We start from the raw sequence: 51,760 nt of genomic DNA on the forward strand, positions 1-51,760 counted from the left end.
GCGCCGGACGCGGGACGTCGGCGGCGGAGTCCACCTGTGGCACGTCCTCGCGATCCCACAGTCGGGTCAGGCAGTCGACGCACTCGGCGAGCAACCGTTGCGACTCGGGCGGATCCGTGTAGCGCAGCGACTTCGCGTAGTGGAGTGCCGCCAGGCCCAGCGCCCACCACAGCTCCGGCGACGGTTCCCCGTCGGGCGGCATCGCGCTCCGGAAGGCGGAGTACGCCCCGCGCAGCCATGCGTGCCTGGTGGTGGTCGAGTCCGCCTGGTCCTGGGCCGCGTCGTCCGGTACCTGCGTCAGCATCGCGCTTCCGAGATGCGCGCACAGCCGGCCGATGCGTTCGTGCAGCCAGCGGGCGATCGCGTCCTCGCGGGCGTGGTCGACCGCGTACCGCAGCCGGTCCACGACGGCCGCGATCCGGTCGCGGTCGGCAGCGGACTGATCACCGGCGTAGACGAGTCGTACGGCGGCCCCGACCATCGGCCACAGGGTCACGCGAATGTCCGGCGGTAGCGCCGACAAGCCGTCCAGGTGGACCCGGAGCGCGACGGCGTCCACCTCCGCCCCGGTCAGGAGCATGACGCCCAACGCCAGCCCGTGACGCAACGCCGCGAGGCCCACGCACAGCTGTTCCGGCACCTGTTCCGGCTCGGCCAGACAGTAGAGATGGCCCTCGGTGGCGAGTGCCAGGGCCTCGTCGAGCTGTCGATCGCGGCGCAGCTCCCGGGCCCGCTGGAGCAACGCCGCAGGCAGAGCCAGACCTCTCAGCTTCGCCCCCGGCGTACCGCAGTACCGCAGGTCGGCTATGGCCTCGTCGAGAATCCCCGTTTGCGGCTGGCCGAGAAGTCGATGGATCCAGGCGATCCGTTGCCGGGCGACACCGCGCTTCGCCCGGACCAGACCGTCCGGGAGATCACCGCCGGCGGGGAAAAGCAGCGCTTCGGTGTAGAGGCCCACCGCCTCGGTGTAGCGGGCCAGGGCACCAGCGGCCGACGCCAGGCCCGCGGTGTCGACCAGGGTTCGTTCGGACTCACCGTCGCTCACCGCGTCGGCGGCCAGCGTCGCGCCGAGCGCCACCCCCTGCGACGTGCGCAGGTCCCCGAGGGACGCGAGCCATTCGCGCCCCTTGGCACCGTGCCCCAGGGCCACGGCGACGACCTGCTCGGCCTCGTCCGACACGTCGTGCCCCAGGTCCAGGAGGCGCTTCAGCGCTTCGATCCGGTAGCAGAAGTGTTCGTTCGAGTTGTCGCCGAACTCGAACGCCACGGCGAAGTCGGCGACCGCGCGGAGGAGCAGTGGATCGGGCTCGTCGCTCTTCCGCGCGAGCACCAGTCCCGCGACCGCCCGCTGGCCGCGCCAGATTCTGGCCCGCCGGCCACGCAGCCAGCCCGCCTGCGGCTCGACGACGTCCCAGGCGGCGAAGGACTCGGCCAGGCAGCCCCGGACCTGATCGTCCGTACCGCCCGAGGCCAGCAGCTGCCGGTGCTGGTCGTAACACGTCCCGGCCAACCTGATGTTGATCTCGAGCCAGGTGCCGCGCCAGTTCAGTCCCTCGGGCAGGTGGGCGGCTGCCAGCCCGGGCGCGCGGGTCGCCGCGTGATGGACCGCGAGCACGGTGACAAGGTCGGACTCCGGTTCGTTGAGACCCCGGTCGAGCAGCGCCTGCCACACCGCGCCCAGCACCACGGGAGCGCTGTCCCGGTCGAAGAGGCCCGCGAAGGAGGCGGGCGCCAGGCGGGCGGCCGCCCGATCGACGAGCTCGACGGTCAGGTCCACGCCGATCGCGGTCAGCCGGTCCCGGATCTCGTCGAGATAGTCCGCCATCTCACCGCACCGTCGGGCTACGGTCAGCGCAACGCCGGCTGGTCACCATGGGTCCGTCTGTCTCCGATCAGGAAGGCGGTCTGCGGCGACACGATGAAGTGCCCGTGCCGGCCACTGCGGATGTCGGCGGCGCTGACCGCGATGACCTGGGTCTCGGCCTGCGCACGACCGAGTTCGACCAGGCTGTCGATCACTTTGAGGGCCTCGGTGTTGTCCTTCCTGATCTCATGCACCTCGAAGTACCGCATCACCTTGTACTGCTCACCGCTGGCCGGTCGCGGCGACTCGAAAACAGGCCGCACCAGGTCGAACTCAAGCCGGTCGACCAGCGGGACCAGTTCGGGGTGACCGACCTCGGCCAGCTCCTCCCGCAGCTCCCGCCGCAGGCACTCCGCCGCCGTCTCCCGGCCCTTCCCGGAGTCGAACCACCGCATGAACCCCAGGGACCGACCCGCCTTGAGGTAGCCCCGCAGGTCGTGCGCCATCTCCGCCTGCCGGCCCTCCACACGCTGGTCGAGGAAACCGAGCCGATCGAGGTCGGACTGCGCCGGCGAGCTGTACTTGAACACTCCGCCGGGCGGCCCGTACGTCTGCGGCCGGAACGGTGCGTGGAACAGGACGTAGCAGTCGTCGGTCTTGATCCGCAGCAACGCCGCCACGGACACCCGAACCGTGCCGAACGGCCAGATCGTCGTCCGCAGCAGACCCCAGAAGCCTCGATGCCGCCACACGAGCGAGGCCACCGCCAGCATTGCGGCGACAATCAGCCCCGAGAGGATCCCACTCCACATTCGCCGTCGTCCTTCCCTGGCTCTACCGAACGCGCGTACCTGTCATGCGGACCGCCGCCAGCACCGATCTGTGCGCAGCGACGCGGGGCCCAGGGTCGCCGGCCCGCCGCACGGCACGGGTGCGCGCACGGAGGCCCGGGTTCCCGGTGGTGTGCCGCGAGGAATACGGAAACGCTAGCCCGCCGGCGCCTGACGGCCGGTCGTCGTTGTCGCGTACCCGACTCCCAGTCGGTACTCGCGGTCATGTCGATCACTTCCTTCGGGCCATCTCCGACACCGGACGGCTACCACCCCACAGCCGGGCTCATACCGCGAGTCACCAATCGGCCAGTGTCCAGTTCGGAGCAGTGGCCGCCGCTACGCTCCATGGGTTCCGTTCCGGCCCAGCGGGCCAGCGTGTCAGCCCGCGCCACCGTCAGGAGCCCCCGCGATGTCTCCGGCAATCCCGGCCCGACTCTTCCGGACCGCCCTCGCCGCGGTCGCCCTCGCCCTCGTGTTCACCGCCGCGCCCGCGAGCGCGGCACCGGCCACCTCCACCGGTGACGACGGCGTGGCGAAAGCGTCCGTCACCCTCGACAACACCACGCCGGGCCCCGGCGAGGTGGTGTCGTTCACGTTCCAGAGCACGTTCGACCAGCCCGTCTCCTACGCCGCCGACGCGGTGATCGCGTCGACGGAGCTCTCGCCGTACCTGACGCTGGAGAGCTGCCCGGGCGCCACCAGTTGTTCGTTCGACGCGTTCGCCATGTACGCGGTCGTCGGGGGCGGCGGCACCGCCACGATCCGGGTCCGCGTCGCGCCCGGCACCCCGCTCGGCACGACCTTCACCTTCACCCCGGCGGTGCAGTACTACACGTCCGCCGGCCACGAACTCCTACTCACGCCGACGATCACGCTCACGGTCCGGGCGGCCGCCGCGGACGTCGGTGTCCGGCTCACCGCGTCGTCCGCGGGTCTGCTGACCAACCGGATCGACTACACCGCGACGGTCGGCAACGCCGGACCGCAGCCACTGGCCGAGGGCAAGCTGGTCACGACGCTGTCCACCGTGGCCACCTCGGTGAGCTCCCCGGACGGGTGCACTCTCGACGCCGGCCGGCGCTCAGTGTCCTGCCCGTTGGGGGCGCTGCCGGTGTCCGGTTCGGCGAATCGGCGGTTCAGCGTGACGTACCCGGCGCTGACCGTGGGTCTGACGTTGAACGCGACGGCGGTCCGGGCGTTCAGCAGCCCCGCCGACCCGAATCCGGCCAACGACTCCGCCGTGGCCCGGTGCGTCGTGGTGACGCCGCTGCTCATCCTCTGCTGAGGCAGCCCCTCCGCGCGACCCCGCCCCGCAGGCCCACCTGGCCCGCGGGGCGGTTCGTGTCGGCGCCGCGTCGGAAAGGTTGTAGGTTGACCCACCCGGGCCCGGGGTCCCGGGCGTGTAGGGAGGCAGGAGGTGGGTGTGAGTCCGGAGGAGTCGTTCAGCGAGTACGTGTCCGGCCGGCTGGCCGCCTGGTCCCGGGTGGCGTTCCTGCTCACCGGGGACCACCACCACGCCGAGGACCTCGTGCAGGTCACGCTGGTGCGGGTCGCCCGGCACTGGGAGCGGCTGGTCGCGCGCGGCGAACCCGACGCGTACGTGCGCCGGGTGCTCTACAGCCAGCACGTGTCGCTGTGGCGCCGCCGGTGGCGCGACGTCGACCTGCGCGCCGAACCTCCCGAGCGGCCCCTGGCCGACACCGCCCCGGACATCGAGGCGGCCCTGATGGTCCGCGCGGCGCTCGGCCGGCTGGCCCGGCGGCAGCGCGCCGTCCTGGTGCTGCGGTACTTCGAGGACCTGACCGAGGTGGCCGCCGCCGAGGCGCTGGGCTGCTCGGTGTCGACGGTGAAGAGCACCACCCGCGACGCGCTGGCCCGGCTGCGGACCATGGCCCCCGAGCTGGCCGAACTGGTGGGGACGATCAACGGCGGGAGGCACGACGGATGAGTACCCGACTGCGGGAGCTGCTGCGCACCGCCGGCGACGCGATGCCCCCCGCCCGGTTGCCCGGGGACCTGTGGAAGAGGGGTCGGCGGCGGCGGACCCGGCAGCGGGTGGCCGTGGCCCTCGCGATCCTGCTCGTGGCGGCGGCGGTCGTGCCGTGGGGGGTGCGGACACCGAGGGCGCCGCTGGGGGCCGCGGGTGCGGCGGTACCCGGAAAGGTCTTTGTGCCCTGGATGTGGCAGGCGACCGTGCGGCAGGCCCCCGCCGGGCCCGCGTCGGTGCTGTTCAGCGGCGACGGCAGCCTGGGACTCAGCGGCGACAAGCTGATCGACGACGAGGGCAAACTCGTGGTCGTGGGCCGGGACGGCTCCTACCGGACACTGCTCTACGGCGCGCCCGCCACGGCCGGGGAGAGCGCCCAGGTGTCCCCCGACGGCCGGTACGTCGCCCAGGGCTACCTGGACAACGACCCCGGCCTGAACATCATCGACCTCGCCACCGGCACGGTACGCCGGCTCGCCGGTCCCGACGGCGCGGACTGCTGCGTGGAGTCCGTCGGCTGGTCCCGCGACGGCCGCTGGCTGCTCGGCCTCGCCCACCACCGGATGGCCGACCACTTGGACGCCAAGGGCAACGGGATCTCGCGGGCGACCCTGGTGCTGTTCGAGGTGGCGACGGGGGCGACGACCCCCCTGGTGGAGTACCCGGACCTCGCGCGAGTGCGGCGCGCCTCGGTGGCGGCGTTCTCCCCGGACGCGCAGCGGATCGCCGTCACGGTCGGCACGGAACTCCGGATGCTGGACCGCTCCGGGAACACGCTGTGGACCAGGGACCTGGGGGCGCGCCGGCACCTGGTCGGCCTCGGCGCGTTCACCCCGGACGGGGCCCGGATCGGCACGGCGACCCTGGACGGGTGCCTGCTGCCGTGCGGGGCCGCCGAGCTCGGGGCGCGCCGGTGGACGTTCGGGTACCTGGACGGCGCGACCGGTGCGGACACCGTCGGGCCTTCGCTGCCCGCGGTCACCGGGGTGGCGGTGCGCGGCCTGGGGTGGCGGCACGGGGCCGACCTGGTGGCCGTCGTGCTGCGGGCCGGGGAGGACGTGGCGACGTATCCCGACAGTCCGCCCGACTCCGACTACTACACGGCCGGGCACGCGCGGCTGGTGGCCCTGTCGGGCGGCGGGGCCGAGACGCTCCTCGATCCACCGTCGGGAGTGAAGGCCATCGATGTGCCGCTCGACCTGGTCGAGGCGGGGCGGTTCGGGGGGCCTTCGGTGCCGCCGGAGCCGTTCCCGGTGCGGGGTCGGTTCGTGGTGCTCGCAGCGGGGCTGGTCACGGGGCTGGTGTTCGTGGTCGGGGTGGTGGTGGCGTTCGGGATTCCCCGGCGTCGGGTGCGGCGGTGAAGGGTGGGCGGCGCGGGCGGTGACTTGTCGCCGTGTCCCGGTGACGGTCGCCGGCTCCAGTGGTGACGGGTCGCTGTCTCCGGCGGGCGGAGGGCTGGGCGGCGGCGGTGGGCCGGGGGCGGCGACCCGGCGTCCCCTGTCCGCCTGTGGCGAGGCGGACGTCCGGCTCAGAGGACGGAGACCACCGTGTGCTCGGCCAGGATCGCGGTGAGCGGGGCGGGAATCCTGAAGACCGCATTGGGGGTACCGGCCGCGGCCCACACCTCCGGGAACTCCAGCAGATCCTTGTCCACGAGGATCGTCAGCGGCTCCTTGTGGCCGAGCGGCGGGACGCCACCGATCGAGTAGCCGGTCACGCGCTTGACGTACTCCGCGTCGGCCTTGCCGATCTCTGTGTCCAGCAGGGCGGCGATGGCCTGCTCGTTGACGCGGTTCGGGCCGCTGGCCAGGACCATGACCGGCTCGTCGGTCGGCGTGCGGAAGACCAGGGACTTGACGATCTGGGCCTTCTCGCAGCCCAGGGCGCGGGCGGCGTCGTCGGCGGTGCGGGTGGAGTCCGGCAGTTCGAGGACTGTCAGATCCAGGCCGCGGTCCCGGAGGAGATCCTGGAACTGTCGGGCCCGCTTACTGATGGTCATGCGAAGGTGCTCCCCGTTGTGAGGCGGATGGTCCGGCGGGTGTCTCGTCTGCCGGCGGGGACCAGCGCGGGTGGCCGGCGGCCGGACCTTCATGAAATCACGGATCTGGACCGGGACACAGGACCCGACCCACGTGCCCGGTCGACCACACGGTGTCAGGCTGCGACAATGCCGGACCTCCGGGCCAGCTGCCAACGGACTCGATCGGACAGCTATAGCCGTATTACTTCACCCCAGAGGAGAAAGTGACTACGGGGCCATCCTCCGTTTCAACCAAACGGACATCGAATGCCCGTCCAGGAAATTGGGCGCCCAAGGCGGCTGTCCATGACTTCGCAACGCACGCAGCAATGAACTCCAGCGCCCGCCAGTCCTCTTCCACGTCATCTGACGCGACAAGCTGCCAAACTCGCAGTTGGTTGAGTGTCGTCTCAATTTTCCGAATGTCACCATCCAGAGTTTCACGCCAAAGGGCGAAATTTGAATCCTCGTACGCGCGGTCCCATAACACGCAACCCTCGACCTCCAAGAATCTAGGCCAGAGAATTCTCGAGAACGCCGACAGCATGGCCAGGTCGGCATTTTGCTTTATGTAGTCCACGTAATCAACTTCACCTCCCCATTCCTCCTTCCACGCCTGAATCTTGGGGTATTCCTGGGGAATATCCACCGAAAACTCCTTCTACTACCCAACAGGGTTTGGCAATTTTCGCTCTGCTGAACGGCCCTTAGGTGCCCACCGTTTTACGGGCAGGCACCTAAGGATAAACCCGTACTATACCGCCATCAGAGTGTTACAGACCCGATCGAAGGTTCCGATCACGCCGGGCCCTCGCTCCTACCGACAGCCGCAGAGCTCCTCATCTGGACGCAGGGGTCGCGGCAGTTTTGCCCAGTTACGGAAGACCTCTCCTGTCCTTGGATTGGTGTGCTTGAGCATATCGAGGATATGCGGGGCGGGAATGCCAGCATGCGCGGCGGAGTTTGGGTCCAGATCAGCGCGCTGAGCTATCTGGCCCTCCGCGTCGTACCGCGCATATGCGGTAACAGTCCCATCCTGCTGCTGGCGGAACAGTGTTTGACCAGGGTCGGCAGTCTGCGGAAAGCGCCCACTCACCTGCTGCGCACCATCGAGGCTGACCCCGGTACCACAATTGTGTACCAGCACCGGAGTGCTACCTGCCACGATGTAGTACGTGTGGATGTCGGCGACTGTGAGGTCGCGCATCACCGCCGCGCCGAGGCGGTTGTCCACCGCGACGACCCGCATCGTCCCGCCGGTCAGGCCGAGCAACTGGTCGCCGGGGCGCAGACTCCCCGCGTCGACCCACTTCCCGTCACCCACCACCCAGAACGGATGGTGCTGCGTCGTCTTCACCGTGGACGTCACTCCGTCGGCGTCGACAACCGTGAGGTCGGTCAGGTCGATGTCGTCGTTGCGGTGCAACGCGGTCACCGTCTTGGTGGTCGTCTCCCCCGTCTCCGGGTCCGTGGACACGACCTCCTCTCCGATCTCCACGTCCTCGATCCGCTTGGTGGAGCCGTCGGCCATCACCACCAGCGTGTCCGGGGCGAAGCTGTGTTGGCAGCTGTCCGCGCCGGGGTCCGACTTCTTCGGCGGCGGTTCCTGCGCCTTCCTCTGCGCCGCGGCCGCCTCGGCGGCCCTCCGCTCGTCGGCAGCGGCCCTCGACGCCGCCCGCTGGGCCTGCTGCTCCTCCTTGCCGACCTTGACGACGTCCTCCGCCGCCTTGTTGCCGACGTAGTCCGGGATCTTGCGGAGGGCGTTGTCGACCTTCCGCACGATCCACCGGGCGAGCTTCGAGCCCTTGAACGCGTACTTGGCCGGCGGAATACCACTCAGGGCGGCCCACGCGGCGGCCTCGGCCGCCTTGCCGTACTCGCCCTTGGCGAGGTATTCGAGCCCCTCGGCGGCGTCGCAGAATCCGCCCAGGTAGGGGGTGTTCGAGCAGGCTTCCTGGAGTGCCGCCTGGCCCTCCTCGAACTCCTCCTTGTAGGTCTTCTGGGTGTCGTCGGGCCAGCAGAGCCCCTGGCCCTGCATGTCGCAGCTGTCACTGATCGCCTGGGCGTGCAGTCCGCTGGGGTCCGACTTCACCATCGGGGAGTTGTCGCCGTAGGCGTACCCGTTGATCTGTTGCGGGTTGGTGGCCTCGAAGACCGGGTCCACGGAGACGAACCGGCCCAGGTTCGGGTCGTACTCCCGGGCCCCGAGGTGGGTCAGGCCGCCGGCGTCCTGGTCGCCGCCGAGGAAGCCGCGCTTGTTGACCCAGGTGACGGCGGCGCCGCGGGACGAGCCGTACGGGGTCTGTCGGCGGGTCGTGACCGTCTGGGCGGCGTTCGCCGACACGGACACCTGGCTGGTGCCCTGGTAGTCGCTGAACAGCCAGGTCAGGCCGGCGCTCGTCCGGGAGGCGACGAGGGCGCCCGCGTGCTGGTAGTACCGGGTCGTGCTGACGGAATTGCTCGACTTGGTGTAGCGCAGTTCGGTCCCGTCCAGGTACAGCGTGGCGTCGCCGTTGGCCTCGTGCTTGATCAGCCGGCCGCCCTCGGCGTCGTAGACGTAGCTGTCGGCCAGGCCGTCGACCTTGTTGACGTGGCCCTCGATGTCCCAGCCGAGGGTCTGGTCGGCCCCCGTGTTGGGGCGCTTGGTGGTGTTGCCGAGGACGTCGTACTCGTAGTTGGCCACCCGGGTGCCGTTGTCGTCCGTGGTGGACGCCGTGCGCAGGGTGTGCGGCTGGCTGGCACCGTCGGCCGGGTAGCCGTAGGTGGTGGTCGCCACGCCGGCGGCCGTCTTGTGGTCGATCTGGCTCTGCCGGTTGCCGTTGGGCAGGTACGCCCAGCTCTGCCAGTACGACGCCGGGTGGGTGGCCAGGGCGGCCAGGGTCGGGTCGGGCGCGCAGTCTCCGTTTTGCGGGGTCCACGCCTTCGTGAGCCGCTGCAGGTCGTCGTAACGGAAGCACTGGGTGTCGGCCTGGCCGCCGGACGGCACGTCGGCGATGCGCTGCACCTTGCCTGCGTTGTCGTAGGTGTACTGCCGGTTGGTCACCTCGCGTGCCACGACGTCGCGGAGCACGAGTGTGCCGGTCAGCCGGCGGGTGCCCTCCTCGTAGGTCTGCTGCTGCTGCACCCGGGGGGCGCTCGACAGCGAACTGGTCTTCTGCACCCGCACGGCCTGCTCGCCGAACGACGTGTAGGTGGTGTCCATGACGTAGCCGCTCTGGCTGGATGACAGCTTGAGGGGCTGGCCGTGGACGTCGTAGGTGTGGTTGAGGATCTCCCCCGCCATGTCGGGGGTGCCGGGCAGTTCCGTGGAGGCGGGGCTGCCGTTGGCGTTGTAGGTGAACTTGGTGGTGTACGTGCCGGTCAGGCCCGGCTCGGTCGGGATCACCACGCTGGTGCGCGTCGGCCGGTAGCCGTCGTCGACCGTGTCGATCTGCTTGACGTAGGCCTTGCCGTTGAGCCAGCGGGTCGCGGAGCTCCGCGCGCCCTTGACGATGCTGCCGTTGGCGAACTTCGCCTGGTCGTAGCCGTACTCGGTGCGGATCGGCCGGTTGGGCAGGGACTCGTCGCGGACGACCGTCGGGCGGCCCTGGGTGTCGTACTCGTAGGACAGCACCCGTTGCAGGGCGTCCTTCCGGGTGAGCAGCTGCCCGGCCTCGTTGTAGGTGGAGCTGGTCGTGCCGGTGTCCGGGTCGGTGCTGGAGGTCAGCCGACCGCGGGCGTCGTAGGTGTACAGCCACTTGTTCTGGCCGGTCGGGTCGGTGACCGTCGCGAGCTGCCCGCTGCGGTGGTAGGTGTACTTGAGGGTCTCCGCGCCCGTCGCCCGGAGGTAGCGGAGCTCGGTGACCCGGCCCTCCACGTCCGTCAGGGAGGAGGTGGGGACGCCGCCGTTCGGCGGGGTGACGTCGGTGCGGTCACCGGCGTCGTAGGTGGTGGTCTGCCACTTGGTCTGGCCGAGGGCCTTGTAGACCGAGGCAGTGGAGCGGCCCGCGCCGTCGTAGACGGTCACGTGCTGGCTGGGTACCGCGTTGTCCGACGCCGCGTAGAGCTGCTCGCCGGGCGACCCCGACATCACGTACGCGGCGTTGCTGCGGCTCGGTCGGCCGACGGAGTCGTAGTACTGGTCGGTGACCAGGCGGCCCGCGGTACCCCCCGTGGTGATCTTCTGGGTCTGGCGTTCGCGGAACAGCGCGTCGTAGAGGGTGTAGGTGGTGTTCTGGCCGCCGTTCGGGGTGAGCGACCTGCTGATCACCACACTCGGCTTGTCGTTGTTGACCTTGTACTCGTAGGCGGCGTCCGGCGTGGACCCGGTGCTGCGGCCCGCCAGCCAGACCCCGGTCAGCTGACCGAACTGGTCGTACGCCTGCTGGGTCTTGCGGCCGTTGGCGTCGGTGCTGGACTTCGTCGCGCCCCAGGCCGGGTTGATCTCCTCCGAGGTGGTGGTGTTCGCCGCGTGGTCGGTCCGGGTGACCTGCGTGACCGGGCCGTTCGCGGCATGGGTGTAGGCGATCGTGGTCCGGACGCCGAGCGCGTCGACCGTCTCCTTGACCCGGCCGCGCTCGTCGTACTGGCTGGTGGCGAGGGTCGCGCGGCTCGTGGTGCCGCCGGACCAGGACTTCAGCCCCTTGATCAGGGTCGGGTTGCCGACGGTCGGGGCGCTGCCCGGCGCCTGGCCGTCGTAGCCGAACTCGGTGTCGCCGAGGATGTCCTCCTCCACGGTCGGCGCGGTACCGCACGGCAGCGCGTGGGCGACCGTCCGGGACACCACGCCGCGCAGCCCGAGCGCCGGGTTGTCGACGTAGGAGTTGGTGTTGCAGTTCTTCGCGCCGGTCGCGGTGACCACGCCGGCCGCGTCGACCTGGGAGGCCTGCTGCTCGGTCTTGCTGACCAGCCCGTAGCCGACGTCGTGCCAGGTGGTGCTGTCGACCTTGCGCCAGCCCCGGTTGTTGTCCAGGACGGTGCGCAGGTGGCTGCCCTGCGAGCCGACGAACTGCGCGGTGACCGTGGTCCCGTTCAGCGTCCGGGTCGCGGTGGGCGCCGACTTCCACGGGTCGGTCACCACGGCGGTGACGACGGAGCCGTCGGTCGTGTTGTAGGCGAGCTGTTCGCGGACCATGCCGGCGTACGGCGCCTCGTCGTCGATGCCGTCGACCTGCACGTTGCGGGTACCCGACGGCAGCTTGTCGCCGTGCATGCCCCGGAAGTACCGGGAACCGGACAGGGTCTGCTCGGCGCCGGTGCCGGCCCGGGTCTTGACCTCGCCGTAGCCGCGCCACTGGGACCAGGTCTTCTTGTCCGGGTCGATCAGGCCGTCGTCGTCGGTGTAGTGCCACGCCGGGGCGCCGACGTACTCGTACTCGGTGGTCAGCTGACCGCCGGCCGCGGTGGTGTCGTCGGTGGTCACCCGGTCGACGACGTACTTGTGGAAGTAGTCGGTGATGTCGTCGGTGTGGCCCTGGGGCCGCCACTTCACCGGGTAGCAGCGCAGGTTGTTCGTCTCCGGCGCGCCGGGCATCCGGCTGCCGAGCGTGCAGTCCTCGGGCTTGAACCAGACGACGGTCTCCGCGCCGCTCTCAGACTTGATCTTGTACATCCGGTACCACTTGATCGGCGGCAGCCGGTCGTCGTCGCCCCGGTCGACCCGGTTGTCGAGGGCCTGGCCGGTGAGGACGACCTCCGGCAGGTCCTTCGCCGTGCCGACCTCACCGGTGTGGGTGATCCCGGAGAGCCAGAGCGCGCCGGTCATCTTCGGGTCCGCGTCGGGATCCGGGTAGGTGTGCCGCAGCGTCCACGAGTCGACCTTCTGGTAGGCGGTGCCCGTCCAGTACTGGGTGCGGACCTTGGCCAGCCGCTGGGTGGTCCAGAACGTCGGGCTGTACCGGCCGGCGCAGTTCGTACCCGCGCAGTGCTGGTCCTTCGGGGTGTCGACCCAGCTGGCGTTGTCGCCGCAGTTCGTGTCGCACCGGTCGGCGATGTCGAAGTGCACCTGCGCCGCGGCGGTGCCGTACTCGCCGCCGAGCCGGGTGCCGTAGTCGATCCGGCGCAGGGAGCCGCCCCGGACGTACTGGGTGGCGGCGGTGGCCGTCATGTTGCGGGCGTAGTAGTTGGTCTCCTTCTCGTACCAGTAGGTCATGGTGTTGCCGTAGATGTCGACGACGTGGTCGAGGTTCCACTTCCACGCCTGCTGGCACCAGCCCGCGCCGGTGTGGCAGGGCTCGTCGGAGTGGTTGCCGTAGACCGGGACGGTCCACGTGGAGTTCGTGTCGTTCTTGTCGGAGGTCCAGCCGGGCAGCCGGTTGCGGCCGAAGAAGTACTGGGTGCCGTCGGTCGTGGTGGCCTTCCAGTACTCGGTGTCGTTGTCGCCGTTGTTGTTGGCCTCGCCCGTGACCCGCTCGACCTTCGTGCCGTCGTCGGACTTCATGTGCCAGCCGGTCTGCGCGTCGTAGATCAGCTCGCCGGCACGACCGCCCAGCGACATGACGGCGTTGTCGGTCGCCCAGCACAGGTCGCCGGTCTTCGTCTGGTTCGCGGCGGGCAGGCTCCCCTTGGGGTCCATGTCGTCCGCGCAGCCCTTGTACCGGCGCTCGATCGAGCCCGGCGCGTAGTCGAACCCGGCCCCCACCCAGGAGGGCTGGTTGTTGGTGGCGGCGTTCTTGCCGTCCACGGCCTGTGCCGAGTAGCCGAGGCTCACCGACGGCTGCGGTCCGGCACCCGTCGGCGGGGTGCGCATCGCGTACGACCAGGTGAAGTCGCCCGAGGAGCCCCCGGCGTTCCAGGTCGCCGACGGCGACAGCTTGCTCGCCGCGTAGCTGCCCGCCCCGCCCGACGCGCCCGCGGTGAGCGAGAGCAGTCGGGGCGCGGACGTGGCGGCGAGGTCCGTGGTGACCTTGGACCCGTTGTTCGCCGACGGCAGCGGCGTGCCCCCGCACTCGGCGTTGTCCGGGGTGGACAGCGCGCAGTCGGGGACCTCCTTCAGGGTCAGCCGGCTCGACCAGTCGCCGCCGTAGAGGTCCCGGAAGGCCGAGTAGTCGATCCCGACCCGGGCCGCGCTGGACTGGCCGGTCACCTTCAGCAGCAGCTCACCGGGGCGCCGGTTCTTCCCGTCGACGAGCTCCACCGTGACCTTGCCCTCGGGCGCGCGCAGCGCCGTCCGGCCGACCAGCGGTTCGACGGTGACCGGCAGGCCCTGGGCCCGGACCGGCACCGGTGCGGCCATCGCCGCGCCCGCGCCCTGCCGGACCGCGTCGGAGAGGTCGACGGTGGCCTTGCCCTTGCCGGGTACCGCGACCGCCGGGTGGGCGAGGCGGCGCCGCTCCCGCTCGGCGGCCTCCCCCATCGGGTCGGGCTTCGCCTTGACCGGTGGCACGGCCCTGCCGGGCACCACCCGTTCCTGCTGCGGCTTGAGGTGGACGAGGGGGGCGGCGAGCGCCGGGGCGGCGCCCGCCAGGGACGCCAGCAGCGCCCCGGTCAGGCCGGCCACGATCAGCGGGCCGGATCTGGACAGCGTTCTACTTCGCACAGAACCTCCAGGGGGGTGGGAGGGCGGGGCGCCGTGGGGCACCCCGCCCGAGGGGGTCAGAGCAGGGTGAGCTTGGTCCAGGCGTAGCTGGGATCGAGTTCGCGTCGGTTGTGCCAGGTCGGCGTGAACGCGTCGCCTGTCGAGTCGATGCCCATCAGGCAGGCGTAGGCACCGAAGTTGTACATCGGCGTCAGGTCCGCCCGACCGTCCAGGTTGTAGTCCCCGGTGACCAGCTTCACCTTGGTGGCGTCGAAGGTGCCGGCGGGACTCATGAACCATCGGGACAGGCTCGACAGGCCGTTGGCGCCGTTGCCGAGGAAGGCGTAGAACCCCGTCGTCAGGCCCGGATAGTCGTACATCGCGGCCACGTCGTCGATCCCGTCGCCGTTGAGGTCACCGACGGTGTACTGCGCGCGGGCCGAGTCCCAGGTGCCCGTGTTGGAGACCCACCAGACCTCCTGGATCAGGCCGATGCCGGTGGACCGGTACACGAACATCCGGGTGAGCCCGTTGCCGTAGTCGTAGAACGTGGCCAGGTCCGCCGCGCCGTCGCCGTTGAAGTCGCCGGACACCCACTTGGAGAAGGCCATGTTGAACGAGTTCGGCGGCTGGGTGTGCCACGCGGCGGCGACCGCGAAGCTGACCCCGTCGGGCTGGGCCAGCGCCGTCCAGATCCGGAAGGACAGGTCGTCGCCCCGGTACACGACGTAGAGGTCGTCCCTGCCGTCGGCGTTGGCGTCCCCGGCGAACAACTGCGCGTGGTCCATCGCGGCCAGGCCGATCAGCGCCGCGCCCTCCGCGCCCTGCACGACGCTGCCGTCCGGCTGGCCGGTGAGCACCGTCGCCTTCAGGTTCCCGCCGGTCTCCCGGAGCAGGGCGACGTCGCGGTGTCCGTCGCCGTTGAAATCACCGGAGGCGGCGCGGGTCGTCGCGGCCACGTAGGTCGACGTCCACAGCTCGACGGGGGCGCCGTGCTGCGTGTTCGACGTGCGCGCCATCCGGACAACGGCCGAGGCGCCCGCCCTCTCGTGGTACGCGAGGACGTCCGCCCGCTCGCCGACGCTCGCCTGGCGCGAGGTCTTCGTCCGGGCCTCGCTGGACAGCGACTGGATACTGACCGCCCCGTCGGCGATCGTCGGGAGCACCCCGGCGAACACCCACACCTCGTCGACCGCGCCGGGGAAGTAGCCCGGGTTCGCCGCGTTGTACTGGCCCCGCCCCACGTACAGCGGGTTCGTGGCGTTCCAGGTCGCGGTGAAGTCGGTCACCTGGGCCTGGAGCACACCGTCCACGTACAGCCGGAGCTTGCGGTCACCCGCGTCGTACTGGCCCACCAGGTGCGTCCAGGTCCTCAGCCGCGGCGACTGGTCCGACAGCGCGTAGGTCACCGCCGTGTTGTCCGCGTCGTTGACGGCCGCCCCGATCGCCCAGCGGTCCACCCCGGCCCGGTACTGGAGCCAGAACGCGCTCGCCCGGTTGCCGAACTGGGAGACCGCGGTCAGGTCGTTGGGGTCCTTGCGGTCCAGCTTGACCCAGGCCGCGACCGAGTAGGACTGGTCGGTCCGCAGGGCCGGCCCGGTGGTCTTCGCGTGGCCGCCGGCCCCGTTGAGGACCAGCGCGTCGTCGACCAGGCTCGCGCCGGGCGCGGTGGTCAGGTGGCGGCTCTTGCCCGAGAGGTCCTCGGTGTTCGTGCCCAGCGACCACTGGCCCTGGCTCTCGGCGTTGCGTGCCATGTAGTCGATCTCGTCGGGCGCGAGCTGCCGCTGCCAGGCGCGCACCTCCGCGATGTCCCCCGCGAAGAAGCCGCTGTAGTTCCCCATGAACTGGTATCGGCCCAGGGCGAGCGGCCCGGTCGCCTTGTTCAGCGCGGCGGGGAGGGTGACCGTCCCCACCTGCTCGCCGTTCACGTGCAGGGTCAGCGCCTTGGTCGCGGCGTCGTAGCTCGCCGCCACGTGCGACCACACCCCGACGAGTGCGGCGCCGCCCCGGACCTCCGCGTTCCCGGCCGAGGACTCGTCCGATCGGGTCCACACCCGCCACTTGCCGTCGGCGCTCGTGGAGATCGCGAAGTAGTTGGAGCTCGCCGAGTCGGTGCTGAGCACCGTACGCGGCACGGAATCGGAACTGGTGAGCACGGTCGGCCGGGCCCAGACGGAGACACTGAAGCTCTGCGAGGTGTCGACGACGGTCGTGCCGGTCTTCGCCGTGCCGAGGGTGGACCCGTTGAAGCGGAGGGCCGCGGGGCCGCCCACCGAGCGGCTGTCCGGGCCGAGGGCCGGGGCCCAGGTGGTGCTGCCGGACAGCGCCAGGTGGTGCGGATTGTTCGGCACGGTGTCGGCGCCGACGCTTCCGGAGCCCTCGGCGAGCGGCCAGTTGCCGACCTCCAGAGCCCCGGGCAGCACGTCGAACTCGAACTTCCTGATGTCGCTCAGGTTGCCCGCCGCGTCAACGCTGCGGACCGCCAGCGTCTGCATGTTCGGGGCCATCGGGGTCAGGTTGAGCTCGGCCTTGTGGTTGGCGGCGGGCACGAATGTGACCGGACTCCCCCAGCCCCACTGGAAGCCGACGACGTCGGTGGCCCCCGCGTCGTTGAGGGTGAACTTCCCGGTCTGGCCCACGCCGCCGGTGCTCAGGTCGTGGTTCTCCAGGAAGACGCCGTCGGACGCGATCGTCGGCAGTCCCGGCCGGACCGTGTCGACGGTGAACGTGCACCAGCCCGACCAGCCGCTGTCGTCCTGGGCGTCGTTGGCTCCGACCCGCCAGGTGTAGGTGCCGCCCTCGGTCAGCTGTCCGGTGGTGACGGTCCCGGTCCAGCCGTCGGCCAGGTTGTGGGCGCTCGCCCCGCCGACCTTGGCACCGCCCTGCCACCACTCGAAGTCCAGCCGGACGCTGGCGCCCGGGTCGCCGTCCGACGCGATGGCGGTCAGCTTCGGCGTGCGGGTGCCCACGAACGCGGGGGTGGCGCAGTCCTTGCCCTCGGTGCGCGGGGTGTGCGGCACGCCGGGCCTGGTGTTGTACGTGACGCTCAGGTAGGCGTTGGCCGGGTTGAACCGGAGCCAGTTGCCGGCGGTCCACTCGGTGGCCGTGCGCATGCCCAGCGCGAGGTAGCCGAGGGAGGCGTCCTTGGCCTGCTGGTCGACCGACCACTCCAGTCCCTGGCCGGTCCGCGCGTCGCGCTGGCCGAGGCTGCCGGACCAGGAGCCCGCGTGATTGTTCCAGTTGGTGGCGCCGTTGATCGTGCCCGTCTTGTGCAGGGTCACGGCGGTCGGGTTGTTCCAGACGTAGTCCACGGAGTTGACCGCGAACTTCGCGTTCTTGATCATCTTCCAGCCGCCGTAGCCGGACAGGTCGTACTGGAACACCGAGCGGTACTTCGCGGGGTAGGAACCGGTGGCGTAGCCGACCTTCGCCAGGTTGTCGCCGTCACCGCCCCAGTACTCCGTGTCCTGCCAGCTGGCGTTGTACCCGCCCAGCAGGCACCAGCCCGCGCCGGCCGCGCCGACCGTCGGGTCGATGAGGACCGGGTAGACGGTGTCGGGGCCGGACAGCAGCGCCTGGTCAGGGACCAGGGTCAGCGAGTCGGCGCCGAGCTCCATCGGCATGGTCGCGTGCCGGCTCTCCTTCTCGCCGCCGCCGGGCTCCGCGGTCGCGGCCTGCTGGCCCCGGCCGTGCTCCCGGAGCGGCGGGGCGGGCGAGTCCCACATGATCGGGGCCGAGGCCGCGAACACCCCGGCGCCCCGGTCGTCGACGGCGCGCAGCGAGCCGGCCTCGCCGAGCTCCAGGCGCAGACCGCTGGTCCGGGTGCCGAAGCGGATCGTGCGCAGGGCCGGGTTCCGCGCCGCCTCGCGGTTCTTGACCACCAGGACCTCGGAGAAGCCCTCGACCTCGGCCCGGACCTTGAGGTCCACGCCCGGCAGCACCTCTGCATAGGTCGCGGTCTTGCCCTCGAGCGTCGGGGCCGGCAGGGTGCCCGGCCAGGTCAGCGCCAGTTCCCTGCCGTCGCGTTCGAGGACGACCAGCGGGCCGGTGCCGCCGCCGGAGAGCCGCAGCGCGGCCGCCGAGGCCTTCGTGGTCACCGAGCCGTCGGCGACACGGACCAGGGTCGGGTCGGCCGGTACCCAGCCGCCGTTCCGCCGGACCCGGACGGGCTGGCTGGCGATGTCCGCCGTGAACGTGCCGTCGGGGTTGGCGAAGACCTCCGTGGTCGCGGTGCGCTCGTCGGCGACCCCGACCCGGGTCTGGAACCTGCGGGCGGCCGTGGACGCGGCCGACGGGTCCGCCAGTTCGGTGGGCGGCACCGAGGGGGCGGACGGGGCGGCGCCGGCGGGGGCGGCGCCCAGGACGGGCAGTGTGGACACCAGTAGCGCGGCCAGCGCTAACCGGACGATCGACGCCCGAGGGGATGAGGGCTGCAACTCGTGCTCCTTGTGCAAGGGGATGGCACAGGGGCGGGCCGAGCACAGCGGGAGCGGACAGCAGCCGGCTCCGACCAGGTCACGCTGCCCCCGTGGCACTTGCCGCATGACCCGTCGGTGCCGGTTCCGATCACGACGTGCCTGTAAGTTAGCGGAGCCACCGGCCCCTGACCACCCCCTCTGACCTGCACGGCAAGCGGTTGGCAAGCGCAATCAGGCGTCGAGCTGTCAAAGTGGACCCGCCGCCCGGAACCGGTCACACCGCCCACCCCGAAGAGCACGGAAGCGACCCGGGCGGGGGGGTACGACAGTGGTGCGTCCGCGCGTCCCGCCCGGGTCGGCGAAGGCCGGGCGCCCGAGTGGTTCGGACGCCCGGCCGGACCGGCGTCAGCCGACCTGGGTGAGCCTCCACTGCTGATGGGTACCCGTCCCGCAGGTCACCTGCTGGAGCTGGGTGTCATCGGTCTGCACCGCCCCGGGCACGGTCAGACACCTGCCGCTGTGCACGGACACGATCCGGAAGACGCCCGTCCCGGCCGGCTCGAACCGCCACTTCTGGTTGGCGCCGGTGTGGCACGTCCACTGCAGGACGAGCGCGGCCTCCGCCTGGGAGGCGCCGGCGACGTCCATGCACTTGCCGCTGTGCACGGCGGTCAGCGTGAACGTGCCGTTGCCGGCGTCGGTCGCCCGCCACTGCTGGTTGGTGCCGCCGGTGGCCGGCCACTGGATGACGGCCGCGTCGTTGGCGGTGGACACGCCCCGCACGTCGACGAGCTTGTTGCTGTGCGCGGCGGCCAGCGTGTAGGCGCGTCCGGTCTGCGGGCCACCGCCGCCGGTGCCGGGGACGCCGACGCCGGTACCCGTGAAGGTGATCGCGTCGAGGTCGAACGGGCCGACGATCGGGGACTTGAACACGGCGTAGAGGGTGTAGGAGCCTCCGGGGTCGGTGACGGGGACGGGGGGCAGGGTCACGTAGGTGTCCCACCCTCCGGTGCCCGGGATCTGCTGGGACGCGATCAGGGTGCCGGTCGGCGAGCCGGCGCGCAGTTCGATCGAGCCTCCGCTGTTCGCCGGCGAGGAGACCCGGAACGACACCGAGGTCATGTTCCTCATGCTGACCGGGTCGAAGGCGATCCAGTCGTTGTTGTCGATGTCGCCGATCCGCCGGCCGTTCTCGGCGCCCGCCTGGCTGACGACGCGGATGCCGGACGAGCTGGTGAAGTACTCGGCCTGCTTGCTCCGGGGCTGCAGCACGTTCTCCTGGGTGCCCTCCAGCCCCTGGTTGTCGACGTAGCTGGCCGTCAGTACCCGGAAGATGTTCGCGGTGGCCTCGTGCCCGTCGTCCCCGGTCGGGATGGTGCCCGAGCAGCCGTAGGTGGTGCTCTCGTCGTGGCTGTGGGAGTCGTGGCCGATGGAGCTGATCACCTTGACCCGGGAGCAGTCGACCGTGCCGTCCTCGGTGTCGGTGACGGTCAGCTGGTACGGGATCGAGTCGCCCTTGGTCAGGAAGCCGCCGTTGGCCGGGGCCGCGAAGACCAGCTTCGGGCGGGTGTTGCCGACGTAGACCGGGACGGTGACCGTGCCGGTCTTGCCGCCGGGGTCCCGCACGGTCAGGCGCGCGTTGTAGGTGGCTTTCGTCGGGTACGTGTAGGACGGGTTGGCGGCGGTGGAGTCGGTGCTGCCGTTGCCGTCGAAGTCCCACGCGTAGGTGAGGGCGTCGCCGTCCGGGTCGGACGAGCCGGCCGAGGAGAACGCGACGGTCAGCGGGGACGGCCCGCTGTCGGGGGTGGCCTTGGCCTTGGCGAGCGGCGCGCGGTTGCCCGCGACGTAGTCGATCCGGTAGACGCCGTCGTCGAGGTTCTCGTGGCCGTAGCCGTTGCCCCATTCGAGCAGGTACATCGCGCCGTCGGGGCCGAAGTCCATGTCGATCGGCGCGTGCATGCCCAGCTGCGCGGCGAAGTTGTTGATCTTCAGCAGGTCGCCGTTGCCGTCGAGCCGCATCTCGCGGATGTAGTTGCGGCTCCACTCGAAGAAGAACGGGGTCTTGTCGAAGTACTGCGGGAACTTGCGCTCGGACGTGCTGGCCGGGTCGTACCGGTAGATCGGGCCGGCCATCGGGCCCGCGCCGCCGCTCGTGCCCATCTCGGGGAACGGCGAGCCGGCGTGGTAGTCGTACCAGACGGTGGCGGGTTTGACGGCGGGCAGGTTCGTCAGCCCGGTGTTGTTCGGCGAGGTGTTGACGGGGGCCGCGCAGTCGAACTTGGCCCCGGACTGGCCGGTGGCGAAGTCGTAGTCGTTGAACGGGGTGTTGTTGCCGACGCAGTACGGCCAGCCGTAGTTGCCCGTCGACTTGATCAGGTTCCACTCGACGGTGCCCTCGGGACCCCGGTTGGGGTCGGCGGCGCCCGCGTCGGGCCCGTAGTCGGCGGCCGAGATCCAGCCGGTCACCGGGTCGACGCCGAACCGGAACGGGTTGCGGAAGCCCATCACGTAGATCTCGGGCCGGGTCTTCGCCGTCCCGGGCGCGAACATGTTCCCGGCCGGGATCGTGTAGGTGCCGTTGTCCTCCGGGTGGATCCGCAGGATCTTGCCGCGCAGGTCGTTGGTGTTGGCGGCGGTGCCCTGCGCGTCGTAGTCCTCGCGCCCGGGCCGCTCGTCGATCGGGGTATACCCGTTGGACGCGCCCGGGATGACGTCGTCGCCGACCCCGATGTACAGGTTGCCGCCCGGCCCGAACTCCATGTTCCCGCCGGTGTGGCCGGGCTCCGGGTCCCCGGGCGCCCGCCCCGCCGGAACCTCCAGGACGACCTTCTCGCTGGCCAGGTCCAGGGTCGCGCCGGTGAGCGTGAAGCGGGAGACCCGGTTCTTGTTCGCGGCCGTCGCGGGCGACCAGTACACGTACATCCGGTTGTTGGTGGTGAAGTTCGGGTCGAGCGCCACGCCGACGACGCCGTCCTCACCGCCGGTGTAGGCGTTGAGCGTGGCCAGCGTGGACACCGCGCCGTTGGTGGCGATCGCCTTGACCGCGCCGGAGCGTTCGACGTAGAACACCCGGCCGTCGGCGGCCACGTCCAGGGCCATCGGCTCGTCGGGGGCGCCGTCGAGGGTGACCTTCTGGTAGCGGTTGGCGACCGTGCCGCCGCAGCTGCCCGGGGCCGCGCCCGCCGCCCACTTCACGCCGCCGAGGACGTGCTGCTGGAACAGCGGTTCGGAGTACGAGGACGCGTTGTGACCCATCGCCGTGGCCCACACCTTCGCGGGCTGGCCCTCCCGGCACCACGAGATCGGGTGGTCGTGGCCCATCTTCGACGGCCCGGGGTTGTACGTGGTCTCGTCGGCGGTCACCAGCACGTGCACGTCCCCGCGCTGGTCCTTGTCGAAGTTGTACCACTCCTCGCTCCGCACCCACCGGTCCGGCAGCCCCTGCGTGGACGGGTGCACCTTGTCGGCGACCTTGGCCGTGCCCTGCAGGATGGCCGAGTGCGCGGTCATGTGCGCGCCGCCCATCACGAGCTGGTCCCACCAGGGGAACGCGGCGTCGATGTTCATGTCGGTGGTGTTGTGGATCGCGACGATGCCCTTGCCGCTGGCCGCGTACGCCTGGATGCCCTGCCGTTGGGCGTCGGTGTCCCAGACCATGCCCGAGTTCTGGAACATGATGACGACGTCGTAGGTGTTCAGGGTCGCCGAGGTGAAGACCGCCGAGTCCTCGGACAGGTCCAGCTGGAAGTTGTTCGCGGTCGCCTGCTGCTGGAGCATCGTGATGCCGGCGGGGATGGAGTCGTGCCGGTAGGCGCCGGCCGCCGTCTTGGTGAACAGCAGCGCCTTGAAGGCCGGGGCCGCCGCCTGGACGGGCAGCACCTGGGTGAGCAGCAGAGCCAGACACGTCGTGGTGAGGACCGCCAGGGCGCGGACCGTTCTGGATGTTCGCATGGGGAAGCTCCTGAGGGGGGAGGTGCCGTCGCTAACGGGTGAGGGTGCGGAGAAAGGCGAGCCCGTCGGTGGCCAGGGCGTCCTGGCTGGGGGCGAGCGGTCGCCAGATGGAGGCGGCGGTCGCGATGGTCGCGTTGCCGGCGGTGAAGGACTCGATGACGAGCGGGCCGGCGTAGCCCGTCTCCCCGACGGCGGCGGCGAAGTCGGGCCAGTCGAAGTGGTCGTCGCCCGGCGTGCCCCGGTCGGTGCCGCACACCTGGAGGTGCGCGATCCGGGAGCCGGCCAGCCGGACGGCGTCGGAGGGCTTCTTCTCCTCGATGTTGAGGTGGTAGGTGTCCAGGGCCAGGCCGCAGTTCTCGGGGAGCGCGTCGAGGGCCTGCTCGACGGTGTTGAGCACGCTGGTCTCGTACCGGTTGAGCGGTTCGACGCCGATCCGTACGCCGCGGTCGGCCGCGTAGTCGACGACCGGCTCCAGGTTCTCCTTGAGCTCCGCGTACACGGCCTTGCGCTCGTCGGAGTCCATCCGCCAGGTCCGGCCGACGGACGCGTACGCCGGACCGCTGACCGCCGGCGCGCCGAGGGTCACGGCCACGTCCACGCAGTGCCGCAGGTAGTCCTGGGTCTCGGTGACGGAGTCGGCGGCCACCAGTTCGCGGCCGGGCGGCATGACCAGCACGACCGAGGCGGCCAGGCCCAGGGACGCCAGCAGCTCGGCGGCGCTGTCGGGGTCCCAGTCGCCGGGCCGCTCCACCGGGAGTTCGATCACGTCGAACCCCCAGTGGGCGATCCGCGGGGCCAGCACCGCCAGGTCCGCGTCCGTCAGCGGGGACGTCCACACCCAGGTGTTGACTCCGAGCGGGTACATGTCTACTTGCCTCCCCACTTCTGCGGGAAGCCGGGCATGGCCTCGCAGCCGCACAGCGCGTAGTGCAGCGGCGGCATGCCGGGCTTGCGGTACGTGCCGAGATTCGCCTCGGTGATCTTCGGCTGGGGCAGGTTCCAGACCTTCGGCACCTGCTCGCCGTTGAGGATCCGCAGGGCGGCGAGGACCGGGGTCCGCCACTGGTAGGTCGGGTAGGTCGGGGCGACCGCGGTGAGCTTCTTGTCGCTCCACTTCTGGAGGAAGTCCTGCTGGTCCTCGCCGTTGATGGGCGGCACGGGCAGGCCCGCGTCCTCGAACGCCTCGATCGCGGCGACCGAGGTGGCGCCGGCGTCCATCCAGATGCCGTCGAGCTTGCCGTGCCGCTGGATGTAGTCGCTGACGATGCTCTTGGTCTTGGCCGCGTCGCCGTCGGTGAACTCGACGCCGACGACGTTCAGCTTGCTCTTGTCGAAGGCCACCTTCGCCGCCGACCAGCGGGTCTCCAGCACGTCCACGCCGGGCAGGATGCGCAGCGCGAGGATCTTCCCGCCGGGCTTGACCTTCTCGATCAGGAACTCGGCCGCGTCCGCGCCGAACGCGTACCCGCCGATGGGTTTGATGAAGGTCACCGGGCAGTCCGTCTGCACCCCACGGTCGAAGACGATGACGGGTACCTTCGGGCACGCGCCCGCCACCGCCGGCGTCAGTGTCGCGGTCGTGTTCGGCGACACGATCAGCGCGTCGCAGCCCTTGGCCGTGAGCTCGCTGATGTCGGAGATCTGCTTGTCGTCCTTGCCCTCGGCGTCCAGGACCGTGAAGTCCCTGATCTCCGGGTGCAGGGCGACCTCGGCCTGCATGGTCTTCCAGCCGACCTGCCGCCACGGGTTGTTGACCGCCGCGTTGGAGAAGCACAGGTGGTAGGGGCCGGCCTTCTTGTACTTGGCCGTGTCGACGAACTGCGGGGCGATGCTCTGCTCCCACGGCTTGTCGGCCGGGCCGGTCGCCGCCTGGCCGCGCATCGCGAGCTGGGCGTCGTAGTCGGCCTGGACGAAGAACTTGGACTGCTCCCCCGTGTTCCCCTTGGTGGTGGGCGACGCGGAGGGTGTGTCGGTGGAGCAGGCGGAAAGAGCCAGCAGCGTGGTCAGCGCCACCGCGGTGAGTACCTGTCTCGGGGAGAGGGGCATGGCTATGACTGTCCTTTCAGGGGGCGGCGGGGTAGGGCGGTCCACCGTGGGAGCCGCACTGCTCCCAGGGCGACCGCGGCGACGAGGATGACGCCCTGCACGGTGACCTCCAGCGCGCCGGAGACGCCGTACAGGTTGAGAAGGGTGAACAGGGCCTCCAGGGTGAAGGCCCCGGCGATCGCGGCCACGACCGAACCGCGGCCGCCGCCGAGCACGACGCCACCGAGGACCACGGCGGTGATGGCCTGGAACTCCAGCCCCTGGCCGACCTGGGCGGACACGCCCGCGTAGCCGCCGAGCAGGATCGCGCACACGGCCGCCGAGAGCCCGGACAGGACGAAGGCGACGGTCTTGGCCCGGTGGGTCCGTACCCCCGAGAGGTCCGACGCTTTCTGGTTGTCCCCGGTGGCGACGAGCGTCCGGCCGAAGTCGGCGCGCATCAGCAGCACGACCGCGACCGTGACGGCGGCCAGGATGAGCGCCGACCACGGCACGGCCCCGAGGCCCGCCCGGCCGAACGCGCGGAACTGCTCGGTCAGCGCCCCGCGCGGGGCACCGCCCGTCCACAGGAACACCGCGCCGGACAGGATCAGCATCATGCCGAGGGTGGCGATGAACGACGGCACCCGCAGCAGGGTCGTGACCAGCCCGTTGACCAGGCCGACCAGCGCGCCGGCCACCAGCAGCAGCGCGAGCACCGGCCAGGTCGCGGCGGGCTCCCCGTCGATCAGCCGGGCGGCGATCACGACCTCGGCGGTGACCAGCGAGCCCACCGACAGGTCGAACTCGCCGGACACGATGACGAAGTACTGCCCGGCCGCGAGGATCGCCAGCGGGGCGGCCCGTTTGACGAACGACAGGAAGCCGGCCGGCTCCAGGAAGTGCGGGTTGGCGACCCCGATGGCCACGAGCAGGACGGCCAGCACGCAGAAGATGGGCAGGGTGCGTCTCATGCCGACCGCCTCCGACGGGCGTAGATCGCCAGGGCGGCCACGATGACGACGCCGCGCACCACGTCCTTGGCGAAGGAGTTCACTTCGAGCTGGTTGAAGACGCTGTCGAGGACGGCCAGCACCAGGACGCCCCCGACGGTGCCCGCGACCCCGCCGCGCCCGCCGGCCAGGGCGGTCCCGCCGAGCACGACCGCGGCGATGGACTCCAGGTCGTAGCCGCCGTCCGTGCCGACCGTCGGGGCGCCCGCGCCGAGCCGGGCGGCCAGCAGCAGGCCGGCGATCCCGGCGCACAGCGAGCAGAGCACGTGCGTGACGACGAGGACCCGGTCGGTGCGCACCCCCGACAGCCGGGCGACCTCGGGGTCACCGCCGACGGCGTAGATCCGGTAGCCGAGGGTGGTGCGGCGCAGCAGGAACCAGGCCGCCACCGCGATCGCGGCCCAGAGCAACGCCGAGACGGGTACCGGCCCGATCCGGTCGTAGCCCAGCTTCTGGAACGAGGCCGGCACACTGCCCGCCGGCCCGTCGTACCGGTGGTCCAGCACCCCCTTGATGATCAGGGTGACGCCGAGGGTGGCGATGAACGCGTGCACCTTGAGCCGGGTGATGACCAGCCCGTTGAGCAGCCCGGTCAGGGCGCTGACCGCGAGCACCGCGCCGATGGCCGGCAGCACACCGTAGTCGGCCATGGTCTCCGCCGCCACCAGGGACGACAGGCTGATCACCACGGCGACCGACAGGTCCAGCGAACCGGCCAGGATCGCCAGGGTCTGTCCGATGGCGACGATGCCGAGCGCGGCGGAGCGCTGCTGGATGCCGACGATGTTCTCCTGGCTGAGGAACTGCCCGCCGTCGACCGCGACGACCAGCCAGCCGAGCACCGCCAGGACGCCCAGGGCCAGGAAGACCGGGCGGGCCGGGTTGTCCGCGCCTCCCAGGCGGCCGAGCCGCGTCGGGGCCAGGGCTCTCAGCCTCGGGGCCGGGGCCCGCGTGTCCGGGGTCATGATCCCGCCGCCAGGTGCATCACAGCTTCCTCCGAGGAGTCCGCGGGCAGGTGACCGGCGATCCGGCCGTCCCGCAGGACGAGGACGCGGTCGCTCATGCCGATGAGTTCGGGTAGCTCGGACGAGATCATCAGGACGGCCAGGCCCTCCTCGGCGAGTTCGCGCACGAGTTCGTGGATCGCCGCCTTCGCGCCGACGTCGACGCCGCGGGTCGGCTCGTCGAACAGCAGCACCTTCGGGGCGATCGTCAGCCACTTGGCCAGGACGACCTTCTGCTGGTTGCCGCCGGACAGGTAGCGCACCTCCTGCTGGGGGCGCGGCGGGGTGAGCCGGACCCGTTCCAGCAGTTCCAGGACCGCGCCCTTCGGCCGGCCCCGCCGGGTGCGGGCGACCAGCAGGGCGTTGTCGCGGACCGACTGGTGCAGCACCAGCCCCTCGGACTTGCGGTCCTCCGTCACCAGGCCGAAGCCGGCGGCGATGCCCTCGCGGACGGACCGGGGACGCCGCGGGGTCATCTCGCCCCGGGTGAACGGTTCCGCGCCGAACAGCGCCTTGACCAGCTCGGTGCGGCCGGAGCCCTGCAACCCGGCCAGGCCCACGATCTCGCCGGCCCGCAGCTCCAGGTCGATGCCGTCGAGCCGGTCGTTGCCGCCGCCCCGGACGGACAGCAGCACGTCGCCGGGCGGGCGGGAGGCGCGCGGGGAGAAGTAGTCCGCCAGGTCCCGGCCGACCATCAGCCGGACCAGGGCGGTCGTGGTCAGCTCGGCCGTCGGGGCGGTGGTGACCCTCGCGCCGTCCTTGAGCACCGTGACCCGGTCGGCGAGTTCGAAGATCTCCCGGAGCCGGTGCGAGATGTACAGCACGGCGATGCCGCGGTCGCGCAGCCGGCGGACCAGCCCGTAGAGGAGTTCCACCTCGTGCTCGGCGAGGGCGGCGGTCGGCTCGTCCATGACCACGATCCGGGCGTCCACCGACAGCGCCTTGACGATCTCGACCACCTGCTGCTGCGCCACCGACAGCCGGCGCACCAGGTCCCGGGGGCCGAACGAGTCCTCGCCGAGCGACGCGAGCAGCCGGGCGGTGGTCGCGTGCATCGCGCCCCGGTCGACCAGGCCGCGCCGGACCGGTTCGCGGCCGAGGAACACGTTCTCCGCGACGGTGCGTTCGGGCAGGAGGGTGAACTCCTGGTAGATGATGGCCACGCCGGCGCGCTGGGCGTCCAACGGGTGCCCGAACGTCACGGCCCGGCCGTCGATCTCGACCGTGCCTTCGTCGGGCGCGTGCACCCCGGCGAGGATCTTCATCAGGGTGGACTTGCCGGCGCCGTTCTCCCCGACGAGGGCGTGCACCTCGCCGGGGGCCACGTCGAGGTCGACGCCGGTGAGGACCCGCGCGCCGGGGAAGCTCTTGCCGATCCCGCGCATCCTCAACACGGGACCCACTCCCCCGTGCGCGCCGAGTCGAGGATCGCGTCGGTGATGACGGCGGCGCGGGCCCCGTCCTCGAAGGTCGGCAGGCCGTCGCGGTACTCGCCCCGGATCGCGGCGTAGCTGTCGGCGACGAACGCGTCGAAGCAGTCGTGGTACCCCTGGGCGTGCCCGGCGGGCAACGGCGAGTACCGGCGGGCGGCCTCGGAGAGGGTGACCGGGTCGCGGACGAGGGTGTGGGAACCGGCGCGGTCGCCCAGCCAGAGGCGTTCGGGGTCCTCCTGGTCGAAGGCGAGGCTGCCGGAGGTGCCGGACACCTCCAGGACCAGGCGGTTCTTCCGTCCGGGCGCGACCTGGCTGACGTTGACCGAGCCCAGCACCCCGGCGACGGTGGTGAACTGGACGGTGGCGACGTCCTCGGTGAGGACCGGGGAGTTGGTCGCCCGGTCGGTGACGACCACGGCGGTCTGGGCGCTGACCCGGGCGATCCGGTCCCCGGTCACGAACTCGGCCAGGTCGCACCAGTGGGTACCGATGTCGCCGATCGCCCGGCCCGGCCCGCCCAGTTCGGGGTCGACCCGCCAGTTGTCGTCCGTCGGTTCCAGCAGCCAGTCCTGGAGGTAGCTGCCCTGGATCAGGCTGGCCCGGCCGATGTCGGCCATCCGGGCCCGGGCCTCGCGGACCATCGGGTGGAACCGGTAGACGAACGGGACGGCGCCGAGGAGCCCGGCCTCCTCCGCCCGGCCGGCCATCAGCGCGGCCGTCCGGGCGTCGGTGGCCAGCGGCTTCTCGCAGATCACCGCCAGCCCCGCGTCCAGCGCCTTCAGGGTGAGGGGTGCGTGCAGATGGTTGGGGGTGCAGATGTGCACCACGTCGATCAGGCCGGACTCGATCAGATCCTCGGCCGTGGCGAAGACCCGGTCCGCGCCCATCAGGTCGCCGGCCTGCCGCGCCCGCTCCGCTGTGGAGCCGGCCACGCCCGCGAGCCGCGCACCGGTCAACCGGGCGGCCCGGGCGTGGATCCGGCCCATGAAGCCCGTCCCGACTATGCCTGCGCGGAGTTCCGTCGGCCACCGTCGTATTTCCAACATGTTAAAGGAGACTAGGAGTCACTTACGTCGATGGTCAAGCAAAACCTTGATGTAAGATGTCATTACTAAGCCGGGAAAGATCAACGGGAGGCAGGGAATTGACCACCGAGGCAGCGGGCGCAGGAGCACTTCTGACGATCCTCCGCGACGGACGCGCCCGGACCCGAGCCGAGTTGATGCAGCTCACGGGCCTGGCGAGGTCCACAGTGTCGCAGCGGCTCGACGCGCTGTCCGACCAGCGGTGGATCATCCCGTCCAACGACGCGATCTCCTCCGGCGGCCGGCCGGCGGTGGCGTTCGCCTTCAACGCCGGCGCGCGGATCGTGCTCGCCGCCGACCTCGGCGCCACCCACGCGCGGCTCGCCGTCACCGACCTGGCCACCCAGGTGCTCGCCGAGCACAGCGCGGACGTGCCGATCACCGACGGCCCCGAGAAGGTGCTCGGCTGGCTGGTCGACGCGTTCCACCGGCTCCTCGACGAGTCCGGCCACACCCTCGACCAGGTGTGCGGCGCCGGGATCGGGCTGCCCGGCCCCGTCGAGCACCAGACCGGCCTGCCCGTCAACCCGCCGATCATGCCCGGGTGGGACGGGTTCGACGTGCCCGGCTGGCTCGGGCTCCGGCTCGGCGTCCCCATCCTGGTCGACAACGACGTCAACATCATGGCGCTCGGCGAACACTGGGCGGCCAGCCCCGAGATCGAGCACCTGCTCTTCGTGAAGGTCGCCACCGGGATCGGCAGCGGCATCATCACCGAACACCGCCTGCACCGCGGCGCCCAGGGCGCGGCCGGCGACATCGGCCACATCCGGGTGACGACGTCCGACATCGTCTGCCGGTGCGGCAACACCGGCTGCCTGGAGGCCGTGGCCAGCGGGGCCGCGCTCGCCGCCCAGCTGCGCGCCGCCGGCGAGAACACCGCCAACAGCCGGGACGTGGTCGCGCTGGTCCGCGCCGGCAACGCCCGGGCCGTCCAGCTGGTCCGGCAGGCGGGCCGCGACATCGGCGAGGTGCTGGCCTCCCTGGTCAACTTCTTCAACCCGGGCGGGATCATCATCGGGGGCGACATGGCCGACGCCGGGGAGTACCTGCTGGCCGGGGTCCGCGAGGTCGTCTACAGCCGGTCGCTCCCGCTGGCCACCCAGCACCTGAGCATCCGGGTGCGGCAGCTCGACGACCGGGCCGGGGTGATCGGGGCGTCGGTGCTGGTGATCGAGCACATCCTGAGCCCGGGGGTCATCGACGAGGCGGTGGCGGCGCACGCGTAGCCGCACCGGGGCCGTCGCGGCCAGCGCGTGGCGGCGTACCCGGATGAGGTTCGCGGCTTTTCAGGGGTGGGACACGTGGGCCGCGTGCGTGCGCAGCTCGCCCAGGGCCAGGGTCACCAGGGGGTGGGTCTCGCTGCCCCGGCGGACCGCCGTGAACACCCGGCGGGTCGGCGGCCGACCGGTCAACGGCCGCACCTCGGCACCGGACGTGTCGATCGAGTGCAGGGCGGACCGGGGCACCAGCGCCACGCCGACCCCCGCCGCGACCAGCGCGCACACCGCCCGGAAGTCGTCGGACAGGCACTCCACCCGGGGCCGGAACCCGGCGTCCTCGCAGCCCCGCAGCACCATGTCGTGCACCGGGTTGCCGGGCCACGGCGTGATCCACGCGCCCGGGGCGAGCGCGGCCAGGTCCACGGCGGCGGCGTCGGCCAGCGGGTGGCCCGGCGGCAGGACCGCGTCGAACGGTTCGACGTAGAGCGGCTCGCGCAGCAGGCGGTCCCCGCCCGAGCCGAGCGTGAACCGCTGCTCGACGGCCACGGCGACATCGGCCTCGCCGTCGAGGACCAGACGCAGGCTGGTGTGGCCCTCGGCGTCCTTCACCCGGACCCGGACCTGGGGCGCCCCGAGGCGCAGGGCCGCGAGGGCGGGGGCGACGACCTCGATGATCGAGGTGGCGAACGCGGCGATCACCACCTCGCCGGCGACCCCGGTCGACACGGCGGCGAGGTCGGCCTCGGCCCGTTCGAGCTGCTCGGCGACCCGGGTGGCGTGCTCGGCGAGGACGACCCCGGTGGCGGTCAGGCGGACGGCGCGGCCCCGGCGTTCCAGCAGCGCGTGGCCGACCTCGGTCTCCAGCGCGGCGAGCTGCTGGGACACGGCGGAGGGCGACAGGTACAGCGCCTGGGCGGCGGCGGTCACGGTGCCGTGGTCGGCGAGCGCCCGCAGTACCCGGAGCCTGCGCGGGTCGATCACGGTGGCCCTCCTTTGAAGCTGCGCTTCACAACATAGACCATGATTTGGAGATGGACTTCAGAGCGGGTCGGCGGCCAGGATGGTCCGCGTGAGAGCGCTGGTGAAAACTGCCGCCGGTCCGGGACTGACGCTGACTGAGGTCGCGACCCCCGAGGCCGGCCCGGGGCAGGTCCTGATCAGGGTGTTGCGGACCGGAATCTGCGGCACCGACCTGCATATCGACTCGTGGGACGACTGGGCGGCGAGGACCGTCAAGGCCCCGCTCGTGCTCGGCCACGAGTTCGTCGGCGAGGTCGCCGAGGTCGGGCCGGGCGTCCGGGAGGTCGCGGTCGGCGACACCGTCAGTGGCGAGGGTCACCTCGTCTGCGGCAAATGTCGGAACTGTATGGCCGGCCGCCGGCACCTGTGCTTCCGCACGATCGGGCTCGGCGTGCACACCGACGGCGCCTTCGCGGAGTACGTGGTGCTGCCGGAGTCCAACGTCTGGGTACACCGGCACCCCGTGGACCTCGACGTCGCCGCCATCTTCGACCCGTTCGGCAACGCCGTGCACACGGCCCTGGCGTTCCCGGTCGTCAACGAGGACGTGCTGATCACCGGCGCCGGGCCGATCGGCCTGATGGCCGCCGCCATCGCCCAGCACGCCGGGGCCCGCAACGTGGTCATCACCGACGTCAGCCCCTACCGGCTCGACCTCGCCCGCAAGCTCGGCGCGAGCGTCGCCCTGGACGTCAGCGCCAGCCGGATCACCGACGTGATGCCGGACCTGAGGATGACCGAGGGCTTCGACATCGGCATGGAGATGTCCGGCCGCGCCGACGCCCTCCAGGACATGATCGCGGCCATGAGCCCGGGCGGACGGATCGCGATCCTGGGGCTGCCCACCGGCGACGTGCCCGTGGACATGGCGACCGTGGTCACCCGGATGCTCACCCTGCGCGGCATCTACGGCCGGGAGATGTACGACACCTGGTACGCGATGTCCGTCCTCCTCCAGAACGGCCTGGACATCAGCCCCGTCATCACCCACCGGTACGGCTACGCCGACCACGCGCAGGCGTTCGCGACGGCCCGCTCCGGGCAATGCGGCAAGGTCGTCATCGACTGGACCCGCCCCCAGATCCAGGACAAGGAGTAGCACCGTGTTCGATCAGATGCGCCCGCACCTCGCGGAGCAGTTGGCGGCGATCCGCGAGGCCGGGCTCTACAAGTCCGAGCGCGTGATCTCCAGCCCGCAGTCCGCCGACATCACCGTCGGCACCGGCACCGTGGTGAACTTCTGCGCCAACAACTACCTCGACCTCGCCAACCACCCCGACGTCGTCGCCGCCGCCAAGCAGGCCCTCGACGACTGGGGCTTCGGCATGGCGTCCGTGCGGTTCATCTGCGGCACCCAGGAGCCCCACAAGCAGCTCGAGGCGCGGCTGTCGGAGTTCCTCGGCACCGACGACACGATCCTGTACAGCTCCTGCTTCGACGCGAACGGCGGCGTCTTCGAGACCCTGCTGGCCGAGGCCGACGCCGTCATCTCCGACGAGCTCAACCACGCCAGCATCATCGACGGCATCCGGCTGTCCAAGGCCGCCCGGTTCCGGTACCGCAACCGGGACATGGCCGACCTCGAGCGCTGCCTCAAGGAGTCCGCCGACGCCCGGCACCGGCTGATCGTCACCGACGGCGTGTTCTCGATGGACGGGTACATCGCGCCGCTGGACGAGATCTGCGACCTGGCCGAGCGGTACGACGCGCTGGTCATGGTCGACGACTCGCACGCGGTGGGCTTCATGGGCCCCGGCGGCCGGGGCACGCCCGCGCACTTCGGCGTCGCAGACCGGGTCGACATCGTCACCGGCACCCTCGGCAAGGCCCTCGGCGGGGCCAGCGGCGGCTACGTGGCCGGCCGCGCCGAGATCGTCGAGCTGCTGCGCCAGCGCTCGCGCCCGTACCTGTTCTCCAACTCCCTGGCGCCCGCGATCGTGGGCGCGTCCCTGCGCATCCTCGACCTGCTCGCCGAGTCCGACGAGCGCCGGGCCCGGCTGCACGAGAACACGGCGCTGTTCCGGTCGGAGATGACCGCGGCCGGTTTCGACGTGCTGCCCGGTGAGCACCCGATCGTGCCCGTCATGGTCGGCGACGCGGCGCTGGCGAGCCGGATGGCGGCCGCGCTGCTGGAGCGGGGCATCTACGTGATCGCGTTCTCGTATCCGGTCGTCCCGCAGGGCAAGGCGCGGATCCGGGTCCAGCTGTCGGCCGCGCACTCCACCGAGGACGTCCGCCGGGCTGTCGCCGCGTTCGCGCAGGTGCGGGACGAGCTGGGCGCGTAGCGGAGTCGGCGAGCCGACACGGACCGGGCGGAAACCCGACCGACGCCGACCCTCCACTGGGGACAATGGGAGGGTCGGCGTCCGTGTTCCGCGGCCCCGCCCGTCCCCGCCGGAGGTCGACCATGCGGAGCCCGTTCCTCCGTTCCCCCGTGGCACTCCTCCTCGTGGCGGCGCTGCTGCTCGGCACGGGCGCCGTCGCCACGGTCACGTACCTGGCGGTGACGCGCACCGACCCGGTGCCGGTGACCTACCCGGTCCCGGCGGATCCCGCGCGGTCCACCACGGTCACCCCCCGGTTCGGCTCCGCGCCGAAGGGGTGGCGGCCGGCCACGGGCATGGTCGCGACCAGCACCGCGACCGCGCCGTTCCCGCAGTGCCCGGCCCTGGGCGCCGACACCGGGTGCGCGGTGCTGATCGACGTGACCGCCTCGGGCGCGGTCGCCGTCCGGGCCGACCCCGGGCAGGGCCCCTACGACGGGCGGACCGGCGCGACCCTGGTCGGGGTGCGCAACGACAGCCCCGCCGAGCTGCGCGCACTGGCCGTCGCCGCCGACACCGCGCTGTTCGAGCTCACCGGCCCGGGCCTGTGCGTCGACCCCGCGCCGCGCGGCTGCCCGCTCGGCCCGGCGTCCCACGCGGGCCCCGGGGTGCGCCTCGCGGGCAAGGGCCGCTCCGGCACCGTCACGTTCGCCCGCCCGCTGCGGCCCGGGGCGAGCGCCTACTTCGCGCTCGCCCAGGCGCCGGCCGCCACCGTCGCCCCGGTGGGCGGTCCCGGCGTCGCGGAGCAGGGCGGCGCGCCGAACCCGGGCGAGCGGCCGGTGCCGTGCGGGGAGGCCCCGGCCGTCAACTGCGCGACCGGCGCGTACTGGGACCAGGTCACGGACCTGTCGGTGCCCGGTCGCGGCGTGCCCCTCGCGCTGACCAGGACGTACAGTTCGCTGCGCGCCGACCGGGAGGGGCGGTTCGGCTTCGGCTGGACCGACAGCTACGACCTGGCGCTGACCGTCGCGGCCGACGGGGACGTCGAGGTGCGCCAGGAGGACGGTTCGGTCGTCGTGTTCCACCCCGACGGCGACGGGTACGCGGCGGCGCCCCGGGTGCTGGCCACCCTGGCCCGCGAGCCCGGCGGGTTCGTGTTCCGCCGGCACGACGACCGGGTCCGGCACTCGTTCACCGACTCGGGTCGCCTCGTGCGCCAGACCGACCCGCACGGCTACGCGACGGTGCTGGGGTACACCGGCGACAACCGGTTGGAGCGGGTGACCGACCCGGGCGGGCGGACGCTGCGGCTGCGGTACACCGGGGACCGGGTCACCCGGGTGGACGGGCCGGCCGGGCTGACCGTCGGGTACCAGTACCAGGACGGGGATCTGTTCCGGGTCACCGAGCCGCTCGGCCGGGTGTGGGAGCTGGGCTACGACCCGGCGCACCGGCTCACCAGCACCCGCAGCCCGGGCGGGGCGACCCGCACGGTGGCCTACGACGAACGCGGCCGGGTGACCACGGAGGTGGGCGGCACCGGGGCGCGGACGACGTGGGCCTACACGGGCGACGGGGCCTCGCCGGCCGGCGGCACGACCACGATGACCGACGCGGAGGGGGCGGTGACCGTCCACCAGTACGCCGGCCTGCTCCTGACCGCCGTCACCCGGGGCGCGGGCACCCCGTCGGCGGCCACGGTCCGGTACACCTACACGGCGGCGGCGCTGGTGTCCTCGGTGACCGACGGCGAGGGGCACCGGACCCGCTACACCTACGACGGGTACGGCGCCGTGACGAGCGTGACGGACGCCAACCTGCACGTCACCGGGTACGCGTACGCCGACGGGCTGCCCGTCCGGGTCACCGACCCCCGGCAGCGGGTCAGCACCCTGGCGTACAACGCTTCCGGCGACCTCACCGAGGAGGTCAACGCCGAACACGAGCGGGTCGAACACCGCTACGAGGACCCGGCGCACCCCGGGGACCGCACGCGCGTCGTCAGCGCCGCCGGCCGGGTGACCGTCCTGGGCTACGACCGGTGGGGCGGGGTCGCGTCCAGCACCGTGTCGCCCCGGCCGGGGGTCCTCCGGGCTACCCGGTACGCCTACGACGACGCCGGGCGCCGCACCCAGGTCATCGCCCCCGGCGGGGCGGTCACCGCCACCCGCCACGACCCCGCCGGCCGGCCGGACCAGGTGACCGACCCGGCCCGGCACGTGACGACCGTGGCGTACGACCCCGACGACAACCCGGTGGCCACGACCGACCGCGACGGCCACCGCACCGACTACCGGCACGACCCGGACGGCCTGCCGGTTCTCGTGACCCGGGCGGACGGCAGCACCACGGGCACGGTCCACGACGGACTCGGGCGGCCGGTGGAGCGGGTCGACGGACTCGGGGGCGTCACCCGGTACACGTACGACCCGCTCGGACGGCTGGCCACCGGCACGGATCCGCTCGGCCGGGTCACCGGCTACGGCTACGACCGGGCCGACAACCTGACGTCCGTCACCGACCCGTCGGGACGCCGCACCGGCTACGGGTACGACCCGGCCGACCGGCTCGTCTCGGTGTCCTACGCCGACCCCGGCACCCCCGACGTGGCCTACCGCTACGACGAGGCCGGCCGCCGGACCGCCATGACGGACGGCACCGGCACCACCCGCTACTCCTACGACGACGCCGGCCGGCTCACCTCGGTGGTCGACGGCGCCGGCACCGCGGTCGGATACGGCTACGACGACGACGGCCAGCTTACCCGGCTCACCTACCCCGGCGGCCGGGTGGTGACCCGGACGTACGACGGCGCCGGCCAGCTCACCGCCGTCACCGACTGGCTGAACGCCACGACCTCCTACGACTACGACGACGCGACCGGAGCGCTGGTCCGGCGGCGCTCCCCCAACGCCGTGGAGATCAGCTACGGGGCGACCAGAACGGTCCGCAACACCGCCACCGGAAAGGTCCTGGCCACCCTGACCGCCACCGGCGACGACACCACGGGGCAGGTCAGCTCCACGACGGACCCGGTCACCGGCGTCCGGCACAGCTACACCTACGACCGGCTGCACCGGCTCGGCGGCGTCGACGGGCGCACCGTCGACCAGGACGCGGCGGGCGGCCTGCTGACGATGCCCGACGGCACCCGGCAGACGTTCGACCCGGGCGGCCAGTTGCGGACCAGCACCTCCGGGGCCGTCACCCGCACGTTCGGTTACGACCGGCAGGGCAACCGGAGCACCGTCACCACCGCCGGGTCCACGACGACCCTGCGCTACGACCAGGCCAACCGCCTCGTCGGGTACGGCACGGACACCGGCTACGCCTATGACGGAGACGGGCAGCGGGTCGCCGCGACCGCCCACGGCACCACCAGCCGCTTCGCCTGGGACCGGAGCAGCCCGACCCCGCTGGTGCTGTCCGACGGCGCGCACGCGTACCTGTACGGCGCGGACGGCGAGCCCATCGAACAGGTCACCGGCGACCAGCCCCGCTACCTCGTCACCGACCACCACGGCAGCGTGCGGCTCGTCACCGACATCCGGGGGCAGGTGACCGGCAGCGCCAGCTACGACCCGTACGGCCGGCCGGTCGGGCCCGACCCGGTGTCCGCGCTGGGCTACGCCGGGCAGTACACCGACCCGGTCACCGGGTTCCAGTACCTGCGGCACCGCTACTACGACCCCGCCACCGGCCAGTTCCTGACCCGCGACCCGCTGGTCGCCGAGACCGGCGCGCCGTACTCCTACGCCGGTGGCGACCCGGTCAACGCGTCCGACCCGTCCGGCCTGAGCCCGTGGCGCACCCTCGGCCGCTGGTTGCGGAAGGCCGCCGACTTCGTGGTCCACCATCTCGTCGCCGAGGTCGTCGCGAAACTCGTGACCGTCGGGTGTGTCGCGGCGGCCGTCGCGCTCGCGCCACCCACGGCCGGGGCCAGCCTCGCCGTGGGCATCGTGGGGTGCCAGTTCCTCGGCGGCGCCGCCGGCGGGGTCGCCGACTATCTCGTCGGCGCCGTGCAGACCGGGGAGTTCTCCTGGTCGGACCTCGCCTGGGCCGGCGCCGAGGGTGCGGGGCAGAGCCTGTTGGGCGGCAAGCTGGCCTCGGAGGCGGTCCTCACGGCGGTCCGGACCGCGCGCAAGGTCGCGGGGCGGACCTCCGGGTCCCGGGGCCGGGTACCGGCCCCCACGCTCTCGTAGCTCGCAGTGACCACGTGTCACCCGCCCGGTGAGTGACATGTGGCATAGACTGCCGTCGAGCTCTGACTCCGGGAGGCGCGGGTGGGACGTGACGAGCTGGCGGAGGCGCTGCGTAGCGGCCCTTTCCACCGGGCGCTGCGCGCGGGCATCGAGGCCAGGGGGCTGGGGCTGGGGCGGATCCAGGCCCGCCTGGCCGAGTGCGGGCTGCACGTCAGCCTGGCGACCCTGAGCTACTGGCAGCAGGGCACCCGCCGGCCCGAGCGGCGCGAGTCGCTGTCCGCGGTCACGGCGTTGGAGCAGATCCTGGGGCTGTCCCCGGCGGCGCTGACGATGCTGCTGGGCCCACGCCGCCCGCGCGGTCCGCGCCCGGGGCGGCCGGCCACCGTCCAGCGGTACTCGGAACTGTTCGCCCCCGCCACGACGCTGGACCGGATGCTCGGCGAGCTGGAGACCTCCGCGGTCGGCCGCGTGCACACCGTGAGCCTTTTCGAGGACGTGCACGTCGTGGCGGACCATTCGGCCGTGCGCCGCCGCAGCCTCCAGGTGGTGCGGGCCCATCAGGAGGTCGACCGGTTCGTGACGATCTTCCAGGGCGACGACGGGTGCGACACGGACCTGGTCGAGGTCGTGCCCCTGGCCAACTGCCGGGTGGGCCGGATCCGGCGGGACCGGTCCGCGGGCATGATCGTCACCGAGCTGCTCTTCGACCGGGTCCTGCGGGTGGACGAGACCCACATCCTGGAGTTCGAGCACCGCGACGGCAGCGGGGTGCCGTGCGGGCAGTTCCAGCACAGTGCCCGGTACGCAGGGGCGCAGGTGGCGATCCAGGTCCGGTTCGCGCCCGGAGCCGTCCCGGTGCGCTGCTACCGCTACACCCAGGACCGGCTGGACGGCCCCGACCGGGAACGGGCCGAGCTCGCGCTGGCCGGCAGGGACTCCGTCCACGTGCTGGCCACGCCTGTCCGGCCGGGGATCGTCGGCGTCCGCTGGGACTGGGAGTGACGACGGCGCGGGACGGACAGCCCGGATGAGACGCACGTTCGTGGGGGTGGCCCTCGCGGTCACCGCCCTGGTCATCGTGGGGTTCGCCGTTCCGCTGGCGTGGTTCGCGCGGCACACGGCGGCCGAACGGGACCAGAGCAACGCGCACCGCGACGCCGACGCGATCGCGGCCGTGCTGCGGGTCACGACCGAGCCCCGGGAGGTGTCCGACGCGCTCGCCGCGCTGCCGGCGGCCAACCGGGGGCTGGTCGTCGTGCGGCTGCCCGACGGCCGGCTCGTCGGCCCGGCGCGCGGTCCACGCGCGACCCCGGCACAGTGGACGGCGACCGTGGCCAGCGGACGGGCCGCCGACTTCCCGGTGGCCGGCGGCTACACCCACCTGCGTCCGGTCACGGTCGGCGACGGCGAGGTGGCGGTCGCCGAGGTGTACGTGCCGGAGGCCGACACGGACCGGCGGGTCCGGACGGCGTGGCTGGGCCTGCTCGGGCTGGGCGCGGTCCTGCTGGTGGCCGCGGCGCTGCTCGCCGACCGGCTGGCCCGGCAGGTGGTCCGGTCGAGTACGGCCCTGGCCGTGGCCGCCGAGCGGCTCGGCTCCGGCGACCTGGACGTCCGGGTCAGGCCCGCCGGGCCGGTGGAGACGCACACCGCCGGGGTGGCGTTCAACGCGATGGCCGCCCGGATCACCGCCCTGCTGGCGATGGAACGCGAGCTGGTCGCCGACCTGTCGCACCGGCTGCGTACCCCGCTCACCGTGCTGCGGCTCAACGCGGCGTCGCTGCCCGCCTGCGCGGCCCGGGACCGGGTGGTCGAGGCCAGCCTGGGGCTCAGTGCCGAGGTGGACGACCTCGTCGCCCGGGCCCGCCGGCCGTTGGTCGTCCGGGAGGCCGGTTCCTGCGACCTCGCCGAGGTGGTGGCCGGGCGGGCCGCGTTCTGGGAGGTGCTCGCCGAGGACCAGGACCGGCCGTGGCGGCGGTACGGCCTCGACGTGCCGGTGCGGGTCCCGGTACCGGCCGGCACCGTGCAGGAGGTGCTGGACGCGCTGCTCGCCAACGTCTTCCACCACACCCCGCACGGGGCGGCCTGCCACGTGGGCCTGCGCCCGGACCACGGGGACGTCGTCCTCGCCGTCGACGACGCCGGGCCGGGCATCGCCGAGCCGGAGCTCGCGGTGCGCCGCGGGGTGAGCGGGGGCCGTTCCACCGGGCTGGGGCTCGACATCGCGCGCCGGGTCGCCGCCGAGCACGGCGGCAGCCTGTCGGTCACGGCCTCCCCGCTGGGCGGGGCCCGGGTGGCGCTGCGGCTGCCGACCGTCAGTCCTGGCGCGGGGCGACCAGTTTGATGCCGACGCCGCGCACCGTGTGCAGGAAACGGGGCTCGGCGGCCGTCTCGCCCAGCTTGCGGCGCAGCCAGGACAGGTGCACGTCGACGGTGCTGTCGTCGTCGCCGAAGGAGAGCTGCCACACCTCCGCCAGGAGCTGCTTGCGGGTGATCACCTGCCCCGGCCGGGCCGCGAGGTAGGCGAGCAGGTCGAACTCGCGCCGACTCAGCCGGAGCGCGGTCCCGTCGAGCCGGGCCTCCCGGGCCGTCCGGTCCACGGTGAGGCCGCCGAGCACCAGGGGCGGCACGGGTCCCTCCCGCAGGGTGCGGCGCAGGACGGCGCGCACCCGGGCGGCGATCTGTTCGACGGAGTACGGCTTGACCACGTAGTCGTCGGCGCCCTTGTCGAGCAGGCGGATCATGTCGCACTCCTCGTCGCGGGCGGTGGCCACGATCACCGGCACCTGGGTCGCGGCCCGGATCATGGTGAGCAGCACCGCCCCGTCGAGGTCGGGCAGCCCGAGGTCGAGCAGGACGACATCGGGTTCGTTCCCGGTGACGGCCCGCAACCCGGCCATCGCGCTACCCACCGCCTGCACGCTGTGACCGTAGGCGACCAGCTCCTGGAGCAGGGTGTGGCGGATGCCCGGCTCGTCCTCGATCACCAGTACACGGGGCATGGTGGGCACCATACCCCCGGAAGCCTCGGAGCGGACCATCGTGGACGGATTGATGGATAATGCGGCCCATGCGTCGATGGACTGTCACTGCGGTCGCCTGGCCGGCCGCCGCCGCGCTCGTGGGCGGGGCCGTGTGGTTCCTGGTGTCCCCCGCGTTCGTGGCGGACCCGGACCAGAGCCGGCCGCTGCCGCCCGCCCGGACCCGGTCGGCCACCCCGGCCCCGTCACCGACCACCGCGCCGCTCGCCCAGGTGCGCCCCCGGGAGTCCCCGACGCCGCGGCCCACGCCCAGTGCGGTGGTCCGGACCGAGGGCCCGGACAGCGTGGTGCGGGTCGTGAACACCGACGGCGGCGTCGTCACCCTCACCTACGACCACGGCAAGGTCACCGTGACCAGTGTGGAGCCCTACGACCGGGAGGTGCGGGTGTCCGTCACCGGGGACGGCAAGGCCCGCGCGACCGTGCTCCTGGAGTGGCTCGGGCATGTCAGCACCGTCGAGGCCTACTGGGAGAAGCCGGGCGTGACCAGGGCGGACGTGTTCGAGGACGACGGGTACGGGGACGACGTGTGGTGAGTACCCGGCTGGGGGCTCTCGTTCTGGTGCTCGTCGCCACCGTGCTCACCGGTTGCGGAGCCGAACCCGCGCCCGCCCCCGATCCGGCCCGGCTGCTCGCCGACCACGTCGCCGGCCTGTCGCCGGACGGTCGCTACCGGCCACCCCGCGCCGAGGAACGCCGCGCCGCCGGGACCGCCGTGGACCTGCTGCTCGACGGCGGCACCGGGCGGGGCACCGACCAGCTGGCCTCGTTGGGCATGCCCGCCACCCGCGGCACCGACCCGGTCACCGGCCGCCCGTTCACGGTGTACGCCAGCGACGCGCGGACCGAACGGTCCTGGGGCCTGGTGCTGGTGGACGGCTCGGCCCCCGTCCGGTGGGTGGTCGAGGTGCCCCATCCCGGGTACGACCTGCACACCGAGGACCTCGGGCTCGACCTGTTCCGGGCGGTGCCGGGCACGGTGCTGCTGGTCGCGGGGGCGCACCGGAAGGCGGGCGGCGGCGCGGCGGACGTCGCGCACCACGAGGACACGGTGTTCCACGCCCTCGCCGACGCGTACGCCCGGCACGGCCTGGCCCAGCTGCAACTGCACGGGTACGCCGACAAGAACCTGCCCGGGACCGACGCGGTGGTCTCGACCGGTCAGGCCGCGCCCGGCCCCGGTCCGCTGCGGGTCGCCGACCAGCTGGACGGCGCCGGGCTCGCGGTCTGCCGGGCCTGGCGGGAACGGTGCGGCCAGCTGGAGGGCATGTCGAACGTCCAGAGCGCGGGGGCGGCCGGGTACGGCGCGGTGTTCGTGCACCTGGAGACGAGCTGGTCGGTGCGGTCCGATCCCGCGCGACGGTCCACACTGGCGCGCGCCCTGGTCGCGGCCGGACTGCCGGCACCCTGAGCGACCGTCCGCACCGGACCCCGGCACTTGTCACCCTTAGGACCGCGATAGTCAACATTTAGAGACCTCTTAACCATATCGATGGCTACGCTCCGTAAGGCCCGGACCGAGGAAGCCGGGCGAATCGGAGGCGGACCGTGGGCGCAGGCGAGTGGTTGAGGACCTGTCTGGACCGGCAGATCCCCCGGCCGCGCTTCCCCGCCGGCGCGGCCGTGCCGTCCCGGGTGTGCGCGCTGCTGCTGGTGCTGGTCGCCGTCGCGAGCGTCGTCCTGCTGGCCGGACCGGCCCGGCCCTCGGTGCCGGCGGCGGTCGTCGACTCCCAACTGCGGACCACCCGGCTGGTCGCGGCCGGCATCCGGACCACCGCGGCCACCGGCCTCCAGGCACTCGTGGCGGCGGCCGCCACCCAGGCTCCGGAGCCGGCCGGCCTCGCGCGGTCCGTCGTGGGCGGCGGGGCGGGCTGGCGGGGCGGGGCGGTCCTGGACAGGGGGGCCGTGGTCGCGGCGCACGGCCGGGCCGTCCCGGCCGGGGCGCTCGCGCAGCTCCCGACGGGTCCCGGGCTGACGACGGTGCGGGACGCGGTCGGCGTACACCTCGTCGGTTTCGTGCCCCTGAACGGCGGCCGGACGCTCGTCGCCACCATGCCGCTGCGGGCCCGGCTGGCGCGGGTCGACGCCGAGCGTGGGCAGAGCCTCGTGTTCGCCCCGCGGCTCGGCGGCTGGGCGGTCGGCCAGGGGGCCCCGGTCGGCGCGCAGGACCCGGCGCTGGCACCGCTGGTCGCGAGGGCCGTGGCCGCGGCGGGCACCCGGGGCGGCACGGCGGTGTCGGAGGGGGCCGGGACCGCGCCGGCCACGGTCGTCACCGCGGTGTCCGCCGGGGAGTCCGGCCTCACGGTCGTGTCGGTGGTCCGGCAGCCCTGGCAGCAGACGGGTTCGACGTGGCGGGGCCTGCCCCTCGGCCTCGGGCTGCTCGGCGTGGCCGTCGCGGTCCTGGTCCTCACCCACGCGCTGGTCGTGCGGCCCGTGCGCCGCCTGGTCGCGGACTGCTCGGCGGCGGCGGTCGGCGGGGCGGGCACGCACGCGCCCCGGTGGCGGGTCGGCGAGGTGGCCCGGATCGCCGCCGGGGTCCGCCGGCTGCGGTCGCCGGACCGGGAGCCCCGCAGGGCCCGGCGCAGGCTCGCGCCCCCGGTCTGGTGGGTCACGGTGGCGTGCGCGGCCGCGCCGATCGGGTGGGCCGCCGTGGCCGTCGCCCCCGCCTCCGGCGCCGCCCCGGTTCCCCCGCAGGTGGCCGCCGACCTGCGCAACCAGGTGGACATCGTCGGGCGGTCGGTGCAGTTGGCCCTCGACGGCGGGCTCGGCCAGGTGACGGCGGCGGCCGGGGCCGGACCGGAGGGCCTCGCGGACCGGATCGCCACGCTCGCCGCCGACGGCCGGTTCCGCAGCGTCTACGTCGTGGACGCCGCGGGCCGGCCGACGAACCGGGCGGGACGGCCTCCCCTGCGCCCCGGCGGCCCGCTGCCCGCCGGCGAGGGGGTGCGGGTCGACGACCGGGTCCGCCGGGTACCAGCCCTCTACGCGCACGCCGCCCTGCCCGGCGGGCGCGGACTGGTGGCCGAGTTCGACATCCGGCACCTGTCGGGGCTGCTGGCCCGCGCGGACGGCCGGCTGCGCCTCGTCGACCGGCGGTTGCGCACCTGGGTGGACACCGAGGGCTACCAGGCGTTCGCCACCGTGCACGGCCGCGAACTGCGGGAGGCCGGGGACGGGGCCTTCGCCGGCCGGCCGCCCCGGGACCCCGGTGCCGGCGCGCGGTCCCTGGTCACGGCGGTGGCTCTCGACCGGGAGAGCCGCACCGGACACCTGGGGCTGGCGGTGATCGCCGAGCGCCGGGCCGCCGACCTGGACCTGTGGGAGCACCGCGAGCACCGCCGCCGGGAACTGCTGGCCGTCGTGGCGGTCGCTGTCGCGCTGGTCGGGTTCGGCTGGCAGCTGTTCCTCGTCGCGCTGCCGCTGCGCCGGGTCGCGGCGGCGGCCGAACGGCTCGCGGCGGGCGACACCGGTACCCCGATCGCCGTGGCCCGGCAGGACGAGGTCGGCGCCGTCGCGATGTGCCTGGACATCTGCCGGCAGGTCGTGACGCAGGGGCCCGGGCGGCTCGGGGGCGCGGCCCGGATGCGGGGCTCCACCCCGGAGGGCGGCACGGCCCTCCCCACGACCGACGGCGTCACGATCCCCGGCCCGCGCCGGGCCGGAGCGGGCGCGTCGCTGCCCGTCGGAAGCTGAGGCCGGCGTGCTGCTCATCCTGGTGTTCTTCGGTTTCTGCCTCGCGCTGCTCGTCGCCGGGGTCGTCGAGCAGGCCCGGCACCACCGGCACCTGCGGAGCATCCCGGTCCGGGTGCTGGTCAACGGCATCCGGGGCAAGAGTTCGATCACCCGGCTGTGCGCCGGGGCGCTGCGGGGCGGCGGTCGGACCGTGGTCGCGAAGACCACCGGCACGGCGGCCCGGTTCCTCTACCCCGACGGGTCCGAGGAGCCGGTGTACCGCAGGTTCGGCATCGCCAACGTGGTCGAGCAGATCGGCATCGTCCGCCGGGCGGCGGTGTTCCGTCCCGACGCGCTGGTCATCGAGTGCATGGCGGTGATGCCGGCGTTGCAGGAGATCAACCAGTCGAAGCTGATCGAGTCCACGATCGGGGTGCTGTGCAACGTCCGGGAGGACCACCTCGCCGAGATGGGCCCGACCCTCGACGACGTGGCCCGGTCCCTGTCGCGGTCCATGCCGGTGGGCGGGGTGTGCGTCACCGCCGAGCGGGACCGGTTGGCGATCCTGCGGGTCGAGGCCCGGCGGCGGCGGTGCCGGCTGGTGGTGGTCGACCCGGAGGAGGTCACCGACGAGGAGATGGCGGCGTTCAGCTGGATCACGTTCAAGGACAACGTGGCCATCGCCCTGGCGGTCGCCGGACTGTGCGGGGTGGGGCGGGACGCCGCGCTGGCGGGCATGTGGGCGGCGCCGCCGGATCCCGGGGTACTGACGGTCGACCGGTTCCGGCTGGCCGGCGGGACCCTGGCGGTGGCCAACGTGTTCGCCGCCAACGACCCGGCCTCCACCCTGCAGAACATCCACCGGCTGCACGACCAGGAGCTGATCGGCCGACCGCTCCAGATGGTGATCAACTGCCGGCCGGACCGGGTGGAGCGCAACGCCCAGATGGGTACGCTGGTCGGCCAGGTCGCCCCGGACCGGGTGATCCTGATCGGCGAGCCGACCCGCAGCGCGCGGGCCACCGTCCCCGGCCCGTGGCAGGACCGGGTCCTCGACCTCGGTGGCCGCCGCCCGGCCCGGCAGCTGCTGGACGAGATCGTCGCCGGGATGGCCGGCGACACGTCGCTGGTGACGGTCGGCAACATCCACGGCCAGGGCGAACTGCTCCTCGCGGAGCTGGCCACGCTGCCCCGGGCCGTACCCGTGACCCCGCACCGGAGGAACCCGTGATCAGCGTCGAGCTCGCCCCCGAGACCGCCACCCTCGCCCTCGGGGCCGGCCTGGTGTTCTCGCTGTTGTGCTACCTGACCACCAACCTGTCCCCCGGCGGCATGATCACCCCGGGGTGGCTCGCGCTGGCCCTGCTCCAGGACTACCGGCAGGCCGGGATCGTGGTGGCGATGACCGGGGTGACCTACGCGGGCACCCGGCTCCTGCAACGCGTCGTCATCCTGTACGGCAAGCGCCTGTTCGCCGCCGTCGTCCTGCTCGGCGTCGTCTTGCAGCTGGCGTTGTTCCTGGTGGTGCAGAACAGGTTCCCGTTGCTGTTCGTGCACCAGACCCTCGGCTTCGTCGCCCCGGGGCTGATCGCGTACCAGCTGGTCCGGCAGCCGCCCGGCGCGACGATCCTGGCGACGGCCGTGGTGACCGCCGCCGCGTACGCGGTGATGATCAGCGGGGTGCTCGCCGGGGTGGTCTCGGCCGTGTGACCGGGCCCGGTGCGGGTCAGGGCCCGGCGAGCTGGTCGCGCCTCCGCGTGAGGTACGCCGTCTCGGCGGTGTTGCCGGCCAGCCCGATCGCCCGGTCGTACGCGGCCCGCGCGTCCCGGCTCCGGCCGAGGCGGCGCAGCAGGTCGGCGCGGGTGGCGTGGAAGGCGTGGTACCCGTCCAGCGGCAGGCCGTCCACCTCCGCCAGTGCCACCTGCGGGCCGTCGAGTTCGGCGACCGCGACCGCCCGGTTGAGCCGCACGATCGGCGAGGGGTCGAGCCGGACCAGCTGGTCGTAGAGCGCGACGACCTGCGACCAGTCGGTGTCGCGGACATCGGCGGCGTCGGTGTGCACGGCGCTGATCGCGGCGAGGATCTGGTAGCGCCCCGGTCGCTGGCCGGAGGCGAGCCGCGCGCGGACCAGGGCGTGGCCCTCGGCGATCAGGGCCCGGTCCCAGGCGCCGCGGTCCTGCTCGGCGAGGGTGACGAGTTCGCCGGTCGCGGACACCCGCGCGGCCCGGCGGGACTCCGTGAGCAGCATCAGCGCCAGCAGCCCGGCGACCTCGCCGTCGGCTGGCAGCAGGGCGCGGACCAGCCGGGTCAGCCGGATCGCCTCGGCGGTCAGGTCGGCGCGGACCGGCTCCCGCCCGGGGGCCGAGGACAGGTAGCCCTCGTTGAAGATCAGGTAGAGGACGGCGAGCACCCCGGTGACCCGGGTGGGCAGGTCCTCCCGGGCCGGTACCCGGTAAGGGATCCGCGCTGTTCTGATCTTGTCCTTCGCGCGGGTGATCCGCCGGCCCATGGCGGGTTCGGCGACCAGGAACGCGGCGGCGATCTCGGGCACCGTGAGCCCGCCGACCATCCGCAGGGTCAGCGCGACCCGGGCCTCCATCGCGAGAGCCGGGTGGCAGCAGGTGAACAGGAGCCGGAGCCGGTCGTCGTCGACGGCGCCGGTCGGCTCGGGGGTGTCGGACAGCATCAGCGCCTCCCGGTGCTTGTCCTCCCGCCGGGCCTCGCGGCGGAGCCGGTCGATGGCCCGGCGGTGGGCGGTGGTGGTCAGCCATCCACCGGGATTCGGCGGGACGCCGTCGACCGGCCAGCGCTCGACGGCGGTCGCGAACGCCTCGGCGGCCATCTCCTCGGCGAGGTCGAGGTCCCCGACCCGCCGGGCCAGCGTGGCGACCACCCGGGCCCACTCCTCGCGGTGCACCCGGGCGATCACCTCGCCGACGTCGGTCACAGGAACGGCCGGACCTCGATCCTGCGGTTGCAGACCTTCGACCCCTCACCGGCGAGCCGGAGCGCCGCGTCGAGGTCGGGCGCCTCGATGATCCACAGGCCGACGACGTACTCCTTCGTCTCCACGTAGGGCCCGTCGGTGAACACCGGGGGCCCGTCCCGGCCGTCGATGACGGTGGCCGAGTCCGGCGACGCCAGGCCGCCGGCGAAGACCCACTGGCCGTCGGCCTGCATCTGGCGGTTGAACGCGCTGATCGCGGCCCGCTCCTCCGGGTCGGCGTTCGCCGTGGCCGGGTCGTCGTGGAGCACGGACATCAGGTACTGCGCCATCTCGGATCAACTCCTGTGGTCAGGTGGCCGCCCTCCGGACAGCCTCTCACCCCTACCACGAACGCCGTCCCCGCAATCCGACACACTCCGCCGGGAAAAGTCATCCGAGTCGGCGGAGCAGGCGCCTTTCCAGGTGCAGGGGCAGGTCCGCCGGGGTCCAGCCCTCCGCGACCGCGAGGCGGGCCAGCGCGCCCGTGTCCTCCGCCACCGGGCCGCCGTCCGGGTCGCGGTGCGCCACCAGGGGGCGGTACTTCTCCGCCAGGGCCGCGCCGTGGAAGCGGATCGCCGCCAGCCACTGCTCCTCGCCGACGGTGCGGTCCGTGACCGCGACGAGCAGCCGGCGCAGCAGCTCCGGGGTCAGGGAGTAGGAGGCGCGCAGGCCGTCGAGGAGGTGCGCGGGGCCGTAGGGGTCGCCGTCCGCGCCGTCCGCACCGACCGCGCCGACCGCCCCGGCCGCGCCGTCCGCCCCGGTGGTTTCGGCCGTCCCGGTCGCTTCGGGGCCCGTCGGGAGGGCGAAGTCCCCGGCCAGTACCAGGAAGAGGTCCTCCGTGGGGAACAGGGAACCGGCCCCGTCTGCCACCGGGAGCGGACGCCGGTCGAGCAGCGGGACGATCCTGGTCCGCAGCGCCTCCCGAGCGCCCGGCCCGGCGGCCGTGGCCAGCAGCCGGTCGACGTTGTCCACCAGCAGGACGCCGCGCGCCGCCCGGTCGGGGTGCCCGTCGGCGCGGGTCACCAGGTCCACGACCGCGTCGGTGGCCCAGCCCCCGTCGTCGGCGGTGTCGGCCAGCGGCGCGGCGTCCAGGACCGCCCACGGCACACCCCAGGTCGCGGCGAGCGCGCGGACCAGGGCCCCGCGCTGGTGGGCGCGGGGGTCGACGAGGAGCACGGCCCGGTCCAGCGGCGGGGAGGTGTAGTGCTGGTGGCTGGCGACGGCCAGTACCTCCCGGGCCCGGTCGCTGCCCGGCGCGTGCTCCGCCAGGGCCCCGGCGACCGCGCCCGGGGTGGGGCCGGCCGCGCGCACCGCGACCGGGCCCCGCCCGAGCCCCTTGTCGACCAGGTCGGCGTCCACGACCAGCGGGCCCTCCCCGGAGCGGGGCCGGCGGAACATCGTGTCGTGCAGCGCCTCCTCCAGGACCGCCCGCAGGCCCCGGGCCCCGACGCCCCGCCGGGCGGCCTCCCGGGCGATCCGTTCCACGGCCCCCGGGGTGACGACCGGGTCGGCCCAGCCCTGCAGGCCCAGCAGCGCCGCGTACTCGGCCACCAGCCCGGTGCGCGGGTTGCGCAGGATCCGGGCCAGCTCCGCCACGGTCAGTTCCCGGGTGCCGGTGACCACCGGGAACCGGCCGACCAGCTCCGGGAGGAACCCGTGGTCGACCAGGTCCTCGGCCCGGGCCCGCTCCAGCAGGTCCGGGTGCTCCGCGCCGGGCCGGTGCGGCAGGTCGAGGCGGCGGGCCACCCGCGCGGCCAGCCCGTTGAACGCGCCCAGCCCCACGAACAGCACGTTGCCGGTGTGGAACGACAGGTACTCCCCCCTGCCGGCCCCGCCCCCCGGCACGTCCACGACCGTACCCTCCACGAGCTTGAGCAGGTCCTGCTGCACCCCGGCGCTGGTGGCCCGGGACCGGTCGTCGCGGGTCAGCGCCAGCTTGTCGAACTCGTCGACGCACACCACCCCGTACTCGGCGCGGCGCAGGTGGAAGTCGCTGGCCTGCAACAGCCGGAACAGCAGGTGCTCCACCGTGGTGCCCGCGTAGCCGGTCTCCGTGAGCGTCGTGGCGTTGGCCAGCACGAACGGCACGTCCAGGTGCCGGGCGACCGTCTCGACGAGCATGGTCTTGCCGGTACCGGTCGGCCCGAGCAGCAGCACGTTGGACTTGCGCACCGCCACCGGTACGGACGTGAACGACGTGGCCGCCCCCAGGCGCAGGTAGTGGTTGCCGACCGCCACCGCGAGCCGCCGCTTCGCCGCCTCCTGCCCCTCGACGTACCGGTCGAGGTGTTCCACGATCTCCGCCGGGCCGCTCGCGCGCACCCGGGGCAGCAGCCGCGCCCGGGCCGCCACGAAGTCGTCGAGGGTCAGGGGCGCGCCGGTGCCGCGGTCCGCCGCCGACCGGGCCGCCCACTGGGTGACCTGGGCCAGTTCCGCGCCGGAGAAGCCGGCCACGCCGCCGGCGAGGTCCGCCACCCGCAGGTCGGCGGCCAGCCGGTACCCGGTGAGGTGGGTCTGGAGGATCTCCTCCGCCGCGGCCCGGTCGGGCGGTCCGAGGTCGATCCGCAGCCCGAAGCGCCGGGCGCCGGACAGGGCCGGGTCGAGCGCCCGGGGCCGGCTGGTGGCCGCGATCACGAACACGTTCCCGTTGGCGGCCAGGTCGTCCAGCTCGACCAGGAACTGGGCCATGGTGCGGCGCTCCTGCTCGCCCCGGCCGGACGGGTCGGACCCCGACGCCCCGGTGCCGAGGAGGTCGAACTGGTCCACGAACACGACACACGGCCGGCTCGGGCCCGACAGCGCGCGGGCGTCGGCGAACACCGCGCGCATCCGGGTCGTCCCCATCCCGACGTAGAGCTCGTCGAACTCGGCCGCGGTGTAGGAGAACAGCGGCACGCCCGCCTCTCCGGCCACCGCCCGGGCGAGGGTGGTCTTGCCGGTGCCGGTCGGGCCGGTGATCATCAGCGCCCGGGGCACGTCGGCGCCCAGCCGGCCCACCGGGTACCGCAGCCAGTCGAGCACCGGGGCCAGCCGGGTCGGCACGTCGCCCAGGCCGCCGAGGTCGTCGAGCCGGTCGGCGACCAGTTCGGCCCTGCGGTCCAGGGCCGCGCCGAGCCGGTCGTCCCGGGCCTCCCCGGCCTCCTGGCGGGTCCCCTCCCGGTAGGCGAACACGGCGAACACCACCACCGCCGCCACGAGCAGCCACAGCGGCAGGCCGACGCCCAGCAGGAGGGCCCACGGGCCGTCCACGGCCCAGACGAGCAGCGCGGTCGCGACGACCACGGCGGCGGCGAGCCCGCCCCACACGAACTTCTTCATGTCGTCCTCGGATCGGTGCCGTTCGCTGTCGGGCGCGGCCGCAGGCAACAAGCCAAGCGCACCGGGGTCCGCCGGCCAAGCACCGGTAACCTATCCGACAGACGGCCGCGCGCGGGGGCCCTGCGCAGGCACGATGGGTCGATGACCGCGCCGCCGCGACCGTCCACCGGAGACTGTGCGCGACCACGCGGGGCCACCGGGGCCTTCCCATGTGGATGAGATGGCGCCTGTTCCTCGCGGGCTACCGGGTCGGCCGGCACGCAAACCCCTACGCGCTGGACCTGGCCGTGCGGGCGTCGGACGGCCGGTTCCCCGAGTACGTCCGGAGCGGTCGCCGGCAGTACCACCTGGCCTTCGGGATCGCCTGGCGGGAGCGCGCCCTGCGGATCACCGGCGATGTCGGGGACCTGGACCGCAGTGCCGCGTCGCTGGGCCGGGTCGCCCGCGACTGGCCGGTGGCGCAGGTGGAACTCGCCCGCACCCTGACCGCGCGTTACGCCCGGGACGGTGACCGCGCCGACGCCCGGCGCGCCGTCGGCCTGGTCCGGGCGGCGGCGACGGCCGAACCCGGGAACTCCTGGGTCCGGGACGTCGAGGAGGAGGTCATGGCCCGGCTCCGGGAGCTGGGCGACCGGGTCGTGCCGGACGGACTGACCGCGACCGGGCCGGTGCGCTCCGGGGACGGCCGGTTCGCGACGGTGTGGTCGGGAGACCATCTGGGGGTACGTCGGCACGTGGTCGTCCTCACCGGCCGGGCGGACGGCGCCGGGGTCCCGCCCTTCGCGGACCTGTGGGACGAGAGCACCTGGGCCTTCGACGTCCTGCTCCTGCTGTACGGCCCCGGCGAACCCCCGGCCGGCACCCGGCTGCCGTACCGGATGGTGCCCGACGGCGACCTCGCGGCCCTCGCGGCCGACGCGCTCGACGCGACCCGCCTCCCGGTGTCGTGGCGGGGCCCGTACCGGGTCC

At 72.9% G+C, this 51,760-nt stretch carries 33 protein-coding genes (1 of these 33 running past the window's edge); 15 read left to right on the plus strand and 18 right to left on the minus strand.

Translation table 11 applies throughout. The annotated features are described in order from the left end of the window. A protein-coding gene (locus PT931_RS06890; RefSeq protein ID WP_456244825.1) for a hypothetical protein crosses the window boundary here: on the minus strand, positions 1-1,825 show its 5' portion. Its footprint begins 1,646 nt before the window's first position; 1,825 of the gene's 3,471 nt are visible here — the first part of the coding sequence; the start codon lies at positions 1,823-1,825; its stop codon lies beyond the left edge, outside the window. Positions 1,826-1,848: 23 nt separating this feature from the next. Continuing rightward, on the minus strand, positions 1,849-2,577 hold the full coding sequence (locus PT931_RS06895; protein WP_456244826.1) for an SMODS-associated NUDIX domain-containing protein: 729 nt from the start codon (positions 2,575-2,577) through the stop codon (positions 1,849-1,851). A 469-nt stretch (positions 2,578-3,046) separates the two neighbouring features. Here PT931_RS06895 and PT931_RS06900 point away from each other — a divergent pair, with 469 nt between their 5' ends. The 3 genes from PT931_RS06900 (at position 3,047) to PT931_RS06910 (ending at position 5,985) form a co-directional block, all read left to right on the plus strand. Beyond that, on the plus strand, positions 3,047-3,922 hold the full coding sequence (locus PT931_RS06900) for a hypothetical protein (RefSeq protein ID WP_456244827.1): 876 nt from the start codon (positions 3,047-3,049) through the stop codon (positions 3,920-3,922). A 132-nt stretch (positions 3,923-4,054) separates the two neighbouring features. After that, the gene (locus PT931_RS06905; RefSeq protein ID WP_456244828.1) at positions 4,055-4,585 is read left to right on the plus strand and encodes a SigE family RNA polymerase sigma factor; all 531 of its coding nucleotides are present in this window, start codon (positions 4,055-4,057) and stop codon (positions 4,583-4,585) included. Then, positions 4,582-5,985, plus strand: coding sequence for a WD40 repeat domain-containing protein (locus PT931_RS06910; protein WP_456244829.1), 1,404 nt, complete (start codon positions 4,582-4,584; stop codon positions 5,983-5,985). Before PT931_RS06905 ends, PT931_RS06910 begins: the two co-directional genes overlap by 4 nt. 167 nt (positions 5,986-6,152) lie before the next feature. Here PT931_RS06910 and PT931_RS06915 read toward each other — a convergent pair whose 3' ends face one another. From PT931_RS06915 to PT931_RS06965, 11 genes are all read right to left on the minus strand, one after another. Beyond that, positions 6,153-6,623, minus strand: a complete 471-nt coding sequence (locus tag PT931_RS06915) for a YbaK/EbsC family protein (RefSeq protein ID WP_456244830.1) — start codon at positions 6,621-6,623, stop codon at positions 6,153-6,155. Positions 6,624-6,846: 223 nt separating this feature from the next. Beyond that, positions 6,847-7,293, minus strand: coding sequence for a hypothetical protein (locus tag PT931_RS06920; RefSeq protein WP_456244831.1), 447 nt, complete (start codon positions 7,291-7,293; stop codon positions 6,847-6,849). 168 nt (positions 7,294-7,461) lie between these two features. Next, entirely contained in the window at positions 7,462-14,160 is a 6,699-nt protein-coding gene (locus PT931_RS06925) for a polymorphic toxin-type HINT domain-containing protein (protein WP_456244832.1), read from the minus strand. A gap of 56 nt (positions 14,161-14,216) precedes the next feature. Then, positions 14,217-18,575: a LamG-like jellyroll fold domain-containing protein gene (locus PT931_RS06930; RefSeq protein WP_456244833.1), complete on the minus strand. Its 4,359-nt coding sequence runs from the start codon at positions 18,573-18,575 to the stop codon at positions 14,217-14,219. Between the two features lie 387 nt (positions 18,576-18,962). After that, on the minus strand, positions 18,963-22,508 hold the full coding sequence (locus PT931_RS06935; protein ID WP_456244834.1) for a ThuA domain-containing protein: 3,546 nt from the start codon (positions 22,506-22,508) through the stop codon (positions 18,963-18,965). Between the two features lie 31 nt (positions 22,509-22,539). Then, on the minus strand, positions 22,540-23,373 hold the full coding sequence (locus tag PT931_RS06940) for a sugar phosphate isomerase/epimerase family protein (RefSeq protein ID WP_456244835.1): 834 nt from the start codon (positions 23,371-23,373) through the stop codon (positions 22,540-22,542). Positions 23,374-23,375: 2 nt separating this feature from the next. Then, on the minus strand, positions 23,376-24,554 hold the full coding sequence (locus PT931_RS06945) for a substrate-binding domain-containing protein (protein WP_456244836.1): 1,179 nt from the start codon (positions 24,552-24,554) through the stop codon (positions 23,376-23,378). 2 nt (positions 24,555-24,556) lie between these two features. Next, positions 24,557-25,507 carry an ABC transporter permease gene (locus tag PT931_RS06950; protein ID WP_456244837.1) on the minus strand — a complete coding sequence of 317 codons (951 nt, stop codon included), beginning with the start codon at positions 25,505-25,507 and terminating at the stop codon, positions 24,557-24,559. Continuing rightward, the gene (locus PT931_RS06955) at positions 25,504-26,511 is read right to left on the minus strand and encodes an ABC transporter permease (RefSeq protein WP_456244838.1); all 1,008 of its coding nucleotides are present in this window, start codon (positions 26,509-26,511) and stop codon (positions 25,504-25,506) included. The genes PT931_RS06950 and PT931_RS06955 overlap by 4 nt, the downstream gene beginning before the upstream one ends. Further along, a complete protein-coding gene (locus PT931_RS06960; RefSeq protein WP_456244861.1) occupies positions 26,508-27,935 on the minus strand; it encodes a sugar ABC transporter ATP-binding protein in 1,428 nt (475 codons plus the stop codon). Before PT931_RS06960 ends, PT931_RS06955 begins: the two co-directional genes overlap by 4 nt. Before the next feature lie 2 nt (positions 27,936-27,937). Beyond that, positions 27,938-29,029 carry a Gfo/Idh/MocA family protein gene (locus PT931_RS06965; RefSeq protein ID WP_456244839.1) on the minus strand — a complete coding sequence of 364 codons (1,092 nt, stop codon included), beginning with the start codon at positions 29,027-29,029 and terminating at the stop codon, positions 27,938-27,940. Positions 29,030-29,127: 98 nt separating this feature from the next. On the opposite strand from PT931_RS06965, the gene PT931_RS06970 reads away from it, so the two are divergent. Then, positions 29,128-30,297 carry an ROK family protein gene (locus PT931_RS06970; RefSeq protein ID WP_456244840.1) on the plus strand — a complete coding sequence of 390 codons (1,170 nt, stop codon included), beginning with the start codon at positions 29,128-29,130 and terminating at the stop codon, positions 30,295-30,297. Between the two features lie 60 nt (positions 30,298-30,357). Here PT931_RS06970 and PT931_RS06975 read toward each other — a convergent pair whose 3' ends face one another. Further along, positions 30,358-31,272, minus strand: coding sequence for a LysR family transcriptional regulator (locus tag PT931_RS06975; RefSeq protein ID WP_456244841.1), 915 nt, complete (start codon positions 31,270-31,272; stop codon positions 30,358-30,360). 88 nt (positions 31,273-31,360) lie between these two features. On the opposite strand from PT931_RS06975, the gene tdh reads away from it, so the two are divergent. From tdh to PT931_RS07000, 5 genes are all read left to right on the plus strand, one after another. Continuing rightward, entirely contained in the window at positions 31,361-32,410 is a 1,050-nt protein-coding gene (gene tdh, locus PT931_RS06980) for an L-threonine 3-dehydrogenase (RefSeq protein ID WP_456244842.1), read from the plus strand. Positions 32,411-32,414: 4 nt separating this feature from the next. After that, the gene (locus tag PT931_RS06985; RefSeq protein WP_456244843.1) at positions 32,415-33,596 is read left to right on the plus strand and encodes a glycine C-acetyltransferase; all 1,182 of its coding nucleotides are present in this window, start codon (positions 32,415-32,417) and stop codon (positions 33,594-33,596) included. A 122-nt stretch (positions 33,597-33,718) separates the two neighbouring features. Continuing rightward, on the plus strand, positions 33,719-37,777 hold the full coding sequence (locus PT931_RS06990; RefSeq protein ID WP_456244844.1) for a DUF6531 domain-containing protein: 4,059 nt from the start codon (positions 33,719-33,721) through the stop codon (positions 37,775-37,777). An 81-nt stretch (positions 37,778-37,858) separates the two neighbouring features. After that, positions 37,859-38,779 (plus strand): hypothetical protein, encoded by a 921-nt coding sequence (locus PT931_RS06995; protein ID WP_456244845.1) that lies wholly within the window; start codon positions 37,859-37,861, stop codon positions 38,777-38,779. 25 nt (positions 38,780-38,804) lie between these two features. Then, positions 38,805-40,118, plus strand: coding sequence for an ATP-binding protein (locus PT931_RS07000; protein ID WP_456244846.1), 1,314 nt, complete (start codon positions 38,805-38,807; stop codon positions 40,116-40,118). Here the strand turns inward: PT931_RS07000 and PT931_RS07005 are convergent. Next, positions 40,090-40,776, minus strand: coding sequence for a response regulator transcription factor (locus PT931_RS07005; RefSeq protein ID WP_456244847.1), 687 nt, complete (start codon positions 40,774-40,776; stop codon positions 40,090-40,092). The two genes, PT931_RS07000 and PT931_RS07005, sit on opposite strands and share 29 nt — an antisense overlap. Positions 40,777-40,844: 68 nt before the next feature. Between PT931_RS07005 and PT931_RS07010 the strand changes: the two genes are divergently transcribed. The 5 genes from PT931_RS07010 to PT931_RS07030 all read left to right on the plus strand — a co-directional run bounded on the left by PT931_RS07010 (position 40,845) and on the right by PT931_RS07030 (position 46,197). Then, positions 40,845-41,351 carry a hypothetical protein gene (locus PT931_RS07010; protein ID WP_456244848.1) on the plus strand — a complete coding sequence of 169 codons (507 nt, stop codon included), beginning with the start codon at positions 40,845-40,847 and terminating at the stop codon, positions 41,349-41,351. After that, positions 41,348-42,226: a hypothetical protein gene (locus PT931_RS07015; protein ID WP_456244849.1), complete on the plus strand. Its 879-nt coding sequence runs from the start codon at positions 41,348-41,350 to the stop codon at positions 42,224-42,226. The genes PT931_RS07010 and PT931_RS07015 overlap by 4 nt, the downstream gene beginning before the upstream one ends. 137 nt (positions 42,227-42,363) lie before the next feature. Next, positions 42,364-44,508 carry a HAMP domain-containing protein gene (locus PT931_RS07020; RefSeq protein ID WP_456244850.1) on the plus strand — a complete coding sequence of 715 codons (2,145 nt, stop codon included), beginning with the start codon at positions 42,364-42,366 and terminating at the stop codon, positions 44,506-44,508. 7 nt (positions 44,509-44,515) lie between these two features. Continuing rightward, a complete protein-coding gene (gene pgsB / locus PT931_RS07025) occupies positions 44,516-45,718 on the plus strand; it encodes a poly-gamma-glutamate synthase PgsB (RefSeq protein WP_456244851.1) in 1,203 nt (400 codons plus the stop codon). Then, positions 45,715-46,197 carry a poly-gamma-glutamate biosynthesis protein PgsC/CapC gene (locus PT931_RS07030; protein WP_456244852.1) on the plus strand — a complete coding sequence of 161 codons (483 nt, stop codon included), beginning with the start codon at positions 45,715-45,717 and terminating at the stop codon, positions 46,195-46,197. The genes pgsB and PT931_RS07030 overlap by 4 nt, the downstream gene beginning before the upstream one ends. 16 nt (positions 46,198-46,213) lie before the next feature. On the opposite strand, the gene PT931_RS07035 is transcribed toward PT931_RS07030, so the two are convergent. The 3 genes from PT931_RS07035 to PT931_RS07045 all read right to left on the minus strand — a co-directional run bounded on the left by PT931_RS07035 (position 46,214) and on the right by PT931_RS07045 (position 50,791). Then, on the minus strand, positions 46,214-47,434 hold the full coding sequence (locus PT931_RS07035) for an RNA polymerase sigma factor (RefSeq protein ID WP_456244853.1): 1,221 nt from the start codon (positions 47,432-47,434) through the stop codon (positions 46,214-46,216). Next, entirely contained in the window at positions 47,431-47,763 is a 333-nt protein-coding gene (locus PT931_RS07040) for a YciI family protein (RefSeq protein WP_456244854.1), read from the minus strand. Before PT931_RS07040 ends, PT931_RS07035 begins: the two co-directional genes overlap by 4 nt. A 100-nt stretch (positions 47,764-47,863) precedes the next feature. Further along, positions 47,864-50,791 (minus strand): AAA family ATPase, encoded by a 2,928-nt coding sequence (locus tag PT931_RS07045; protein WP_456244855.1) that lies wholly within the window; start codon positions 50,789-50,791, stop codon positions 47,864-47,866. A 215-nt stretch (positions 50,792-51,006) separates the two neighbouring features. Here PT931_RS07045 and PT931_RS07050 point away from each other — a divergent pair. Further along, positions 51,007-51,760, plus strand: a 754-nt coding sequence (locus PT931_RS07050) for a hypothetical protein (RefSeq protein ID WP_456244856.1), incomplete at its 3' end; no start/stop codon positions are given.

Source organism: Longispora urticae, from assembly GCF_053902585.1.

Coding starts and splice junctions, on each gene's coding strand:
- PT931_RS06895 (WP_456244826.1), bottom strand. CDS start 2,577: ATGCTGGCGGTGGCCTCGCTCGTGTGGCGGCATCGAGGCTTCTGGGGT.
- PT931_RS06900 (WP_456244827.1), top strand. CDS start 3,047: ATGTCTCCGGCAATCCCGGCCCGACTCTTCCGGACCGCCCTCGCCGCG.
- PT931_RS06910 (WP_456244829.1), top strand. CDS start 4,582: ATGAGTACCCGACTGCGGGAGCTGCTGCGCACCGCCGGCGACGCGATG.
- PT931_RS06915 (WP_456244830.1), bottom strand. CDS start 6,623: ATGACCATCAGTAAGCGGGCCCGACAGTTCCAGGATCTCCTCCGGGAC.
- PT931_RS06935 (WP_456244834.1), bottom strand. CDS start 22,508: ATGCGAACATCCAGAACGGTCCGCGCCCTGGCGGTCCTCACCACGACG.
- PT931_RS06940 (WP_456244835.1), bottom strand. CDS start 23,373: ATGTACCCGCTCGGAGTCAACACCTGGGTGTGGACGTCCCCGCTGACG.
- PT931_RS06945 (WP_456244836.1), bottom strand. CDS start 24,554: ATGCCCCTCTCCCCGAGACAGGTACTCACCGCGGTGGCGCTGACCACG.
- PT931_RS06950 (WP_456244837.1), bottom strand. CDS start 25,507: ATGAGACGCACCCTGCCCATCTTCTGCGTGCTGGCCGTCCTGCTCGTG.
- PT931_RS06955 (WP_456244838.1), bottom strand. CDS start 26,511: ATGACCCCGGACACGCGGGCCCCGGCCCCGAGGCTGAGAGCCCTGGCC.
- PT931_RS06960 (WP_456244861.1), bottom strand. CDS start 27,935: ATGCGCGGGATCGGCAAGAGCTTCCCCGGCGCGCGGGTCCTCACCGGC.
- PT931_RS06965 (WP_456244839.1), bottom strand. CDS start 29,029: ATGTTGGAAATACGACGGTGGCCGACGGAACTCCGCGCAGGCATAGTC.
- PT931_RS06990 (WP_456244844.1), top strand. CDS start 33,719: ATGCGGAGCCCGTTCCTCCGTTCCCCCGTGGCACTCCTCCTCGTGGCG.
- PT931_RS07000 (WP_456244846.1), top strand. CDS start 38,805: ATGAGACGCACGTTCGTGGGGGTGGCCCTCGCGGTCACCGCCCTGGTC.
- PT931_RS07005 (WP_456244847.1), bottom strand. CDS start 40,776: ATGCCCCGTGTACTGGTGATCGAGGACGAGCCGGGCATCCGCCACACC.
- PT931_RS07010 (WP_456244848.1), top strand. CDS start 40,845: ATGCGTCGATGGACTGTCACTGCGGTCGCCTGGCCGGCCGCCGCCGCG.
- PT931_RS07040 (WP_456244854.1), bottom strand. CDS start 47,763: ATGGCGCAGTACCTGATGTCCGTGCTCCACGACGACCCGGCCACGGCG.
- PT931_RS07045 (WP_456244855.1), bottom strand. CDS start 50,791: ATGAAGAAGTTCGTGTGGGGCGGGCTCGCCGCCGCCGTGGTCGTCGCG.